51 protein-coding genes (2 of these 51 cut by a window edge) are annotated in these 57,671 nt (G+C 71.9%); 26 read left to right on the forward strand and 25 right to left on the reverse strand.

Features of this window, described 5'->3' with window-relative positions; genetic code table 11:
• Positions 1 to 3,382: the 3' portion of an ATP-binding protein gene (locus ACFPIJ_RS20300; protein ID WP_380116715.1), read on the forward strand. 206 nt of this gene lie to the left of the window's left edge; 3,382 of the gene's 3,588 nt are visible here — the last part of the coding sequence; its start codon lies off the left edge, out of view; it ends in the stop codon at positions 3,380 to 3,382.
• Here the strand turns inward: ACFPIJ_RS20300 and ACFPIJ_RS20305 are convergent.
• Positions 3,369 to 4,076, reverse strand: coding sequence for a lysophospholipid acyltransferase family protein (locus tag ACFPIJ_RS20305; protein WP_380116716.1), 708 nt, complete (start codon positions 4,074 to 4,076; stop codon positions 3,369 to 3,371). The two genes, ACFPIJ_RS20300 and ACFPIJ_RS20305, sit on opposite strands and share 14 nt — an antisense overlap.
• Before the next feature lie 179 nt (positions 4,077 to 4,255).
• Between ACFPIJ_RS20305 and ACFPIJ_RS20310 the strand changes: the two genes are divergently transcribed.
• The gene (locus tag ACFPIJ_RS20310; protein ID WP_380116717.1) at positions 4,256 to 5,089 is read left to right on the forward strand and encodes a DUF308 domain-containing protein; all 834 of its coding nucleotides are present in this window, start codon (positions 4,256 to 4,258) and stop codon (positions 5,087 to 5,089) included.
• Positions 5,090 to 5,509: 420 nt separating this feature from the next.
• Here ACFPIJ_RS20310 and ACFPIJ_RS20315 read toward each other — a convergent pair whose 3' ends face one another.
• From ACFPIJ_RS20315 to ACFPIJ_RS20340, 6 genes are all read right to left on the reverse strand, one after another.
• A complete protein-coding gene (locus tag ACFPIJ_RS20315; RefSeq protein ID WP_380116836.1) occupies positions 5,510 to 6,295 on the reverse strand; it encodes an alpha/beta hydrolase in 786 nt (261 codons plus the stop codon).
• Between the two features lie 11 nt (positions 6,296 to 6,306).
• A complete protein-coding gene (locus tag ACFPIJ_RS20320) occupies positions 6,307 to 7,710 on the reverse strand; it encodes a flavin-containing monooxygenase (protein WP_380116718.1) in 1,404 nt (467 codons plus the stop codon).
• Positions 7,711 to 8,076: 366 nt separating this feature from the next.
• Positions 8,077 to 8,751, reverse strand: coding sequence for an endonuclease/exonuclease/phosphatase family protein (locus ACFPIJ_RS20325; protein WP_380116719.1), 675 nt, complete (start codon positions 8,749 to 8,751; stop codon positions 8,077 to 8,079).
• Complete coding sequence (locus ACFPIJ_RS20330; RefSeq protein ID WP_380116720.1) at positions 8,748 to 9,692, reverse strand: ROK family glucokinase; 945 nt, start codon at positions 9,690 to 9,692, stop codon at positions 8,748 to 8,750. Before ACFPIJ_RS20330 ends, ACFPIJ_RS20325 begins: the two co-directional genes overlap by 4 nt.
• Before the next feature lie 26 nt (positions 9,693 to 9,718).
• A complete protein-coding gene (locus ACFPIJ_RS20335; RefSeq protein WP_380116721.1) occupies positions 9,719 to 10,099 on the reverse strand; it encodes a hypothetical protein in 381 nt (126 codons plus the stop codon).
• Positions 10,096 to 10,542, reverse strand: a complete 447-nt coding sequence (locus ACFPIJ_RS20340; protein WP_380116722.1) for an SRPBCC family protein — start codon at positions 10,540 to 10,542, stop codon at positions 10,096 to 10,098. Before ACFPIJ_RS20340 ends, ACFPIJ_RS20335 begins: the two co-directional genes overlap by 4 nt.
• Before the next feature lie 86 nt (positions 10,543 to 10,628).
• Between ACFPIJ_RS20340 and ACFPIJ_RS20345 the strand changes: the two genes are divergently transcribed.
• The 3 genes from ACFPIJ_RS20345 to ACFPIJ_RS20355 are packed head-to-tail and all read left to right on the forward strand — an operon-like array spanning position 10,629 to position 14,786.
• Positions 10,629 to 12,449, forward strand: a complete 1,821-nt coding sequence (locus tag ACFPIJ_RS20345) for an AMP-dependent synthetase/ligase (protein WP_380116723.1) — start codon at positions 10,629 to 10,631, stop codon at positions 12,447 to 12,449.
• Between the two features lie 31 nt (positions 12,450 to 12,480).
• Complete coding sequence (locus ACFPIJ_RS20350; protein ID WP_417323600.1) at positions 12,481 to 14,085, forward strand: sensor histidine kinase; 1,605 nt, start codon at positions 12,481 to 12,483, stop codon at positions 14,083 to 14,085.
• Between the two features lie 32 nt (positions 14,086 to 14,117).
• Positions 14,118 to 14,786: a response regulator transcription factor gene (locus ACFPIJ_RS20355; RefSeq protein WP_033362529.1), complete on the forward strand. Its 669-nt coding sequence runs from the start codon at positions 14,118 to 14,120 to the stop codon at positions 14,784 to 14,786.
• 1,092 nt (positions 14,787 to 15,878) lie between these two features.
• Here ACFPIJ_RS20355 and ACFPIJ_RS20360 read toward each other — a convergent pair.
• From ACFPIJ_RS20360 to ACFPIJ_RS20375, 4 genes are all read right to left on the reverse strand, one after another.
• Positions 15,879 to 17,018, reverse strand: coding sequence for a glycosyltransferase family 4 protein (locus tag ACFPIJ_RS20360; protein ID WP_380116724.1), 1,140 nt, complete (start codon positions 17,016 to 17,018; stop codon positions 15,879 to 15,881).
• Positions 17,015 to 18,271 carry a M48 family metallopeptidase gene (locus ACFPIJ_RS20365; RefSeq protein ID WP_380116725.1) on the reverse strand — a complete coding sequence of 419 codons (1,257 nt, stop codon included), beginning with the start codon at positions 18,269 to 18,271 and terminating at the stop codon, positions 17,015 to 17,017. Before ACFPIJ_RS20365 ends, ACFPIJ_RS20360 begins: the two co-directional genes overlap by 4 nt.
• A gap of 31 nt (positions 18,272 to 18,302) precedes the next feature.
• Entirely contained in the window at positions 18,303 to 18,524 is a 222-nt protein-coding gene (locus ACFPIJ_RS20370; RefSeq protein WP_380116726.1) for a hypothetical protein, read from the reverse strand.
• Between the two features lie 71 nt (positions 18,525 to 18,595).
• A complete protein-coding gene (locus ACFPIJ_RS20375; protein WP_380116727.1) occupies positions 18,596 to 19,993 on the reverse strand; it encodes an NYN domain-containing protein in 1,398 nt (465 codons plus the stop codon).
• 130 nt (positions 19,994 to 20,123) lie between these two features.
• Between ACFPIJ_RS20375 and ACFPIJ_RS20380 the strand changes: the two genes are divergently transcribed.
• The 7 genes from ACFPIJ_RS20380 to ACFPIJ_RS20410 all read left to right on the forward strand — a co-directional run bounded on the left by ACFPIJ_RS20380 (position 20,124) and on the right by ACFPIJ_RS20410 (position 29,744).
• Positions 20,124 to 21,071: a GAF domain-containing protein gene (locus ACFPIJ_RS20380; protein WP_380116728.1), complete on the forward strand. Its 948-nt coding sequence runs from the start codon at positions 20,124 to 20,126 to the stop codon at positions 21,069 to 21,071.
• 37 nt (positions 21,072 to 21,108) lie between these two features.
• Complete coding sequence (locus ACFPIJ_RS20385) at positions 21,109 to 22,842, forward strand: DEDD exonuclease domain-containing protein (RefSeq protein WP_380116729.1); 1,734 nt, start codon at positions 21,109 to 21,111, stop codon at positions 22,840 to 22,842.
• 2,233 nt (positions 22,843 to 25,075) lie between these two features.
• On the forward strand, positions 25,076 to 26,893 hold the full coding sequence (locus ACFPIJ_RS20390) for a RelA/SpoT family protein (protein ID WP_380116838.1): 1,818 nt from the start codon (positions 25,076 to 25,078) through the stop codon (positions 26,891 to 26,893).
• Positions 26,894 to 26,911: 18 nt separating this feature from the next.
• Positions 26,912 to 27,436 (forward strand): NUDIX hydrolase, encoded by a 525-nt coding sequence (locus ACFPIJ_RS20395; RefSeq protein WP_380116730.1) that lies wholly within the window; start codon positions 26,912 to 26,914, stop codon positions 27,434 to 27,436.
• Entirely contained in the window at positions 27,433 to 28,254 is an 822-nt protein-coding gene (locus ACFPIJ_RS20400) for a nucleotidyltransferase family protein (RefSeq protein ID WP_380116731.1), read from the forward strand. The genes ACFPIJ_RS20395 and ACFPIJ_RS20400 overlap by 4 nt, the downstream gene beginning before the upstream one ends.
• Positions 28,255 to 28,291: 37 nt before the next feature.
• Positions 28,292 to 28,579: an Lrp/AsnC family transcriptional regulator gene (locus ACFPIJ_RS20405; RefSeq protein WP_380116839.1), complete on the forward strand. Its 288-nt coding sequence runs from the start codon at positions 28,292 to 28,294 to the stop codon at positions 28,577 to 28,579.
• Between the two features lie 148 nt (positions 28,580 to 28,727).
• Entirely contained in the window at positions 28,728 to 29,744 is a 1,017-nt protein-coding gene (locus ACFPIJ_RS20410; RefSeq protein WP_380116732.1) for an aspartate-semialdehyde dehydrogenase, read from the forward strand.
• A 41-nt stretch (positions 29,745 to 29,785) separates the two neighbouring features.
• Here ACFPIJ_RS20410 and ACFPIJ_RS20415 read toward each other — a convergent pair whose 3' ends face one another.
• On the reverse strand, positions 29,786 to 31,735 hold the full coding sequence (locus ACFPIJ_RS20415; protein ID WP_380116733.1) for a S9 family peptidase: 1,950 nt from the start codon (positions 31,733 to 31,735) through the stop codon (positions 29,786 to 29,788).
• Positions 31,736 to 31,803: 68 nt separating this feature from the next.
• On the opposite strand from ACFPIJ_RS20415, the gene ACFPIJ_RS20420 reads away from it, so the two are divergent.
• Positions 31,804 to 32,646: an alpha/beta hydrolase family protein gene (locus ACFPIJ_RS20420; protein WP_380116734.1), complete on the forward strand. Its 843-nt coding sequence runs from the start codon at positions 31,804 to 31,806 to the stop codon at positions 32,644 to 32,646.
• Positions 32,647 to 32,676: 30 nt separating this feature from the next.
• On the opposite strand, the gene ACFPIJ_RS20425 is transcribed toward ACFPIJ_RS20420, so the two are convergent.
• The 5 genes from ACFPIJ_RS20425 to ctaE all read right to left on the reverse strand — a co-directional run bounded on the left by ACFPIJ_RS20425 (position 32,677) and on the right by ctaE (position 37,947).
• Entirely contained in the window at positions 32,677 to 33,387 is a 711-nt protein-coding gene (locus ACFPIJ_RS20425) for an MBL fold metallo-hydrolase (protein WP_380116735.1), read from the reverse strand.
• Positions 33,388 to 33,675: 288 nt separating this feature from the next.
• Positions 33,676 to 35,313 carry a cytochrome bc1 complex cytochrome b subunit gene (gene qcrB, locus ACFPIJ_RS20430; protein WP_380116736.1) on the reverse strand — a complete coding sequence of 546 codons (1,638 nt, stop codon included), beginning with the start codon at positions 35,311 to 35,313 and terminating at the stop codon, positions 33,676 to 33,678.
• A complete protein-coding gene (gene qcrA / locus ACFPIJ_RS20435) occupies positions 35,310 to 36,404 on the reverse strand; it encodes a cytochrome bc1 complex Rieske iron-sulfur subunit (RefSeq protein ID WP_380116737.1) in 1,095 nt (364 codons plus the stop codon). Before qcrA ends, qcrB begins: the two co-directional genes overlap by 4 nt.
• Positions 36,401 to 37,267: a cytochrome bc1 complex diheme cytochrome c subunit gene (qcrC, locus tag ACFPIJ_RS20440; protein ID WP_380116738.1), complete on the reverse strand. Its 867-nt coding sequence runs from the start codon at positions 37,265 to 37,267 to the stop codon at positions 36,401 to 36,403. The genes qcrA and qcrC overlap by 4 nt, the downstream gene beginning before the upstream one ends.
• An 80-nt stretch (positions 37,268 to 37,347) precedes the next feature.
• Positions 37,348 to 37,947, reverse strand: coding sequence for an aa3-type cytochrome oxidase subunit III (ctaE, locus tag ACFPIJ_RS20445; RefSeq protein ID WP_327009073.1), 600 nt, complete (start codon positions 37,945 to 37,947; stop codon positions 37,348 to 37,350).
• Positions 37,948 to 38,076: 129 nt separating this feature from the next.
• Here ctaE and ACFPIJ_RS20450 point away from each other — a divergent pair, with 129 nt between their 5' ends.
• The 6 genes from ACFPIJ_RS20450 (at position 38,077) to ACFPIJ_RS20475 (ending at position 42,680) form a co-directional block, all read left to right on the forward strand.
• On the forward strand, positions 38,077 to 39,003 hold the full coding sequence (locus tag ACFPIJ_RS20450) for a cytochrome c oxidase assembly protein (RefSeq protein ID WP_380116840.1): 927 nt from the start codon (positions 38,077 to 38,079) through the stop codon (positions 39,001 to 39,003).
• Positions 39,000 to 39,392 (forward strand): hypothetical protein, encoded by a 393-nt coding sequence (locus ACFPIJ_RS20455; RefSeq protein ID WP_380116739.1) that lies wholly within the window; start codon positions 39,000 to 39,002, stop codon positions 39,390 to 39,392. The genes ACFPIJ_RS20450 and ACFPIJ_RS20455 overlap by 4 nt, the downstream gene beginning before the upstream one ends.
• Before the next feature lie 3 nt (positions 39,393 to 39,395).
• A complete protein-coding gene (gene trpD, locus ACFPIJ_RS20460; RefSeq protein WP_380116740.1) occupies positions 39,396 to 40,439 on the forward strand; it encodes an anthranilate phosphoribosyltransferase in 1,044 nt (347 codons plus the stop codon).
• Positions 40,440 to 41,033: 594 nt separating this feature from the next.
• The gene (locus ACFPIJ_RS20465) at positions 41,034 to 41,810 is read left to right on the forward strand and encodes a hypothetical protein (RefSeq protein ID WP_380116741.1); all 777 of its coding nucleotides are present in this window, start codon (positions 41,034 to 41,036) and stop codon (positions 41,808 to 41,810) included.
• A 49-nt stretch (positions 41,811 to 41,859) separates the two neighbouring features.
• Entirely contained in the window at positions 41,860 to 42,060 is a 201-nt protein-coding gene (locus ACFPIJ_RS20470) for a hypothetical protein (protein ID WP_380116742.1), read from the forward strand.
• Between the two features lie 77 nt (positions 42,061 to 42,137).
• Positions 42,138 to 42,680, forward strand: a complete 543-nt coding sequence (locus ACFPIJ_RS20475) for a phospholipase (RefSeq protein WP_380116743.1) — start codon at positions 42,138 to 42,140, stop codon at positions 42,678 to 42,680.
• A gap of 43 nt (positions 42,681 to 42,723) precedes the next feature.
• On the opposite strand, the gene ACFPIJ_RS20480 is transcribed toward ACFPIJ_RS20475, so the two are convergent.
• Complete coding sequence (locus ACFPIJ_RS20480) at positions 42,724 to 43,167, reverse strand: cytochrome c oxidase subunit 4 (protein ID WP_380116744.1); 444 nt, start codon at positions 43,165 to 43,167, stop codon at positions 42,724 to 42,726.
• Between the two features lie 16 nt (positions 43,168 to 43,183).
• Positions 43,184 to 44,062, reverse strand: a complete 879-nt coding sequence (ctaC, locus tag ACFPIJ_RS20485) for an aa3-type cytochrome oxidase subunit II (RefSeq protein ID WP_380116745.1) — start codon at positions 44,060 to 44,062, stop codon at positions 43,184 to 43,186.
• 89 nt (positions 44,063 to 44,151) lie between these two features.
• Here ctaC and ACFPIJ_RS20490 point away from each other — a divergent pair, with 89 nt between their 5' ends.
• Both ACFPIJ_RS20490 and ACFPIJ_RS20495 read left to right on the forward strand, forming a co-directional pair.
• On the forward strand, positions 44,152 to 45,288 hold the full coding sequence (locus tag ACFPIJ_RS20490; RefSeq protein WP_380116746.1) for a cysteine desulfurase family protein: 1,137 nt from the start codon (positions 44,152 to 44,154) through the stop codon (positions 45,286 to 45,288).
• A complete protein-coding gene (locus tag ACFPIJ_RS20495) occupies positions 45,285 to 45,500 on the forward strand; it encodes a sulfurtransferase TusA family protein (RefSeq protein WP_380116747.1) in 216 nt (71 codons plus the stop codon). The genes ACFPIJ_RS20490 and ACFPIJ_RS20495 overlap by 4 nt, the downstream gene beginning before the upstream one ends.
• A gap of 369 nt (positions 45,501 to 45,869) precedes the next feature.
• Here ACFPIJ_RS20495 and ACFPIJ_RS20500 read toward each other — a convergent pair whose 3' ends face one another.
• The 6 genes from ACFPIJ_RS20500 to ACFPIJ_RS20525 all read right to left on the reverse strand — a co-directional run bounded on the left by ACFPIJ_RS20500 (position 45,870) and on the right by ACFPIJ_RS20525 (position 50,355).
• On the reverse strand, positions 45,870 to 46,331 hold the full coding sequence (locus ACFPIJ_RS20500) for a hypothetical protein (protein ID WP_380116748.1): 462 nt from the start codon (positions 46,329 to 46,331) through the stop codon (positions 45,870 to 45,872).
• 349 nt (positions 46,332 to 46,680) lie between these two features.
• Positions 46,681 to 47,088 (reverse strand): DUF4395 domain-containing protein, encoded by a 408-nt coding sequence (locus ACFPIJ_RS20505; RefSeq protein ID WP_380116749.1) that lies wholly within the window; start codon positions 47,086 to 47,088, stop codon positions 46,681 to 46,683.
• Positions 47,085 to 47,483 (reverse strand): TlpA family protein disulfide reductase, encoded by a 399-nt coding sequence (locus tag ACFPIJ_RS20510; RefSeq protein ID WP_380116750.1) that lies wholly within the window; start codon positions 47,481 to 47,483, stop codon positions 47,085 to 47,087. The genes ACFPIJ_RS20505 and ACFPIJ_RS20510 overlap by 4 nt, the downstream gene beginning before the upstream one ends.
• 43 nt (positions 47,484 to 47,526) lie before the next feature.
• Positions 47,527 to 48,507 (reverse strand): carbohydrate kinase family protein, encoded by a 981-nt coding sequence (locus ACFPIJ_RS20515; protein WP_380116751.1) that lies wholly within the window; start codon positions 48,505 to 48,507, stop codon positions 47,527 to 47,529.
• Positions 48,508 to 48,631: 124 nt separating this feature from the next.
• Positions 48,632 to 49,000: a HesB/IscA family protein gene (locus ACFPIJ_RS20520; RefSeq protein ID WP_203852616.1), complete on the reverse strand. Its 369-nt coding sequence runs from the start codon at positions 48,998 to 49,000 to the stop codon at positions 48,632 to 48,634.
• 188 nt (positions 49,001 to 49,188) lie between these two features.
• Positions 49,189 to 50,355 carry a glycerate kinase family protein gene (locus ACFPIJ_RS20525; RefSeq protein ID WP_380116752.1) on the reverse strand — a complete coding sequence of 389 codons (1,167 nt, stop codon included), beginning with the start codon at positions 50,353 to 50,355 and terminating at the stop codon, positions 49,189 to 49,191.
• Positions 50,356 to 50,393: 38 nt separating this feature from the next.
• Between ACFPIJ_RS20525 and nadA the strand changes: the two genes are divergently transcribed.
• The 5 genes from nadA to ACFPIJ_RS20550 form a co-directional block, all read left to right on the forward strand.
• Positions 50,394 to 51,584, forward strand: a complete 1,191-nt coding sequence (nadA, locus tag ACFPIJ_RS20530) for a quinolinate synthase NadA (RefSeq protein ID WP_380116753.1) — start codon at positions 50,394 to 50,396, stop codon at positions 51,582 to 51,584.
• 181 nt (positions 51,585 to 51,765) lie between these two features.
• A complete protein-coding gene (gene murA, locus ACFPIJ_RS20535; RefSeq protein WP_380116754.1) occupies positions 51,766 to 53,109 on the forward strand; it encodes a UDP-N-acetylglucosamine 1-carboxyvinyltransferase in 1,344 nt (447 codons plus the stop codon).
• Between the two features lie 71 nt (positions 53,110 to 53,180).
• Positions 53,181 to 53,804, forward strand: coding sequence for a DUF3043 domain-containing protein (locus tag ACFPIJ_RS20540; protein ID WP_380116755.1), 624 nt, complete (start codon positions 53,181 to 53,183; stop codon positions 53,802 to 53,804).
• Between the two features lie 190 nt (positions 53,805 to 53,994).
• The gene (locus ACFPIJ_RS20545) at positions 53,995 to 57,126 is read left to right on the forward strand and encodes a WG repeat-containing protein (protein ID WP_380116756.1); all 3,132 of its coding nucleotides are present in this window, start codon (positions 53,995 to 53,997) and stop codon (positions 57,124 to 57,126) included.
• A gap of 10 nt (positions 57,127 to 57,136) precedes the next feature.
• On the forward strand, positions 57,137 to 57,671 hold the 5' portion of the coding sequence (locus ACFPIJ_RS20550; protein ID WP_380116757.1) for an aldo/keto reductase family protein. The gene runs 464 nt beyond the window's last position; the window shows 535 of its 999 coding nt (coding positions 1–535); its start codon is at positions 57,137 to 57,139; the stop codon falls past the right edge of the window.

Here is a 57,671-nt window from a genome sequence, read left to right on the forward strand (position 1 = left end):
CGGCGCCCAGCCCAGGTCCGACCGGCCGATGGGCCGCGCGACCGTGCCGATCCCGGCCACCCGCAGCGAGGACCGCCGCCGCATCAGCGTGCTGTTCGTCGACCTGATCGACTTCACGCCCTATGTCGAGCGCGCCGACCCGGAGCTGGTCCGCGAGCTGCAGAAGGGCTTCTTCTCCACCGCCCGCGAGGTCATCGGCCAATACGGCGGCGTGGTCGAGAAGTACATCGGCGACGCCGTGATGGCGCTCTTCGGCGCGCCCGTGGCCACCGAGACCGACGCGGTGCGCTGCGTGCGGGCCGGCCTGGAGCTGCAGCGGGTGCTCGCCCGGTATGCCAGCACCGGCGACGGCGAGCGCGCGCTGCGGTTCCGCGTCGGGGTCGCGACCGGCGAGGCGCTCGTCGACGTGGCCGCGGCCCGTGACGGCGGCCAGGCGATCGTCGCCGGCGACGTGGTCAACACCGCCTCCCGGCTGCAGTCCCTCGCGCCACCCGGCGGGGTGCTCGTCTGCGGCAGCACGTATGCGCTGACCAAGTCCTCGATCCGCTACGAGGCGCAGCCCCCCGCGACGCTGCGCGGGCGCTCCACCCCGACCGAGGTGTGGCTGGCCCTCGCCCCGCTGCGGCGCAACCACCCCGACCGCGAGGCCGGCTCCACCCCCCTGGTGAACCGCACCCACGAGCTGAGCCTGCTGGTCAACGCGCTGCACCGGGGACTGCGGGAGCGCACCCCGCAGCTAGTCACCGTGATCGGCCACGCCGGGATCGGCAAGAGCCGCCTGGTGCACGAGCTGTTCCTGCACGCCGAGCGGCTCTTCGACGCGCCCGTGGCGTGGCGGACCGGGCGCTGCCCGCCGTTCGGGGAGAACGTGACCTACGCCGCACTCGCCGACATCGTCAAGGCCCAGGCCGGCATCCTGGACACCGACAGCGCCGAGACGGCCAGGGAGCGGCTCGACACCGCGCTCAGCGTGATCGTCACCCCGTCGGAGGCCGAGCGGCTCGCCGACGCGCTCAGCCCGCTCGTCGGCCTGCCCGGCCCGAAGCTCGCCCCCGACGAGACCGAGTCCGCCTGGCGGCGCTTCGTGGTCGCGCTCGCCGCGCACCGACCCACCGTCCTGGTCTTCGAGGACCTGCACTGGGCCGACGAGTCGATGGTGCGGTTCGTGGAGCGCCTGGGTGCCTCGGTCCGCGACGTGCCGCTGCTGCTGCTGTCCACGGCGCGGCCGGAGTTCCTGGAGCGCAACGCGAGCTGGGCCGGCGCCACCGCCGGGTCGGTCACCATCACCCTGCCGCCGCTGCGCGACGCCGAGATCGCCACCATGTACGCGCACCTGCTCGGGCAGGCGGCGTTCCCCGGCCACTCGCTCAACTCCCTCGTCGAACTGGCCGACGGCAACCCGCTGTACGCCCTCGAGTACACCCGCATGCTGGCCGAACAGGGCAACCTGCGCACCTCCGACGCGCTGACCCGGGTGCTGCCGATGCCCGACAGCGTCCACGCCGTCATCGCCAACCGGGTCGACCTGCTGGAGGCCGCCGACCGGGCGGTCCTGCAGGCCGCCGCCGTGGTCGGGATGAACTTCTGGCCCGGCGCGGTCGCCGCGGCCATGAGCCGCCCCGCCGACGGCATCGAACGCTCGCTGCGCCGCCTGGAGCAGCGCGACCTGATCCACGAGCAGGCCGCCTCGACCATGGAGGGCCAGACGGAGTACCGGTTCGGCCACGTCCTCGTCCGGGACGTCTGCTACCAGCGGCTCCCCCGCACCGAGCGGGTCGCCCGGCACGAGCTGACGGCCGCCTGGCTCGACAGCGTCGCCGCCGACCGGGACACCGACCTCGCCGAGGTGGTCGCCAACCACCGGTACACCGCCTACGAGATCGCCGGCTCGCTCGGCCTGGACGCGCCCCGCTACAGCGTGCCGGCCCGCGACGCGCTGCACCGGGCGGCCCGCCGCACCTACGCGCTGCACGCCCTCGACGCGGCCGCGGCCCACGCCGCCAAGGCCCTCGCGCTCTGCGACGACACCACCGACCAGGGTGAGCGGCTGCGCATCGCCCTCCTCGCGACCGAGATCGCCTTCTACGCCGACCCCTCCTCCTTCCTCGGCACGGACGCGACCTCCGGCGGCACCGACCAGCTCGCGGTCCTCGCCGACCGGCTGTACGCGGCCGGCGAGCAGGCCAGCGCCGCCCGGGCCTGGACCATCCGCGGCCAGGCCGCCTGGCTGCGCGCGGACCGGCTCGGCGCCCTGTCCTGCCTGGACCGGGCGGTGGAGCTGTTCGACGAGTTGCCGGACGCGCCGCAGAAGGCCGACGCCTACGCGGAGCTCGGCCGGCTGCACATGTCCAACTTCGAGGTCGAGCCCGCGGTGGCCGCCGCCAGCGCCGCCGCGGAGATCGCCGACCGCCTCGGCCTGATCGAGGTCGCCACCAGCGCCCGGATCACCATCGGCACCGCCCTGTTCCAGGCCGGCGACCGCTCCGGCCTGGTCGAGCTGCAGGCCGCCCTCGAGGTGTGCCGGGAGCGGCGGCTGCTGTCGGAGCACCGGGCGATGCGCAACGTCGCCTGGGCCCTGCTCGAGGACGGCGACTGGACCGCCTCCGCGGCGATGTACGAGAGCACCCGCAACACCGTCCCCGGCAGCCACACCCTCGCCACCGGTTACTCCAACGTGGCGCAGGTCGCGTACTTCACCGGCGACTGGGCCACCCTGATCGACGTGGCCGAACGGGTCCCCGCGTCGGAGTGGGACCTGCAGGTGCGCGGCGCCCACGCCTGGATGAAGATCCTGCGTGGCGAGCCCTTCGTCAACTCCGACGAGATCGAGGACCTCGTCGCCGCCGGGCGCCGCAGCGGCTTCTACCGCCTGCAGTGGACCGTGCTCGGGCACGGTGCGCTCTGCCGGGCGCTGCAGGGCCGGGAGCGCGACGCGGAGGCGCTCGTCGTCGAGCTCGCCAAGACCTGGCGCGAGGTGCGGGCCATCGCCAGCGGCGAGTGGATCGACGCGACCGCGCACGCCGCCGTCCTGGCCGGCCGGGTCGCGATGATGGCGATCCGCGACATGCTCGCCGACGTGCCGCACCCCACCCCGTGGGTCGAGGCGGCGATGCGGACCATCACCGGGGCGATCGCCTTCGTCGACGGCGACTTCGCCCGGGCCGCCGACATGCACCTGGCCGCCGCGGAGCTCTACGGCGAGATCCCCAACGCCTCCGCCCGCATCCTGTCGCTCACCTGGGCGGTGCAGGCGCTCGGCCGGCTGGGCCCGGACGCCGCCGACCGCCTCGAGCCGTGGCGCAGCGAGCTGGTCGCCTTCGCCACGCAGGCCGCCGCGCCGCTCCTGCTCGAGCTCGCGGAGCTGCCGCCTACGCCGCTATAGGCTGCTCGACCTTGGCCGGCGCGGGGGCGCTCTTCACCTTCTGCGCGTACATGTCGATGTACTCGCGGCCGGACAGGGTCATCAGCTCATACATGATCTCGTCGGTGACCGCCCGCTCGATGAACCGGTCCCCCGCCATCCCCGCGTAGCGGGAGAAGTCCAGCGCCGGGCCGAAGCGGATGTGGACCCGCTTCAGGTTGGGCAGCCGCTGCCCGATCGGCTGGACCTTGTCCATGTTCATCATGGCCACCGGCACCACCACCGCGCCGGACTCCAGCGCGAGCCGGGCGACGCCGGTCTTGCCCCGGTACAGCCGTCCGTCCGGGGAGCGCGTGCCCTCCGGGTAGATGCCGAAGACGCCACCCGCCTGCAGGATCTTGAGCCCGACCTCCAGGGCCGCCCGGGCCGCCTTGCCACCGGACCGGTCGATCGGGACCTGACCCGTCCCGGCGAAGAACAGCTTCACCAGGCGCCCCTTGATCCCCTTTCCGGTGAAATATTCGGCTTTGGCCGGGAAGGTGACCCGCCGTTTGACGCTCAGCGGCATGAAGATCGAGTCCGCGAACGACAGGTGGTTGCTGGCGATGATGACGGGTCCCTCGGCGGGGACGTGTTCGAGCCCCTCCACCTTGGGGCGGAAGATGAGCTTCAGCACAGGCCCGAGGACGATGTACTTGAGGAACCAGTAGAGCACCGCTCAACCTTCCAAGATCTGCCGACAATCGGTGATGACTGTCGCAAAGAGCCTACGAACCAGTTCGGCACACCACAACGCACTCCCGGAAGCACCACTGCGCATGTCAGGATTTCGGTCAGCGGTTTTTTCGCGGCGGACCCGGTCGTCGCGGTGTCGGCCGCGGGGAGGGGCAGGCGGTGCCAGGGGGTGGGGCGCGGCGCGGCCGGCGCGACAACGGCCTGGTAGCGCAGGAATATGCGGTCGTCGGAGACGTTGACCCTCGTGTCGGTGAGCATTTGCTGGACGTCCTCGCGGCCGGAGGGATCGCGGCATACCTCCAGCCTGCCACCGATCTGCACCCCGTGACGCGCACCACGACCCTGCCCGCCAGACCCACCGACCGGCTCTACGCTGACCGTGACCATCTCGCCACGGCCCGCGACTTCCTCAGCCAGCTCACCGCCGTGCCCGAGCAGCACACCCCACCCGCCGAGGCCGCCCAGCCCGCCAAGGCGACTCCCGCCCCGGAGGCCAAGACGAGCCGCACCTCGGACGACGAGACGTTCGCCAGCATCATCGCCGGCTTCCACACGACCGTCGATCCGACCAGTGCGCCCTGGCCCGCCGCGGAGGACCTCGACTCCTCCGGATCCACCGCCGCCGACATGGACACCGAGCCGGCGCCCCGGACCCCGCTGCGGCGCGCCTCCGACGCCGTGGACCGCACCCTGCTGGACGGGCTCGACTCGTTCGGCGCCGACCTGCCCGACGACGAGGACGACGAGGCCGGCTACACGCCCCCGCCCCCGCCGCCGCTGCCGCGGATCGCGCCGTCGACGCTGCTGGCCGTCATCGGCCTGGTCGGTGGCCTGATCCTGCTGATCTGGCCCGACCTGCTGCCGGTCTTCGGGCCGCACTCGACGCTGTTCCTGGGCTTCGCGCTGCTGCTGAGCGGCTTCGTCTCCCTGGTCCTGCGCCTGCGCCCCGGCGACGAGGAGGACGACGACCCGGACAACGGCGCCCGCGTCTAGCTGTGCTAGCTGGGGTCACTGTGCTAGCTGGGCCACCGCTGGCGCGGCGTCCCGGCGGGGGGCTGCGCCACCCCACACCCCCCATGCGACGCTGCGCGCCGCACTCAAGCCTGTTTCTTCCGCGGCGGCCTTCGGCCGGAAGAGCAGTGGGGGATGCTCACCCCACACCCCCAATGCTCGCTGCGCTCGCACGACCTGCGCCCTGACGGGCGCGGCCGACTCAGACGCTTGCGCGTGGGCACCCGAAGGACCGGGGGTTCAGGTTTCGCGTCGCACAGGTCTTTCGTCCTCCTCGCCCGCTCTGCGCGCGAGACGACGGAGGCGGGCCCAACCGCTGTCGACAGCCGGGCACCGCACCGCCGTCGCCGCAGCGCGACTTGATGTGTTGCATGCCCGACCGGTGCTGGCGCCTGGGTTTGGTCAGGGGAGTTTTTCCAGCCAGTCGAGGATGGCGTCGATGGGTTCCTGCCAGCGGGCGTCGAGCATCAGGTCGTGGCCCATGCCGGGGAAGAGCAGGGGGGAGCCGCCGTAGCGGCGGGCCACCCACTCCAGTGCGGACGCCGACACGATGCGGTCGTCGGGGCTGCCCGCGACCAGGACGGGCGGGGCTCCTACCGGGGTCTCCGGCTCTTGGCGGCGGATCAGCTGGCGTTGGGTGCCGGCCGGGACGCGCTGGAGGCGGACGGTGTAGGACTGGGCCTCCTTCGCCGGCAGCGTCCGGCTGAACAGCTGGGCCGGGCGTAGCGACACCCGGCCTCCGAACAGGCCCGGGAGGGTGCCGGCGGGGTTGCGGCGCAGCAGGCCCAGGGCGGTGCCCATGCCGCCGAAGACGGGGGCGGTGAGGACGCCGGCGCGGGCCGGATACCTGGCGAGGGCCATCGCCACGACGAGGGCGCCCGCGCCGTGGCCGACGAGGACCGCCCGCTTGGGCAGGCCGGCGGCGACCTGGGTGACGTCGTGGACGTAGTCGCGCAGGCGGGCGTCGGGGTCGGCGCCGCTGCCGCCGTGGCCGCGCAGGCTCATCGCGGACGCGGGGAAGCCGCGGCGGGCGGTGTGCTCGAGCCAGTGCTGGGCGAAGGCCCAGGCGCCGTGGCCGTAGCCGGGGACGAACAGCACGGGCGGCCGGTCCTGCGGGGTGTCGGGCTGCTCGGTGAGCACCTCCCGCTGGACGGGCTTCGGCGGGTCGGCCCACTCGTCGGAGCGCATCACACGGGTGGTCAACGGACCGCCTCCAGCTCGTGCAGGGACTTCTCCAGCTCCTGCAGGTACACGAAGTGGCTGACCTCGAACCAGTGCCGGGTCGAGTCGGTGACCTTGCCGGCGGTGAAGCGCCGGTCACCGTCCTGGCGCAGCTTGGCCCACAGCGCCTGCGCCCTGGCCGGCGACGCGTCCAGGACGCGCAGCCACTGGGCGATGAACACGGTCTGCCAGTGGGCGAGGGTGAACACGCCCGAGTCGGGCTGCAGCAGCCCGGCGACGGCGAGCGTCGGGTGGGTCCGCGACAGCATCTGCAGCGCCAGCCGCGGCCGGCCGGCGGCGTCGGTCGACAGCAGCTCCGGGGCGAGGAAGTCGAAGTTGGGCAGGTACCCGGTGGCGAACACGACCAGGTCCGGCTCGACCGTGCGGCCGTCGGACAGGACGACCTCGGTGCGTTCGAAGCGCTTGATGTCCGGCAGCGGCGTGATCCCGCCGTGCCCGAGGTAGTACGGCAGCTGGCTGTTGACCAGCGGGTGCATCTCGAGCAGGCCGTGGTCGGGCGCCTTCAGGCCGAACCGGGTCAGGTCGCCGACGGTCATCGCGATCGTGCGCTGCAGCAGCCACTGGCGCAGCCGGAACGGCAGCCGCATCGCCAGGATCCGGTCGTTGACCTGGTCGGCGGGTTTGCCGAGGGCGTACTTCGGTGCGTACCAGTAGCCGCGGCGGGTCGAGTGCCAGCACTTCGCCGCCTGCTGGGCCGCCTCGACCGCGATGTCGCAGCCGCTGTTGCCGGCGCCGACGACGAGCACCTTGCGCCCGCGCAGCTGGGCCGCGTCCTTGTACTGGCTGGCGTGGATCACCTTGCCGCGGAACTCGGCGAGCCCCTCGTATTCGGGCATCTTCGGCGACCAGTTGTGCCCGTTGGCGGCGACGACCGCGGCGTAGCGCATGGTGCGCGGCGCCCCGCCCCGCGAGCCCCGCACCGTCACGTCCCAGCGCGGCGGGCCGCCGTCGGGGTCGTCGGCGGGCTCGACCCGGGAGACGTCGGTGCCGAACCAGATGTGTTCCCGGAGCGAGAAGTGGTCCGCGTAGCGCTCGAAGTAGGTGAGCAGCTGCGAGTGGTGCGGGTAGTCGGGCCAGTCGTCCGGCATCGGGAAGTCCGGGAACTGGGTGAACGGCTTCGAGGAGATCAGGTGCGTGCTGGCGTAGACGGGGCTGCGGTCGTGCCGCCAGTTCCACCCGCCGCCGACGCCGGTCTCGCGCTCGTAGCAGTCGACGCCGAAGCCCGCCTCGCGGAGGTTCTTGATCGCGGCGAGGCCGGTGCCGCCGGCGCCGATGACGCAGACGGTGTCGCCGCGGTCGTAGACGGGCTCACCGTCGCGCCAGTGGGTCGCGCCGCCGGCCAGTTCGTCGAAGCTTGTCACCCGCGTCGTCTCCCCACTGCACCCACGCATGCTTTCGCGGCCAGATCCTCGTCCGCTCGGCGCTGGTTTGTCCAGTCCCGCACGTCACGCCGCCGCCGGAAGTTGACCTTGGACAATCCAACTGCCTATGACCAGTTGGATTGTCCAAGGTCAAACTGGCCGTCGGTTCGACCCCACATCCGGTCCCGCCCGCGGGCCTGATCACGACCGCAGGTCGTGTCGCGGCCGTCCACGGCCGCGGGCCTGATCACGACCGCAGGTCGTGTCCGCGCAGCTGGAAGCGGACCCGGCAGGGAGGCCGTTCACGGCCGACCGGTGGCTGACGGGAGCAGCGGCCGTGCCCACGACGGACCGGAGCAAATACCGTTATTCGGGCAGGTCGAGCTCCACGACGACCGGGAAGTGGTCGCTGGCGAGGCGGGCGGCCGGCGTGTCGACGACCTCGTAGGACAGCACGGTCATGCGGGGGTCGACGAAGACGACGTCGAGGCGTTCGCGGGGGGCGGCGCACGGGAACGTGTGGCGTTCGTCGGTGCCGGCGCTGTCGACGAGGCCGTCGGCCAGGGTCCGCCAGGCGGCGCCGCCGGAGTTCTCGTTGAGGTCGGCGGCGAAGATGATCGGCTCGGCCAGCTCAGACAGGTGCTGCTTGAGGACGGCGGCCTGGCCCGGGCGCTCGGTGGCGTCGGTGGACAGGTGCGAGCCGACCGCGGCGAACGTGGACCGCCCGACGCGGCAGCGGACGAACGCGGCGCCGCGCATGTGCCGGCCGGGCGTCAGCGGGAACCGGATGTCGAAGCCGTCGAACGGGCGGACCCGCAGGTTGGTCAGGATCAGGTTGCCCAGCGACGGCAGCCCGCCGCCGCCGACCACGAGCTCGAAGCCGCGGGCCAGGTCGGCCGACTTCTGCCGCCACCGGAAGCGGCGCGGCGCCTCCTGCAGGATGGCCACGTCGGGCGCGATCTCCCGCACCACCTGCGCGAGCGCCTTACGGTCGTCGCGCAGGCTGTGCAGGTTGTAGGACAGGACCCGCAGCTTGGTCATACGCGCGCCAGGTCGGCGGCTCCGACCATTCCCGCGACGTTGCCCAGGAGGGCGGGGCGGACCTCGGCGACGGGGAGCCGGCCGCGCTGGGCGAGCTGGTCCTCGTAGCTGGCCCGGGCCGGCTTCATGAGCAGGTCCCCGGCGTCGATGACGCCCCCGCCGACGACGATGACCTGCGGGTCGAGGATCTGCACGATGTCGGCGAGCGCGACGCCGAGCCAGCGGCCGACCTGCTCGAAGGCGCCGATCGCGACGGCGTCGCCGAGGCGGGCGGCCTCGGTGATCGCGTGGCCTCTGATCGCGTCGACGTCCCCGCCGACGAGGGCGAGGAGCTGCTCGGCGAGCTCGGGCCTCTCCCGCGCGTCGGCCTTCGCGAAACGGATCAGGGCCGGGCCCGCGGTGTACTGCTCGAGGCAGCCGTGCCGGCCGCAGCCGCAGGGGTGGCCGCCGGGGACCATCATCATGTGCCCGAGCTCCGCGGCGATGCCGTTGGTGCCGCGGACCAGGTTGCCGCCGATGACGATGCCGCCGCCGATGCCGGTGCCGACGGTGAACAGCACCATCGAGTTGTCGGCGTCGCGGCCGGCGCCGAACTGGAACTCGGCCCAGGTCGCGGCGTTGCCGTCGTTCTCCACCACGACCGGCAGCCCGACCGCGGCGGTGATCTTGTCGCGCAGCGGCTCGTTGCGCCAGGCCAGGTTGGGTGCGAACTGCACGATCGAGCGGGTGGCGTCGATCCAGCCGGCCGCGCCGATGCCGACCGCGTCGACGGGGTACCCCGCGGCCAGTTCCTGGATCACCTCGATGATCCGGTCGGCGGTCTGGGCCGGGTCCTGCGCCGGCGTGTCGCGCCGGGTCTGCGCGAGGACGTCACCGGCCGAGTCGACGACCCCGCCGAGCACCTTCGTTCCACCGATGTCGACTCCGATGGTCAAACCCACCGCGTCTGTCTCCTCTCGCGCAGGCGCTATGCCTCGGGATCAATCTTGGGCTTGACGGCCTTCTTGGCCATCGGTTTCGGCGACATCGGTGTCTCCGTGGTGGCGCTTTGCCAAACGTCTTCCGGCGGTTCCGGTGTTTCGGGTGTACTGGCCGGCTTCGGCTGCTGCTGCCCGAACGCGCGCAGGACCCCGGCGAGGCCTACGGCGAGGTCTCCCACGCCGGTGGCCAGGCGTTCCGCGAACTCGGGGTCGGGATCGCGGGCGGCCGCGATGGCCTTGCAGACCGGGCACACGCAGCACTCGGCCGAGCCGGTGGCGAAGCCGGCGGTGCTGTTCGCGGCGACCGACAGCGCGGCGAGCGCGGTCGCGACCAGGCGTTCTGCCTCCTCGCGCGGGTCGCGCGTCACGCCGCCGCCTCGACGCGCCGCTTGAGCTCCTTGAGCGCGGTGTCCATGATCATCTTCTCGGCCTTGCGCTTGAACATGCCCAGCATGCCGATCGCCAGCTCCACCGCCAGGGAATAGGTCACCGTGGAGGTGCCGTCCGCGTTGGCGGTAATGTCGTAGGAGCCGTCCTGCTGCTTCTGCATCTTCGACGGCGCGACCAGGCTCCACTCGATGCGGGTCAGGTCCTCGGCGTATTCGTACTGCAGGGTGTATTCGTCGGAGACCGGGCCCGAGTCCAGCACGAAGCTGACCTGACTCGCGTAGCCGTCCTCATACTCCTCGATCACCTCGACCGACTTCACCGCCGCCACCCACTCTGGGTATCGGGCGAAGTCGGCGATGACCTCGGCGATGCGCTCCGGGGGCGCGTCAATGACGATCGACTGCGTCGAAGTGTCGGCCATGCGTGGCAGGCTACCTCTGCGGTGCGCCTGGCGATCCGTCGGCAGGGTAGGTTCCCGAATACGGGTTGGAAACGAAGGAGTCCCACGTGCGCGAGTTCACCGTGCCCCCAGCGGTCACCGTCGGCGATCACGCCACACTGACCGACCCCGTGTGGGACAACGCGGTCGCGGCGCCGGACGCGGTGCAGTTCCAGCGGCACATCGCAGGCGAATGGCGGGACGTGACCTGCGGCCAGTTCCACGACCAGGTGCTGACCCTGGCCCGGGGCCTGCTCGCGGCGGGCGTCGAGGCCGGCCAGCGGGTCGCGCTGATGAGCAAGACGCGCTACGAGTGGACCCTCATCGACTACGCGATCTGGTCGGTCGGCGCGGTCACCGTGCCGATCTACGAGACGTCGAGCCCGGAGCAGGTCGCCTGGATCCTCGAGGACTCCGGCGCGGTCGCCGTCTTCGTCGAGACCGACGCGCACCGTGACACCATCGCCGCGATCCGTCTTCCCTCGGTCGAGCACGTCTGGCAGATCGACGGCGCTCCGGATGCGCGCAGCGCATCCGGAGCGCAGCGCGCAGCACCCGTTCCAGGGGGCATCGACGTGCTGGCGGCCGACGGCGCCGCGGTTCCCCGCGAGGACGTCGAGGCCCGCCGCGCCGCGACGAAGGCCGACGACCTGGCCACGATCATCTACACCAGCGGCACGACCGGCCGGCCCAAGGGCTGCATGATCACCCACCGCAACATGCTGTCCGACATCGTCAACGCGATCCCCGAGCTGCAGTCGCTGTTCCACCAGGGTGCCCGCACGCTGCTGTTCCTGCCCCTCGCGCACTCCTTCGCCCGGCTGATCCAGATCGGCGTGGTGCAGGCCCGCGCGACGATGGGGCACACCGCCGACACGAAGAACCTCGCGGCGACGCTGCAGAGCTTCCGGCCGACGTTCGTGCTGTCGGTGCCGCGGGTGTTCGAGAAGGTGTACAACACGGCCAAGCAGCGGGCGCACGCCGACGGCAAGGGCTCGATCTTCGACCGGGCGGAGCAGGTGGCGATCGCCTACAGCGCCGCCGCGAAGCCTGGCCCGCTGCTGAAGGTGCAGCACGCGCTGTTCGACCGGCTCGTCTACGGCAAGCTGCGGGCCGCGCTCGGCGGGCAGTGCTCCCGGGCGATCTCCGGCGGCGCGCCCCTCGGCGAGCGGCTCGCGCACTTCTACCGCGGCATCGGCGTGACCATCTTCGAGGGGTACGGGCTGACCGAGACCTCCCCCGCGACCAACGCCAACCGCGACACCGGCGCCCGGATGGGCACGGTCGGGCGCCCGCTGCCCGGCGTCACGATCCGCATCGACGACGACGGCGAGATCCTGGTCCAGGGCGACATCGTCTTCAAGGGATACTGGAACAACCCCGCCGCCACCGCCGAGGCGATCGACGGCGACGGCTGGTTCCACACCGGTGACATCGGTGAGCTCGACGACGACGGGTATCTGCGCATCACCGGCCGCAAGAAGGAGCTCATCGTCACCGCCGGCGGCAAGAACGTCGCGCCGGCCGTGCTCGAGGACCGGGTCCGCGCCCACCCCCTGGTCAGCCAGTGCATGGTGGTCGGCGACCGGCAGCCGTTCATCGCGGCGCTGGTCACCATCGACCCCGACGCGCTGCCGGCCTGGGCGTCGTCGCGTGGCAAGCCCGCCGACTTCCCGTTCGTGGACGACCCTGAGCTGCGCGCCGAGATCCAGACCGCGATCGACGACGCCAACAAGGCCGTGTCGAAGGCCGAGGGGATCAAGGTCTTCCGCATCCTGCCGCAGGACTTCACCGAAGCGACCGGAACGCTCACTCCTTCGTTGAAGGTGAAACGGAACGTGGTCCTGAAGGAGTACGCCGGCGACATCGCCGCCATCTACGAGCGCTGATGCTGTCACCTACGGTTGGGAGGGCCATTCGTTGACCGAGCTGACGGTGCTGGGCGACCGCCCTCGAAGTGCCGTGATCGCGGTTCGTGTCCTGATGCTCGCGCTGGTCGCGGCACTCCTGCTCATCGAGGGCATGCACACGGCCGAGCTGCTCTGGCTCGCCCTGCTGACCGCCGCGGCGGCGATCGCCACGGTCGCGCCGCCCGGCCACCGGGTCGCGCACCTCGGCCGCGCCGCCGAGGTGCTCGTCGTCGCCCTCGCCGCCTCGACCACCGACGACAACTTCCTGGTCTTCCTGCCGGTGCCCGTCATCGGTGCGGTCCTCGCCGGTGGGCAGCGCGCCGCCGCTGTCCTGCTGGGCGCCGCGGCCGTGGTCCTCGTCGTCAGCGGGGCGTCGGAGGGGGTCCTTTCCGACCGCGGCTACCTGGGCACCTGCCTGCAGTGGCTGGTCCTCGCCGGCGCCGGCGCCTACCAGGCGGCCGTCCTGCAGCGGGTGCTGCTGGCGCGGCGCACCGACGAGACGCCCCAGCCGTATGTCGAGGCGACCCGCCTGCTCACCCAGCTGCGCAGCGTCGCCCGGCAGCTGCCCGGCGCCACCCTCGACCCCGGCGGCCTCGCCGAGCACCTCCTGGACGAGGTCCGGGCCATGGTCCCGTCCTCCCGTGGCGCCGTGCTGTCCGGCAGCGGCGGCGGCCGGCTCGTCGTGCTCGCCCAGGCGGGCGTGGAGCGCCTCGACTGGGAGACCGCCCTGGACACCGAGAGCTCCGTCGCCGACGCGTGGGCCACCCAGCAGCCGGTCGTGTCCGGCCGCTCGCAGGCCCGGTCGGTCGCGCCGAGCCGCGACATCTCCTCGATGGTCGTCCCGCTCATCGCCGGGGTCCGCACCGTCGGGCTGATCGTCCTGGAGAGTGACAGCGCCGGGGCGTACCCGCCGCCGGTCCTCGCCCGGGTGACCGGCCTGACCGGCGCCGCCGCGCTGCGCCTGGAAGCGGCGCTGCTGTTCGACGAGGTCCGCTCCCTCGCCACCACCGAGGAGCGGCAGCGGCTGGCCCGCGAGATCCACGACGGCGTCGCCCAGGAGCTCGTCATGGTCGGCTACGGCATCGACAACGCGGTCGCCGCGCTGCCCGACGCCACCGCCGCCGAGGAGGAGCTGCGCATCCTGCGCGCCGAGGTCACCCGCGTCATCACCGAGCTGCGGCTGTCGCTGTTCGAGCTGCGCAGCGAGGTCGACCGGTACGGCGGCCTCACCGCCGCGATCGCCGACTACGCCCGCACCGTCGGCGCCTCCGCCGGCCTGCGGGTCCACCTTTCGCTCGACGAAACCACCGCCCGACTGCCCGCCGCGGTCGAGGCCGAACTGCTGCGCATCGCCCAGGAAGCCATCACGAACGCGCGGAAACACGCCGGCGCGGAGAATCTTTGGGTAACGTGCGCGGTCGATCCACCGTTCGCACAGGTAGAAATCTCCGACGATGGAAGCGGCATAGGTGAGAACCGCCCTGACGGACGCTATGGTCTTGCGATCATGGCCGAGAGAGCGGAACGTATCCGAGGCCGGTTGGAGATCACACCGCGCGTGCCGAATGGGACAACAGTGGCGGTTGTGCTCGGAACCGCACCGCGTGCGCGGTAGCGTGAAGGCACCAGAGGGAGAGAGCACCGGGAATGTCGACTACCGCGACGCCGACGACACGCACCAAAGTTCTGCTCGTCGACGACCACGATCTCATCCGCAGAGGCCTGCGGCACGCCTTCGAGCGTGACCGCCAGTTCGAGGTGGTGGGCGAGGCCGCGACGGCCGCCGAGGCGATCCGCCAGGCCGGCGCCCTGCAGCCCGACGTGGTCATCATGGACCTGCGCCTCCCCGACGGCAGCGGCCTGGAGGCGACCAGGGCCCTGCGCAAGACCAGCAACACCATGGGCATCGTCGTGCTGACCATGTATGCGGGAGACGACCAGCTCTTCGGCGCCCTCGAAGCCGGCGCGTCCGCCTTCGTGCCGAAGACCGCCCCCGCCGACGAGGTGGTCGCGGCGGCCCGGCACGCCGCTTCGGCGCCGTCCGCGTTCACCGCAGCGGACCTGGCCGAGGCGATGAAGCGCCGGCTCGCCCCGAGCGGCCCGCAGCTGTCCCCCCGTGAGGGCCAGGTCCTGCGCCTGCTCGCCGACGGCATGAGCGTCGCCGGCATCGCCAAGCAGCTGTTCGTCTCCGAGTCCACCGCGAAGACGCACATCTCGAAGCTGTACGAAAAGCTCGGCGCCGCCAACCGCGCCCAGGCCCTCATGACCGCACTGCGCCTCGGCCTCCTCGAAGCCCCCGACGCCCCGAAGTTCTGACCCTCCGGTTTTTCGATAGGCGCTGGCCGATCTGCCCCCAACCCCCAGAACGGCCAGCCTGTCGTTTCTCCACTCCGCACCCGGCCCGATGGCCCGCCCCACGGTATTGACCCTGATCGCGGCGACTTACCCCCGGAAATGCGTCGTGCCATTCCCCCTTTCGGGCACTTGCGCGCGAATCGTTTCGGTGCTGGTGCGCTTTTTCGCGGTCCGGCCTTCACCACGGTGACCACCAGATCCCGCGCCGGCGTCGGTGTGGGGCACGATGGGGCCATGCCGCTGGTCGAGGCGGGCCGGCTGTGCGGCGTCGGGGTGCTGGGATCGTCCGATTCGGCGGTCCCGATGTCCGGATAGAGCTCCTTGCGACCTTTTCTCTGCTCCCGGCGCGGACCTTCCCCGTGATCGAGGGCGCGGGCTGGCCGTCCGCGCGACCACAGCCATCCTTCGATCACGGCGGCACGATCACACAGTCCCTTGGCGGCCGGTCCGTGGCGGGGACGCGGCCTTGGTCCGGTCCCCGACGATCCTTCCGAACGCTTCGTCGCTTCGCGCACCGGAAGTTCCGCGTCGTCGACGCCAGTTGATCTCAGTCGTCCTCCGGCGACCCCACCGCTTCGTTCAAGAAGGCGTGCGGAAGATCCCAGGGCGCTGCTGTGCTCGTCACCGCGCGTCTGGCAGCTCCGCGTCGGACGATCGTCGTTCGAACCGTCGCAGTGTCGCAGTGATCGCCGTGAGACCCGAAGGCCGAGCTGGAGCACCGGCGTCGTCCTCGGTCCGCGCGACGCAGGACGGGAACGTCCGAGCCACGCCGCAGGTCGAAGGGTCACGCGGTGTGCTCCGGGGTGGTGGTGAGCAGGGCCGGAGGCGATCCGCCTGCGTCTCCCGCGCCAGTCCGACTCAACCCAAGCACGACCGGCAGCACCCATCCGCGCGACGCAGGACGGGAACGTCCGAGCCACGCCACAGGTCCAGGCGGTCGAAGGGTCAGGCGGTGTGCTCCGGCTCGACCCAGGCACGACCGGCAGCACCCATCCGCGCGACACAGAACGGGGGACGTCCGAGCCGCGCCACAAAGTCCAGGTGGTCGAAGGGTCAGGCGGTGTGGTCCGGGGTCGTGGTGAGCAGGGCCCGGAGGCGATCCGCCTGCGTCTCCCAGCGCCAGTCCGACTCAACCCAAGCACGACCGGCGGCGCCCATCCGCGCGGCGAGGGCGCGGTCGAGCAGGAGGGTCGTGATGCGGTCGGCGACGGCGGGCACGTCGCGGCCGGGGACGACGAAACCGGTCTCGCCCTCGCGGACGGCGTCGGGGGCGCCGCCCGAGTCACCGGCGACGACGGGCAGGCCGGTGGCGGAGGCTTCGAGGTAGACGATGCCGAGGCCCTCGACGTCAAGGCCGCGGCGGCGGGTGCGGCAAGGCATCGCGAAGACGTCGCCGGCGGCGTAGTGGGCGGGTAACTCGGCCCAGGAGACGGCGCCGGTGAAGACGACGTGGCGGTCGACGCCGGACTCGCGGGCGAGGCGCTCGAGGGTGGGACGATACGGCCCGCCGCTCACCATCAGCAGCGCGGCGTCGGGGACCGCGCGGTGGATCAGCGGCAGGGCGCGGATCAGCACGTCCTGGCCCTTGCGGGGCACGAGGCGGGAGACGCACACGATCACCGGGCGGTCGGCGAGGCCGTGCCGGGCGCGGACGAGGTGCCGGTCGACCTGCGGCGAATACGCGTCGACGTCGACGCCGGGAGCAAGGCGCTGCAGAGACGTGTGCCCGTCGAGGACCCGGGCGAGGCGGCTGCGCGTGTATTCCCCCAGGTACGTGACGACGTCGGCGCCCCGGCCGATGCGCCGCAGCAGGGTGCGGGCGCCGGGCAGCGCGGCCCAGCCGACCTCGTGGCCGTGGGTGAGGGCGATGACCCGCTCGATCCCGGCACGGCGGCGCAGGCCGTCGGCGAGCAGGCCGAGCGGGGCGGCGGCGCCGAACCAGACGCTGTCGCAGCCGCGGGCGCGGGCCAGCGCGGCGGCGCGCCGGGCGACGCCGGGCGTGGGCAGGAGCATGCCGGTCGGCTCGCGCACCACCTCGAACGGCTGCTCGGCGTCGAACTTCTCCGCGTCCCGGAACGTGGAGGCGTAGACGACGACCGAGCCGGCGGGCTGCCGCACGGCGAGGTTGTGCACGAACTGCTGGATCCCGCCGGGACGGGGCGGGAAGTCGTTGGTGACGAGCAGCGTGGTCATCGCTCGCCCCGCGCCCAGGCCCGTGCCTCCGCCATCCGCTCGACCGCGGTCGGATGGGACCCGAACAGGAACTGCTCGACCGGGTTGGGGTCGGGGTCACCGAGGTTGACCAGGGAGAGCCGGCCCTGCATGGCCTCGAAGCCGGCCGGGTCGCCGGTGAGCTGCAGGGCGTGCCGGTCGGCGCGGGCCTCGACGCGCCGCGACACGAACGCCTGCGCCGGGCCGGCGAGCAGGCCCGCGACGGTGGCGACGGCGATCAGCAGCGCGACGGCGCGGGGGTCGCCGATCGCGTCGACGCCGGCGCGGCGCAGCAGGCCGCCCCACGAGCCGAGCAGGTAGAGGGCACACACGGCGGCGGCCGCGCCGAACGCCCCGAGCAGCGTGCCGGTGAACACGTCGCCGTCCTTGGCGTGGCCGAGCTCGTGCGCGACGACCGACTCGACCTCCTCCTGGGGAGCCTTCTCCAGGAGGGTGTCGTAGACGACGATGCGGCGGGTCGGGCCGAGACCGGAGACATAGGCGTTGACCGCGCGGGTCCGGCGGGACGCGTCGGCGACGAGCACGTCACGCACGGGCACGCCGTCGCGTTGCGCCATGGCCATGAGCCGGGTCCGTTGCTCGCCCTCCGGCATCGGGGTGAACTTGTTGAAGACCGGCTCGACCAGGACCGGGAAGACGAAGGACAGCAGCACCGTGAGCAGCGCCGCGCCGGCCGCGCCCCACGCCCACCACCAGCGCGGCGCGAAGTGGGTGACGGTGAAGAAGCCGACGAGCGCAATCGCGCCGATCACCGCCCCGACGGCGTAGCTCTTGAGCATGTCGACGGTCCAGCCGGACCAGTCCTGGGTGGACAGCCCGTAGCGCCTGAGGATGGACTGGCGCCAGGCGGCGAGGGGCAGCGCCACGATCTCGCCGACGAACACCACCGCGAGGCCGCCGAGCAGCGCCCGGGCCAGCCAGTGGCCGCCGAACGGCCGGGACACCTGCTCGACGATCCACGCGCCGGCCGGGGTCAGGCCGAGCAGGATCGCGACGAGCAGGCCGAGGGCGAGGGACAGGTAGGTGCCGGGGCGCAGCGCCGCGTGGAACGCCCGGCCTCTGGCGACGGCGTCGGCCGGCAGCGTGTCGAGTGCGGCGAGCTGGTCGCCGCGCGGGGCCGGCGGCGCCGTCCAGGGCACCCGCAGTGCCGCAACCACCACGACCGCGACGAGCAGCACCGCGAGGGTGATCGCCGCCCATGCACGAGGGGACACGCCGCACCTCCTGGTGAGAAACTCCGCAAGCTTATGCGGCGCGGTGCCGCCCCGACCGGCGTGGTGCCGCCGTCTCGACGTGGGTGGGGTCGAGCACGGTGACCTCGAACCCGGCGCGCTCGAACACCTCGATCGCCCGGACCTCGGCCGCGCCGAGCTGGTGCAGCGCGGGCGGGGTGTCCAGCAGCAGGGTCACCACGCAACCGCCGCAGGCGGTGCCGCGCACTGAGCAGGTCTCGCAGTCGACGAGCATCGCTCCTCCTCCGTTGACCGTCCGTAGCTCCACGGTAAGCGGGGGGTACGACAAAAATGAGTTTCCGCAGGTCAGGACCGGGACAGGCGGCGTAGCAGGGTGTCGTTGCCCAGTGGGTACGCACCATGGCGCCGCACACCGTCGATGACCTCCTTGTCGGAGGAGATCACCACGATCGGCCGGCCGGCCGGCTCCGCCCTGACCAGGCGCCGGATCAGCTCGTCGGCGGTCTCGCCCTTCTTCGAGAACAGCACCCGCACGCCGCGGGGCGCCGGCGGAAGGCCGACGACCCGCTCGGCGCCGTCGAACACGACGGTGACCTCGGCCCTGGTCTGCGCGACCAGGCCGCCGACCCCGGCGACCAGGCGGTTGCGCTGCTGTTCGAGGGAGAGCTCGCCATAGCCCTTCTTGGTGACGTTGTACCCGTCGACGATCATGTGCGCCTTCGGCAGGCTCAGCAGCTGGTCGAGCCGGGCCGGATCGTCGGCGTCCAGGGCCCGGGCCGCGCCGGCGCCGTTGGCGTTCTCGGGCCGGTCGGCGTCGTGGTCGGCGACGAAGTCCGCCGGCAGCCGGTCGGTCGGGTCGAGGGCCAGCTCGCGGCGCAGCCCGACGGCGGCCTGCCCGATCGTCTCCAGCAGCAGCCACAGCCGGGCATCGTCGACCGCCCGGGCGTCCTTGGCGCTCTGCCGCTGGGCCCCGGCCGCGGTCTCCGCCTCGGCGAGCTTGGCCCGCATGCGGCGCAGCTCGGCGTCGTGGTCGGCGGTGGCCCGGGTGGCGCGGCCCTTCTCGCTGGCGAGCATGTCGGTCGCCTTGCGCTCCTTGGCCTGGCTCTCCCGCAGCGCCTTGCCCAGCGAGCGGACCTCCTCGCGGAGGCCGGACGTCTCGTCGCGGAGCCTGGCCAGCTCGTCGCGGAGCTTGTCGGCCTCGACCCGGGCGACGGCGCGGTCGTGCTCGGCCCGGGACAGGCGCTGCTCGACGTCGCGGATGCGCTCGGACGTGGCGGCGCCCTCCGCTTCGGCGCGGACCGTGTCGGTGGCGCGTTCGACCAGGTCACGCCATCCGTCGGGGCGGGCGAGATACGCCAGCGCGGCGACCTCCACCGGGTCGGCGGCCGGCGGCGCCACCCCCTCCAGGATCGACGCGCCCAGGTCACCGGCGTCGTTGACGACCCTGGTGGCGAGGCGCTGGCGCAGCAGCGGGTCACCGGACAGCTGCATCGCGATGACCGGGCCGCCGAGGCGGGCGCGCCGGTTCGGCGCGAACTTCGCGACCCGCCGCAGCGGCATCGGCAGCTCGTCGAGGGGCAGGCCGGTCATGGCACCGGCGGCAAGGGAGATCACCCGTTGGCGAACAGTCTCGGGCAGCACCGGCTCGATGCCGCCGTCGGAGTCGGGCAGGTCCACCTCCTCCGGCGCAGACGTCACCACGGCCTCGTCGTCGAGGTCGTCGGGAGCGTCGTGCGCGGGCATCACTCCAGTGTCGCATTGTCGACCAGATTCGCCCCGGATGGTCTCCGGCACCGCCGGCTTCCCTCGAAAGACTAAAAGCTGACATATCCTTATTTCACCCGATTGGGGTACGCCACCGAGGAGGCCCGACATGCAGCCGCCGGTACCCGAGAACGAAGCCGAACGGATCTCGACGCTACGGGCGCTGGCGGTCCTGGACACTCCCCCGGAGACCGATTTCGACGACATCGTCAGGATCGCCTCCGAGGTGTGCGGCGCGCCGATCTCCCTGGTCACGCTCGTGGACACGGAGCGGCAATGGTTCAAGGCCAAGATCGGCCTGGCCGGTCCCACCGAAACACCCCGTGAGGTCGCGTTCTGCGCCCACGCGATCATGGGCCGGGACCTGATGGTCGTGCCGGACGCCACCGAGGACGCGAGGTTCGCCGACAACCCTTTCGTCCGGGCCGAGGACGGCATCCGGTTCTACGCCGGCGCTCCCCTGCTGACCAGCGAGGGTGCGGCGCTGGGCACCCTGTGCGTGGTCGACCACGCACCGCACCGCCTCAGCCTCGATCAGATGCGGGGGCTGCGGGCCCTGGCCAAGCAGGTCACCGAACTGCTCGAGCTGCGGCGACTCGTCATCACCTCGGTCCTCGAAGGGCACCCGGAAGCCAGGTCGGTCGATCTCACCTACCTGACTGAGGCCCGCATCCGGGAGCTGCGGCCCATCGCGGACGCCCGCAACATCGCCATCACTCTTGGTGTGACGGATGCTGCGTCGGTACAGGCGGATCCTGGCCGGCTGTCCAGAGCCCTGGACTACGTCGTCTTCTCCGCCCTGAAGGTGGCACCGGCGGGCGGGAAGGTCGCGGTGCGCGTGCTGGGCGCGCCGGTGCCGACGGTGGAGATCAGCCACGCCGGCGGGTCGATCGCCCCCGAATGGCAGGCCGACCTCGACGGCACGCGGGAGGCCGACGAGCTGGTCCCGCGGGCCGTGGCGGACATCCTGCGGGCCCACGCCGCGACCGTGGTGCGCACGAACGCCACGATCGGCTCGCCGGACGTCCGGTTCGAGCTGCGTTTCCCGCCGCACTGAGGGCATTTTTGTCACACCCTGGTCGTAGTGTGCGCGCGTGGCCGACTACCACCAGGAAACGCTCGATGCCCTGTTCGACGACCCACGTGCGGCGACGCTGTTCGCGTCGACGTTCGTGGTGGTCGACCTGGAGACGACCGGCGGCGCGCCGGACGGCGGCGGCATCACCGAGATCGGCGCGGTCAAGGTCCGCGGCGGCGAGATCCTGGGCGAGTTCGGCACGCTGGTCAACCCCGAGGAGCGGCTGCCGGCGTTCATCACGGTGCTGACCGGCATCACCGAGTCGATGCTGGTCGAGGCGCCGACGATCGACACGGTGCTGCCGGCGTTCCTGGAGTTCGCCGCCGGCGCCGTCCTCGTGGCGCACAACGCGCCCTATGACACCGGTTTCCTCAAGGCGGCCTGCGCCAAGCACGGCTACGCGTGGCCGAAGCCGATCGTGCTGGACACCGCCGCGATCGCCCGGCGTGCCCTGGTCGCCGACGAGGTCCCCAACAACAAGCTGTCGACCCTCGCCCGGCACTTCCACGCGAGCACCCAGCCGATCCACCGCGCCCTGGACGACGCCCGGGCCACCGTCGACGTCCTGCACGGCCTCATCGCCCGGCTGGGCAGCCACAAGGTGCACACCATCGGCGAGACGATCGAGTTCGTCAAGGCGGTCAGCCCGTCCCAGCGGCGCAAACGGCACCTCGCCGAGGGCCTGCCCGACGCCCCGGGGGTCTACGTGTTCCGCGGGCACAAGGACCGCCCGCTCTACATCGGGACCAGCTCGTCGATCGCGACCCGGGTCCGCAGCTACTTCACCGCCGCCGAGAAGCGGGCCCGCATCGACGAGATGATCAACGCGGCGGACCGGGTCGAGGCGATCCTCTGCGCCCACTCCCTGGAGGCCGAGGTCCGGGAGCTGCGGCTGATCGCGGCGCACAAACCGCCGTACAACCGCCGCTCCAAGTTTCCGGAGCGGGTCATGTGGCTGAAGCTCACCGGCGAGGCCTATCCCCGGCTGTCGGTCGTGCGTGAGGTGCAGCCCGACGGCGCGGCATATCTCGGCCCGTTCGGCTCCCGCCGCGGCGCCGAGCTCGCCGCCGCCGGCATCTATGACGCGCTGCCGATCCGGCAGTGCACCCACAAACTGTCCCTGCGCACGAAGACCCCCGCGTGCGCGCTCGCCGAGCTCGGCCGCTGCCCGGCGCCGTGCGAGCACCGCATCTCCCCGGACGACTACGAAACGGCCGCCGCCGAGCCGTTCCGCACCGCGACGACCGGCGATCCCGGCCCCGTCGTGCGCGGCCTCATGGCCCGCATCGAGGCGCTGTCCACCGCGGAGCGCTTCGAGGACGCGGCCACGATCCGCACCCGGTTGATCGCCTTCCTGCGCACGGCGATCCGCATGCAGCGGCTCGTATCGCTGACCAGCCTGCCCGAGCTGATCGCCGCCCGGCCGGCCGCGAAGGGCGGCTGGGAGCTGGCGGTGGTGCGACACGGCCGACTCGCCGCAGCCGGCGTGTCACCCCCCAGGGTGCATCCACAGCCGACATTGGATGTGGTTCTCGCCACAGCTGAGACCGTTCCGCCGGGGCACGGGCCGACGCCGCGCGCGTCGCCCGAGGAGACCGAGCGGATCCTCGCCTGGCTCGAGCGGCCGGAGACTCGGCTGGTCAAGGCCGACATGGGCTGGTCATCTCCGGCCATGGGCGCCGGCCGGTGGCGCCCATTTCTCACCCGCGCGGAGGCCGCCGCGTCGGTCAGGATCGACTTGGAAGGGTAAGCACATCGGACGATCGCACAAACTCAAATGACCGATCGGATGCCACGAGGGAAACTAGGCTGGAACCTACCCAAACCCAGGCCCGCCCGGCCCGTCGGTGAGGAGGTGCCGCATGGAGCCCGGTCTGCATCAGTCCGGCGCGCCCCTGGATGCTGGCCCCTCCACGGCCACCGGCACTGGCGGCGCCAACTCCGGGTCCACGTCCGCGCACAGCGAGTTCATGTTGGACCCACTGACGCCCGGGGGCAAGCCCAACGAGCCGACGGGTTTTGTGCACACGCTGCCGACGGGCTTCACGATCGGTGGCGCTTCGCCTCCGCCCCCCGTGCCCGGTGCCTCGGACGCCCACCAGCTGCTCGACGCGGTGGGCGAGGTCCTGCTCGGGCCGCGGGGATTGCCGACCGCGGCGATCAACGTGCCGGAGGCCCCGACCCGGCGTCGCCGGCCCGCACACCCGGCCGAGCGGCACAACCCGGATCGCAACACCAGGGACGACACCAGGGACAGGGTCCAGCAGGACCGGCAGCGGGCCGACCGTCCGTACGTGGACAGGACCTCCGCCGACCAGTCCGACCCAGGCCGCCCCGCCTCCGACGATCACCAGCCCGACGCTCATCAGCCCGGCGCCCACGAGCCGAACCGCCATGAGTCCGACGGACATGAGCCCGGCCGTCACCAGACCGGCGATCACCAGCCCGGTGGCCACGGGTCCGGCAATCACGGCACGAACCCGCAGGGCGGACGTGCCCAGGGCCGACGGCCGCAAGACAACAGCGCCGACGACCAGGTAGCCCAAGACGGAAATGCCCAGGGCCCAGAACCGCAGAACCCGGGCACGCAAGACCTGGGGTCGCAAGACGAGATTGCTCAGGGCCACGGGCCGCAGCACAACAGCGCCGACAACCAGGTAGCCCCGAACGGAAATACGCAGGGCCGAGAGCCGCAAGACCCGAGCGCGCAGGACCCCGGGTCGCAAGACGGGATTGCCCAGGGCCACGGGCCGCAGGACAACAGCGCCGACAACCAGGTAGCCCCGGACGGAAATACGCAGGGCCGAGAGCCGCGGGATCCGGGGACGCAGGATCTGGGAGCGCAGGACCTGGGCACGCAGGGCCGAGGGGCGCAGGACCACAGCGCCGACGGCCTGGTAGCGCGGGGTGGATCGGCACAGGACCCGAACGCGGAACGCCGGAGCCCCAGGGAGAGCGGCGCGCGGGACCAGGTGGCGAACGGCAGTGGTGGCGGAGACCCGGGTCACGGCGCCGCGAGGGCTGCCGGCGCGGAGGTCCGCTCGCAGCCGGGCCGGGTGGAGGCGCAGACGGCGGAGCGCCACCCGGCAGCGCAGGCCGCGCGGGACGACCAGACGAACGACGCAACGCCAGGGCAGCGCATGCCGCAGGAGGACGAGGGCCGGCAGGGAACGGCGGCCCGGCAGTTCGCGCGGGACCACACTCCGGACGACACGGCCGCCGGCACCGAAGGCACCGCGACCAGAACCGGGACCGTTACAGCCGAAACCGTCGCAGCAGAAACCGGGACCGCCACTGCCGGCGCCGGGACCGCCACAACCGGGACCGCCACAACCGGGACCGCCACAACCGGGACCGCCACAACCGGGACCGCCGCAACCGGGACCGCCGCAACCGGAACGACCGGGACCACTGCGACCGGGACCGCCGGGACCGCCGGAACCGCTGCGACCGCCGGGCACGGAGCCGCCGAGCGGCGGGCGCCACGCGACGAGCAGGAGACGCCCGGGCAGTGGGCGGTCCAGGAGCAGCGGGCGGCGCAGGGCCAACGGGCGCCGCAGGACCAGAGCGACACGCGCAGGGACTGGCCGGCCAACGAACGTCCCGCGGGGTCCCGGCCGCCCGTGGCCCGGCCCGGTCCAGGTGGCCAGCGGACCAGCACCGAACGCCAGGGCGGCGAACGTCCCCGCAACGAACGATCCATCGTCGAGCGTCCCGCCACAGACCGGCCAACCGCGGACCGGCCCACGCCCACGGCAGACCGGCCCGCCACAGACAAGGCCGCCACAGACAAGGCCGCCACAGACAAGAACGCCACAGACCAGCCCAGCACGGACCAGCCCGCCACAGACAAGGGCGCCGCGGGGCGGACGGGCAAGGATCGGGACGCTGACCGGGGGGCGAAACGGGCGGCGCCCGTCGACGACCGGTTCGCGGCGCCTCGGGCCAGGCTCACCGCACCGCCGACCGAGGACTCGCCGGCGGTGCCGCCGCCGCCGACGTACTCGGCGCTCGTGGGTGGGGCGGTGCCCGGGGACCCGACGGCGACGTACTCGGCGATCATCGGGTCGCGGCTGCGGGCGATGCTGCCGTGGCAGACGACCGAGGATCCGCTGGGCAACGTGCTGCGGTCGCACAAGACGATCCACCCGACGGGGGACGTGGCGTTGCTGCGGCGGGCGTACTCGACCGCTGAGCAGATGCATCGCGGGCAGATGCGCAAGAGCGGAGAGGCGTTCATCTCGCACCCGCTCGAAGTGACGGAGATCCTCGCCGACCTGGGCATGGACACGACGACGCTGGTCGCGTCGCTGTTGCACGACACGGTCGAGGACACGGACTACACGCTCGGCGCGCTCGAACGGGACTTCGGCGGCGAGGTGGCGCTGCTCGTCGACGGCGTGACGAAGTTCGACAAGATGTTCTACGGTGCCGACGCCGAGGCCGAGACGATCCGCAAGATGATCGTCGCCGCCGGGCGGGACGTGCGGGTGCTCGTCATCAAGCTGGCGGACCGGCTGCACAACATGCGGACCCTCGACGCGCGGTCGATCAAGTCGCAGGTGCGGATCGCGACGGCGACGCGGGAGGTGCTGATCCCGCTGTGCGAGCGGCTCGGCATCCAGGCGTTGAAGCGGGAGCTCGAGGACTGGGTGCTGCGGGCGGTCAGCCCGGGCGGGTATGCGCTGATCGACGAGTACGTCCGGCAGCGCACCGGCTGGGACGGCTACCTGGAGCGGGTCATCTCCGCGGTGAACACGGACCTGCGGAAGTTCAGCATCGACGCGCAGGTGTCACCGCGGCCGCGACACCTGTACTCGATCTGGAAGGACACGGTCGACGGCAACTACGAGGACCCGCACGACATGCCGCGGGTCGTCATCATCGTCGACGGGCCGGAGACGGACTGCTACGCGGCGCTGGGTGCGGTGCACGGCAAGTGGCGGCCGGTGCCCGGGCGGTTCAAGGACTTCATCGCCACGCCGAAGGGCAACAACTACAAGTCGCTGCACACCACGGTGCTCGGGCCGGAGGGACGCTCCCTGGAGGTGCTGATCCGCACCGAGGAGATGCACCAGGCCGCGGAGTACGGCATCGTCGCCAACTTCCGGTACCCGCACACGGCGGCGCGGTTCGGCCCGGCAAGCAAGGCGGAGCAGCTGAACTGGCTGCGGCGCCTGCTGGACTGGGAGGCGGCGGCGTCGGACCCGTCGCAGTTCATCGCGTCGCTGCGCTGCGATCTCGCCGAGGACCAGATCCTGGTGCTCGCCGAGGCCGGCGGGCGGCCGGTGCTGCTGCCGCAGGACGCGACGCCGGTCGACCTCGCGTACATCCTCGGCGCGGACGTCGGCAACCGATGTATCGGCGCGAAGGTCAACGGGCGGCTGATCGCGGTGTCGTCGCCGCTCGCCGACGGCGACACGGTCGAGATCATCACCCGGACGGGGCAGCGCGACGAGTTCGACTTCGACGCGGACGCGCCCGCGCGGGGGCCGTCGCCGGAGTGGCTGGAGTTCGTGAAGACGCCGCACGCCAGGCTGCACATCAGCCGGTGGTTCGAGGCGCACGAGGCCCCCGCGATCACGGTCGCCAACAAGGTGCGCCTGGGCCGGCTCGCGATCGGGCTGGCACTGCGCCGGCAGGGCCGCGGCCTGGCCAGCGACCTGCCGCTGGTCCGCCTCGCGACCAGGCTGGGCTATCCGGACCTGGAGACGCTGCTCGTCGCCGTCGCCGACCACAGCCGCACCGCGGACGAGGTGGTCGAGGAGTTGATCGCCCTGGTCGACCACTCCCCCCGGTAGGGCACTAGCCTTTCGCAGATGGCGGTAAGACAGGTCAAGCAACAGCTGCGCATGGTGGCGTACCGGACGTTCTACCGTCTCCCGTCCCGCTGGAAGCGCCGGATCGTGCGGACGTTCCAGCCGACGTACACGATCGGCGCGGTCATCCTGGTCCGCGACCCCGCGGCGAGCCGGATCCTGTTGCTGCGGCAGCCGCCCGGCGCCGGCTGGTCACTGCCGGCGGGGCTGATGGACCGCGGCGAGCGGCCGGTGCAGACGGCGGCCCGTGAGCTCGCCGAGGAGACCGGGATCACGGTGCCGGTGGAGGGGTTCCGCCCGGCCAACCCGAACGCCGTCGTGCACACCCGCGGTCAGTGGGTCGACATGGTGTTCGAGACCGAGGTCGAGCCGTCCGACGACTTCGAGATCGACGGCGCCGAGGTCATCGAGGCCGCCTGGCACCGCCTGGACGCGCTGCCGCCGCTGACGGTGTCGACGTCGCAGCTCCTCGCCCACTACGGGATCGGGCCGTACAAGGACTACCCGGAAGTGCTCACCAAGTGAAGCTCTGCGCGGTGATCCTGGCGGCCGGGGAAGGGCGCCGGCTGCGGCCGCTGACCGAGCACCTGCCGAAGGCGCTGTGTCCCGTCGGCAACGTCGCGCTGCTGGACCGGGCCATGACCAGGGTCGCCGCGCTCGGTCTCACCGGGCCGGGCGACCTGGCCGTCAACGCCTGCTACCTCGGGGAGCAGGTCGTCGCGCACGTCGGGGACCGCGCGCACCTCTCCGTCGAGCCGGGCGATCCGTTCGGCACGGCCGGCGGCGTCGCGCTCCTCAAGGACTGGATCGGGGGCCGGGGTGTGCTGGTCGGCAACGCCGATGCATACCTCGCCCCACACGAGCCGGCAGACGAAGATCTCAAGGACCTGATCGACGGCTGGGACGGCACCACGGTGCGGATGCTCGGCGTCCCCGGCCCGCCGAAGGAGTTCGGCACGCACCGGTTCGCCGGCTTCTCCCTGCTGCCGTGGGACCTGGTGGAGCGCCTGGAGCCGGTCCCGTCGGACCTGGTGCGCACCACCTGGCGGCCGGCAGAACGGGAGGGGCGCCTGGAGGTCGTCGAGTACCGCGGCACCTACCTGGACACCGGCACACCGCGCGACTACCTGAAGGCCAACCTGCACGCCGCGCACCACCGGAATCTGATCGCGCAGGACGCCTCGGTGACCGGGGCGGTGGAGGAGGCGGTCGTCGGGCCGGGTGCCGTCGTCGCCGGGCGGGTCGTCCGCGGTGTGGTGTGGCCGGGCGCGGAGGTGCGGGCGGGCGAGACACTGCGCGACGCGATCCGGGTCGGGCGGGAGCTCACCGTCGCGGCGGATTAGCATGGCGGGTGTCCACATGCTGGAAGGAGCACCGCAGGTGATCACCGCGATCGTCCTCATCGACTGCGCGACCGACTCGATCCCCGAGGTGGCCGAGAACATCGCCAACCTCCCCGGGGTCAGCGAGGTCTACTCCGTCGCCGGCAACGTCGACCTGATCGCGATGGTGCGGGTCCGGCAGTACGAGGAGATCGCCGAGGTCATCGCCGGTGGCATCTCGAAGGTGCCGGGTGTCGTCGACACCGACACGCACATCGCGTTCCGCGCCTACTCGCAGCACGACCTGGAAGAGGCGTTCTCGATCGGCCTGCCCGACACGGACTAATTTCCGGCTAATTTCGGCCGCCCCGCCGAAAGCCGTGCGCCGCAGCTGTCGGCAAGCCGTAAGAAACCAGCAAAAGCGCTGGTTACGGCGCCTCCAGTGGGCGAAATCGCAGCGAGGCGGCCGCACTGACCCGGTAATCTCGACGCCCATGAGGATCGGCATCGTCGGAGCCACGGGTCAGGTGGGCAGCGTCATGCGCGCCATCCTGGCCGAGCGTCAGTTTCCGGTAGACCAGTTGCGCCTGTTCGCGTCCGCCCGTTCCGCCGGGCGGCCCATCGACTGGCAGGACACGCAGATCACGGTGGAGGACGCGGCGACCGCCGACTACTCCGGCCTGGACATCGTGCTGTTCTCCGCCGGCAAGGGCACGTCGAAGGAGCTGGCGCCGAAGGTGGCCGCCGCCGGTGCCGTCGTCGTCGACAACTCCTCCGCCTGGCGGATGGACCCGCAGGTGCCGCTCGTCGTCGCGGAGGTCAACCCGCACGCGATCGCGGACCGGCCGAAGGGCATCATCGCCAACCCCAACTGCACCACGATGGCCGCGATGCCGGTGCTGCGTCCGCTGCACGACGAGGCCGGCCTGGTCGCCCTGGTCGCCGCCACCTACCAGGCGGTGTCCGGCGCCGGGCTCAACGGCGTCGCCGAGCTCGACGAGCAGGTCCGCAAGGTCGCCGACGGTGCGGCCGCGCTCGCGTTCGACGGTTCCTCCGTCGAGTTCCCCGCGCCGAAGCAGTTCAGCCGGCCGATCGCGTTCAACGTGCTGCCCCTCGCCGGTTCGATCGTCGACGACGGCTCGTTCGAGACCGACGAGGAGCAGAAGCTCCGCAACGAGAGCCGCAAGATCCTCGAGATCCCGGGCCTGAAGGTCTCCGGCACGTGCGTGCGGGTGCCCGTGTTCACCGGCCACTCGTTGCAGCTCAACGCCCGGTTCGAGCGGGCCATCTCGGTGCAGCGGGCGCTGGAGCTCCTGTCGGCCGCGCCGGGTGTCGTGGTGACCGACGTGCCGACGCCGCTGCAGGCCGCCGGCGCCGACCCCAGCTTCGTCGGCCGGATCCGGGTGGACGAGACCGTGGACAACGGCCTCGCTCTGTTCGTCTCCAACGACAACCTGCGCAAGGGCGCCGCGCTCAACGCCGTCCAGATCGCCGAACTCCTCGTCAAGTAGCGCGAAGCGGGGGCGGCCTGCCAACGGCCGCCCCCGGCTTTCTAGACGTGTCGGCCGAACCAGTCCAGGATCGCGTCGAAGCGGGCCACCCGGTGCGACGGGCGGCCCGAGCGGGACAGCTCGTGCCCCTCCCCCGGGAACAGCAGCAGCTCCACCGGGGTGCCGCGCCGTTTCAGCGCCACGAACAACCGCTGGGCCTGTTCGACCGGGCAGCGCCAGTCCTGCTCCGAGTGGATGATCAGCATCGGAATGTCGATCTTGCCGGCGTAGGTGAGCGGGCTCTGCTGCTCGAACGAGCCGCCGTCGGCGCCGTACAGGGAGTCCGCGAACACCCAGCCGATGTCCGAGCTGCCCTGGAAGCTGTCGATCGCGTTGACGGCCCGCTCGGAGATCGCCGCCTTGAAGCGGTCGCCGCGCATGCCGGCGAGCCACGTGGTCATGAACCCGCCGTGCGAGCCGCCGAGGACCCCGACCCGGTCGGCGTCGAGGTCGTCCTCCGCCAGGGCGGCGTCCAGCAGGGCGAGCAGGTCGGCGGCGGTGACCTCGCCGACGTTGCCGCGCACCGCCCGGCCGTGCGACTCGCCGTAGCCGGACGAGCCGCGGGGGTTGCCGTAGACGACCGCGTAGCCGGCGCCGGCGTACACCTGCGCCTCGTCGAAGAGCCGCCAGCCGTACTGCGCGAACGGCCCTCCGTGGATCATGAGCAGCACCGGGTGCGGGCCGTCGCCGGCGGGCTTGACCACCCAGCCGTGCACCGGGTAGCCGTCCGGGGCCGTGGCGTTGATCTCGACCTGCTCGAGGGCCGTGACGCTGCCCAGAAACGCTGCCGAGAAGTCCGACAGCTTGCGGTCACCGGCGTAGACCTCGCCCCAGTCCGCCGGGCCGGCGATGGTCGCGACCACGGTGTCACCGGCGACGCCGAAACCGGCGACCTGCCGCTCACCGTCGAGCAGCACTTCGGGGGTACCCCCGTCGAACGGCACCCGCAGCAGCTGGACCGCGCCGCGGTGCTCGTTGGTGAACAGGACCCCGCGATCCGTGGCGGCGATGTCACCGCCGGGCGCGGCGAGGGTGTACGCCTCCGGGTCGAGCAGCTGCTTCACCGCCCCGCCCTCGACGGGCACCGACCACAGGGACTCGTTGCGGACCACCGGGTCGACCCGGCCCTCGCCGGCGAGGTTGGCGGTGAACAGGACCGAGCGGCCGTCCGGCGCCCACCGGCACAGGGCCACGCTGAACGTGGTGTCCGTCAGCGCCCGGATCTCGCCACCACCGGCCGGCATGACGCACACGTCGGCGGCAAGGTCGTCGCCCCAGGTGTCGTGCCGCTCGGAGACGAACGCCAGGGACTGCCCGTCGGGGCTCCAGTCCGGGTCGCCGTGGCTGCGCTCGCCGTCGGTGACCTGCGTCACCGTGCCGTCGAGGTCGGTCACGAACAGGTGCGCCGGGCGGTCCAGCAGGAACCCGAGGCCGTCGACGCGGTAGAAGTACCGGGTGATCCGCCGGGGCGCCTCCCCGTCGGCGCCGATCTTCTCGCCGTCCTCGGTCTTGCCGGTGCCGTAGCGCCCCTCGTCCGGCACCCGGGCGGAGAACGCAAGCCGGGCGCTGTCCGGCGACCAGGCCGGCGTGCCGGCGCCCAGCGGCAGGTCGGTCAGCCGCCGCGGCTCACCGCCTGCGAGGGGCAGGACGCACAGCTGCGGCGCGCTGTCGTGCTCGGCCTTGGCGCCGCCCGCCCGGCTTCCCGCCGCCTTCGTCGCGCGCAGGAACGCGAGCCACCGTCCGTCCGGCGAGATCCGCGGGGCGCTGTCGTGCCATCCGTGGGTGAGCTGGGTGGGCGCGGCGCTCCCGTCGGTGTGCAGGAGCCAGAGCTGGGAGGTGTACGAGTCGGCCGCGAACTCGAGGCGGCTCACCGCCACGACGGCGGTCCTGCCGTCAGGGCTGACCGTAGGCGCGCCGGGTAGGCGCATTTGGGACAGATCGATTGGCTTCACGCACCGCACAGTAGCCTGGGTCACACTTCTTACTCACCAGTAACCTCCTACCTCTACCCTACGAATCCATGGAGTTCCTGGACCAGTTCCTGGACCGAGGCACCGACCGCCTGGCGCTGCACACGTATCCGGTCGACGACGCCGCGACCCTCGCCGTGCTGTGGCCCGCGATGGGCGTCCCGGCCCGCTACTACCGGCATTTCGCCGCCGCGCTGAACGCCACCGGCATCGAGGTTGTCGTGGCCGACCTGCGCGGCACCGGCTCGTCCACCCCGCGCCCGTCCCGCGCCTCCCGGTACGGCCTCGCCGACCTCACCGCCGACGTCGAGGCCGTCCTCGACATCCTCAAGCCCCGCCGGGCCGGCCGGCGCACCCTGCTCGTCGGGCACTCCCTCGGCGGCCAGGCGTGCGCCCTGCACCTCGCCACCCGGCACGCCGCCGGCCTGGACCCGGGCGTCGACGGTCTCGCGCTGCTCGCGGTCGGCCTGCCGTACTGGCGCTGCTACCCGGGCCTTCGCGCCCCCTCCACGCTCGCGTTCACGTCCGCCCTGGCCGCCACGTCCGCGGTCCTCGGCGTCTGGCCCGGGTGGGGCTTCGGCGGCCGCCAGTCCCGCGGCGTGATCCGCGACTGGGCGCACACCGCCCGGACCGGCCGCTACCCGGCCCTGGCCGGCGTCGACATCGAGGCCGCGCTGCCCGGCGTGCAACTGCCGGTGCTGGCCGTCGACATGGAGACCGACCAGTACACGCCCGCGCCGACGGTCGACCTCCTGACGGCGAAGCTGTCGGCCGCGTCCGTCACCCGCGCGCACTACTCCGCGGCGGAGGCCGGCTCCCCGATCGACCACTTCACCTGGGCCCGCCACGGCACCCTCCTGGCAACCCGCGTCGCCGGCTGGTTCTCGCCGTAGCGTTTTTCCGGGGGTACGGCGGGCGCCCGGTCAGCGTGGTCCGGCGGCCTCGACGAGTCTGGCCGCGGTGTCCTCGGTGAGCGGTTCGCCGTGGCCGAAGCAGGCGATCCCCGGCCTGAGACCGGCCTGGCGGTGGAACGACGCCGTCGCCCGCGCCGGGTCGGCGTTGAACACGCCGAGCATGACCGTGCCGTCCGGCGCGCGGGCGATCGTGTCGCCGGTGAACAGGACCCCGTGCTCCGGCAGGTGGAACGCGACGCTGCCCGGGGTGTGACCCGGCACGGCGACGGCGACGGCCTGGACCCCGCCGCCGAGGTCGATGAGGTCGCCGTCGCGCAGCTCCCGGTCGACCCGGACCGGAGCCGGCCGGTCGTCGGGCATGCTCGCGTGGACCTGGTCGTACAGCTGCCGCTCCCAGCCTTCCAGCACCGGCGGCGGGTTCTCCGCCCCGCCCCTGATGACCTGGGCGTCGTCGCGGTGCGCGGCCACGCTGACGTCGCCCCAGGCGGCGATGTCCGCGGCCGATCCGACGTGGTCGACGTGCGCGTGGGTGAGCAGGATCTGCCGGAGGTCGCCGCGCCGGTGCCCGAGGGTCTCGACGGCGCGTGCCAGCCGCGGCGCGGACCCCGGCAGGCCGGTGTCGACGAGGGTCAGCCCGTCGGGGCCGCACCAGAGGTACGCGTGGCCGACCGGGGACGGGAGCAGGTACAGCATGCGGGGCAGCAACTCGACCGGGTCCATCTGCGCACCGTAGGCGTGCCGGGCGGCCCCGCCCAGACCGCTTCGCCGTCGGCAGATCCGCCCACGGCGAACCGTCGCGGCCGCAGGTCGCGTCGCGGCCGGCCGCGGCCGCGGGCTTGTCACGGCCGCAGGTCGTGACTGCGCAACTGTCCGCGGCGGTGGCAGGGAAGGCCGTCAGGGCCTGACCGGTGGCTGACGGGAGCGGCGGACCGCGCCCACGACGGACCGGAGCCGGAAAACGGCGACGCCCCCGGCTTCAGGAGAAGCAGGGGGCGTCGCGCGGGTGGATCAGTGGCCGCTGGTGATCTCTTCGCGGTCCCGGTCGTCGTCGAGCTGGCGCGGCTTCGGGGCCGGGCCCGCCTTCTCGATCGGGTAGAAGAAGCCCTTCACCGTCGGGGCCAGGGCGCCGAGGCGGTTCATCTTCTTCGGCACGACCCAGCCGCCGTACTCGAGGCCGTGGTGGGCCTCCTCGTCCGACGGGCCGTGACCGTTGCCGGTGCCGGCGGGCAGCGGCTGGTGGATCTCGACGAACTTGCCGTCGGGGAGGCGGCGGATGATGCCGGTCTCCACGCCGTGGGCGAGGACCTCGCGGTCGTGCTGCTGGAGGCCGAGCGCGATGCGGAACGCCACGTAGTAGGCCAGCGGCGGCACGATGAGGATGCCGATGCGGCCGGCCCAGGTCATCGCGTTGAGGCTGATGTGGAACTTGTCCGCGACGACGTCGTTGCCACCGGAGATCAGCAGGACCACGTAGAACGAGATGGCCATGGCGCCGAGGGCGGTGCGCAGCGGGTTGTCGCGGGGACGTTGCAGCAGGTTGTGCACCGCTTTGTCCTTGGAGAACCGCGCCTCGATGAACGGATAGAAGATCGGCAACATCGTCAGGATGCCTGGTAGCACCACCGTCGGCCAGAAGATCGGCGGGATGGTGTACCCGTCACCGTAGAAGAAGTCGAAGCGGATCTCCCAGGCCGGGAAGAGACGGGTCGAGCCGTCGAGGAACATGACGTACCAGTCGGGCTGGCTCGCCGCGGACACGACCGCCGCCTTGTACGGGCCGAACAGCCAGATCGGGTTGATCTGGAACAGACCCGCCAGCGCCGCGATCATGGCGAACACGATCATGAAGAAGCCGCCGGCCTTGGCCGCGAAGCCGGGGAACATGCGCACGCCGACCACGTTGTTGTTGGTCCGGCCGGGGCCGGGCCACTGGGTGTGCTTCTGCTTCACCAGCAGGCCCATGTGGACGCTGATGAGGCCGAGCAGCGCACCCGGGACGAGCAGCACGTGAACGATGTACAGCCGGTCGAGGATCACCTCGCCGGGGAACTCGCCGCCGAACAGCGACGTGGTCACCCACGTGCCCACGATCGGGATGGACAGCATGATCGCGCTGGCGATGCGCAGACCAGTGCCGGACAGCGCGTCGTCGGGGAGCGAGTAGCCGCCGAAGCCCTCGAGGAAGCCCATCCAGAACAGCAGGACGCCGACGATCCAGTTGGCCTCGCGGGGCTTGCGGAACGCGCCGGTGAAGAAGACCCGGAACATGTGCACCACGATCGCGGCCATGAACAGCAGCGCGGCCCAGTGGTGCATCTGCCGCATGAACAGGCCGCCGCGCACGTCGAACGAGATGTGCAGCGCCGTGTTGTACGCCTGCGACATCTCCACGCCGCGCAGGGGCGCGTAGCTGCCGTCGTAGACGACCTCGCGCAACGACGGGTCGAAGAACAGGGCCAGGAAGATGCCGCTGAGCAGCAGGACGATGAACGAGTAGAGCGCGATCTCACCCAGCAGGAACGACCAGTGGTCGGGGAAGACCTTGTTCATCAACCGCCGCAGCGGGGTGGCTGCCTGGAACCGCTCGTCGAGGGCCCTGGCGGAGTTGGCCGGGAGGGCCCGGACGTCGATCTTGCGCCGTTTCATGGCCGCTCCCAGAAGGCCGGTCCGACCGGAATCTTGTAGTCCTGCGTTGCGATGAAGTATCCCTCATCGTCCACCGTAATCGGCAGCTGGGGCAAGGCGCGGCTGGCCGGACCGAAGATGGGTCGCGCGTTGTCCGTGATCTGGAACTGTGACTGGTGGCAGGGGCACAGCAGGCGGTTGGTCTGCTGCTCGTAGAGGCTCGCCGGGCAGCCGGCGTGCGTGCAGATCTTCGAGTAGGCCACGAAGTTCTGCCACTGCGAGCCCTTGTTGATCTCCTTGACGTTGCCCAGCGTCGCCTCGGCGTCCTGCTCGCGCAGATGGATCAGCAGCGTCGGCGAGTCGGCCCACTTGTTGGTGGCGCCGTGCGGGATGCCCGGGAAGACGGTGATCTGGCCGCCCACGCTGACGTCGGCGGGACGGATCGGGGTGCCGTCCTCGTGTGTGAGACGGACCGGCTTGCCGTCGTTGTTCTTGGGGTCCCAGCCGGTGGTGAAGAAGACGTTCTCGCCGTTCTGCGTCGGCGCCTTGATCAGCGAGCCGACGAGCAGGGCACCGGCGACCGCACCGAGCGGCGCGGCACCGGCGAGGAACGCCAGGCCGACGAAGCGGCGGCGCTTGAGGCCGAGCTCGTCGCCCATGTTCAGGATCGTCGCCGAGGTCAGCACCTGCTCGGTGCTGTCCGACGGGCCGTCGTGCCGCTCCTGGATCGAGACCTCTTCGGGCAGGAGCTTCTTGCTCCACACCACGATGCCCAGGCCCAGGGTCAGCAGGGCCAGGCCGAGCGTCGCGCCGAGGACCGGCGTGTAGTACGGGTAGAGCGAGCGGTAGGTCGAGTCGCTCTCGCCGTACTTCCACGGCCAGGCGATGTAGGCGACCACGAACGCGGTCGACGCCAGACCGGTGAGCAGGAACAGCAACGCCAGGACGCGCTCGATGCGGCGCTCCGCGCGGGTGCCCGGGACCGGGAACCGCGGCGCGTAGTGCACGATCTGCACGCCGTCGCGGCGGGCGCCTTCCTTGACCAGGTCGAACCGGGTCAGCGACGCGTCGCTGGCGTCGAACTCGTCGTCGGACGGGTGGTGGGTGGTCATGACTTCCCTGCAATCCACAGCGTGGCGAACACGAGCGCCGCGATACCGACGAGGAAGATGACGAGGCCTTCGGGCACCGGGCCGTACCGGCCGAGGTTCCAGCCGCCCGGGTCGCTCGCCTGGTTCTTGTTGAGGTCCTGGATGTAGGCGATGATCGCGGCCTTGTCGTCCGGGCTCAGCTGGTTGTTGCCGAACACCGGCATGTTCTGCGGGCCGGTCAGCATCGCCGCGTAGATGTCACGGTTGGTCGAGTGCTGCAACGACGGGGCGAACTTGCCCGAGGACAGCGCGCCGCCACCGGTGGAGAACGCATGGCACGAGGAGCAGTTGACCCGGTACAGCTCGCCGCCGTGCGCGAGGATCTTGTCACTGCCGCGGGCCTGCTTGACCTGCTCGTCGAGGCTCTCCGCGCTCGGCAGCTGCGGGCCGCCGCCCAGCTCCTGGATGTAGGCGCCGAGCTCGGCGGCCTGGTTCTCGTCGAACTGCGGCGCCTTGCGCTCGGCCTGCGCCTCCTGGCGGGCCAATGGCATGCGGCCCGTGTTGACCTGGAACTCCACGGCGGCGGAACCGACGCCGATGAGGCTCGGTCCCCGGTTCTCCACGCCCTGGGCGTTGCGGCCATGGCAGGTGATGCAGCTGACCTCGTAGATCGCCTTGCCGTTGGCCGCCGCGTCGGACAGCTTCACGGTGTCCTCGGCGCGGCCGACGCCCGGTGCGTACGCCGTGTAGAGGCCGCCCGCGAGCGTGAGCGCCGCGACCAGGCGCACAGCCGCCGACAACCGCCGGCGCAGCTTGCCCCGCGCCGCGCGCGCGCCACCCGGCACCAGCCGGGCAAGCGGCCGCTTGCTCTGCTCAGAAGTCATGGCCTCACCTTTGTCGTCATCACCTAAGTCGTCTCAAAGAGTGGGTGGTCCCGGGAGCGTGTGACGCGCGGCCCGAACTCCTACTGGAGGAAGTAGATCATTGCGAACAGTGCGATCCACACCACGTCGACGAAGTGCCAGTAGTACGACACGACGATCGCCGCGGTCGCCTGGGCGGGGGTGAACCGGCCCATGGTGGTGCGGATCAGATAGATGATGAAGGCGATGAGCCCACCCGTGACGTGCAGGCCGTGGAAGCCGGTCGTCAGGTAGAACATCGATCCGTAGCCGTCACCGTTGATCTTCACACCCTCGCCGACCAGGGTCACGTACTCGTTGACCTGGCCCAGCACGAAGATCAGGCCCATCACGAAGGTCAGCGCGAACCACCGGCGCAGGCCGTGCACGTCACCGCGCTCGGCGCGGAACACGCCGATCTGGCAGGTGATGGACGACAGCACCAGGACCGTGGTGAAGGTCAACGCATACCAGACGTTGAGGACCTCGGTGTGCTCGTGCCACAGCTCCGGAGCCGCCGCACGGATCGAGAAATACATCGCGAACAGCGCCGCGAAGAACATCAGTTCGCTGGAGAGCCACACGATCGTCCCGACACTGACCATGTTGGGCCTGGTCAGTGAGTGGATCTGGCTCTTGGCAATCGCTGGGGCCGCAGTCACGCCGTCATTATTGCCCCCCGATCATCACCGGCTTTTCACGGGGTCCACCAGAGTGGGGCGTTTCGTGCGGCGGCATAGTCTGGGGACGTGTTCCGAGCTGCTGAACCAGGGCCTCCGTCTGCGGCGGGCATCCTCGGTTCGTTCCACGTGTCATGGCTGACGCTCCTGCTGATCGTCGCCGCCGGCCTCTACCTCGCGGGCGTGCTGAGCCTGCGCCGGCGCGGCGACCGCTGGCCCGTCGCGCGGATCGTGCTCTTCCTCGGGCCGGGCCTGGGCTCGATCGCCGCGGTCACCATGACCGGCATCGAGGAGTACGACACGACGCTGCTCAGCGTCCACATGATCCAGCACATGATGCTGTCGATGATCGCGCCGATCTTCCTCGCCCTCGGCGCGCCGGTGACCCTCGCGCTGCGCACCCTGCCGCCCCGGGGCCGCCGCGTGCTGCTCGCCGTGGTGCACTCGCGGGTCGCGCGCGTCGTGGCGTTCCCCCTGGTCGCGTTCGGCCTGTTCGTCGTCACGCCGTTCGTCCTGTACTTCACCGGGCTGTACGAGCTGACCATGCGGCACGAGTGGGTGCACGAGCTGACCCACGCGCACTTCATCGCCGTCGGCTGCCTGTTCTTCTGGCCGCTCATCGGCCTGGACCCGTTGCCGGGACGCTGGCCGTATCCGGCCCGGGCGCTGCTGATGTTCCTGTCCACGCCGTTCCACACGGTCCTCGGGCTGACCATCATGCAGAGCAAGGAGCTGCTGGGCGGCGACTGGTATCCGTCACTTGGGCTGACCTGGGCCGACCCGGCGCACGACCAGGTCGTGGCCGGCGGCATCCTGTGGGCCGGCGGCGAGATCGTCTCGGTGACGATGCTCGCCGTGCTCGTCGTGCAGTGGATGCGCCAGTCCGACCGGGAGGCCAGGCGGGTCGACCGCCGGCTGGACCGCGAGGAGCGGCAACGGCTCGAGGAGCAGGAGTGGTCCGCCCGCACCGGCATCGCCATCACCGATGACGGTACGATCCCCGGGGCACCCGCCACACGAGGAGCAGCGCGCACATGACACAGCACACGGTCCTGCTGTACAGCGACGATCCCGAGGTCCGCGACCGCATGCGGCTGGCCATCGGCAGCCGTCCCGCGGCCGACCTGTCGGTGAAGTTCGTCGACGCCTCCACCTACGCCGAGGTCGTCGGCCTCGTCGATGACACCGACATCGACCTTCTGGTCCTCGACGGCGAGGCGACCCCCGGCGGCGGTCTCGGCATCGCCCGCCAGCTCAAGGACGAGATCACCAACCCGCCGCCGGTCGTCCTGGCGATCGCCCGGGCCGCCGACCGCTGGCTGGCGTCCTACGCCCGGGTCGAGGGCACGATCATGTACCCCCTGGACCCGGTCATCACCGGCAAGACGGTGTCCGACCTCCTGCGCTCGCTCCCCGTCCAGGGCTGAGCCATGGGCGAGCGGACCTGGCCCCAGCTGCTCAACGCCCTGCTCAGGGGCGAGGATCTGGCTCTCGACGACGCCGGCTGGGCGATGGGCGAGGTGATGGCCGGTGCGGCCACCCCGAGCCAGATCGCCGCGTTCGTCGTCGCGCTGCGCGCCAAGGGTGAGACGATCACCGAGGTCGCCGGCGTCGCGGAGATGATGCTCTCCATCGCGCCGAAGGTGCCGCTCAGCGCCGCCCAGCGCGACGCCGCCGTCGACATCGTCGGCACCGGCGGCGACCGCGCCAACACCGTCAACATCTCCACCATGGCCGCGATCGTGACCGCCGCCGCGGGCGTGCCCGTGGTCAAGCACGGCAACCGCGCCGCCTCCTCCTCGACCGGCGCCGCCGACCTGCTCGAGGCGCTCGGGGTCACCATCGACCTCGGCCCCGACGAGGTCGCCCGCTGCGTCGAGGAGGTCGGCATCGGCTTCTGCTTCGCCGCCCGCTTCCACCCCGGCATGCGCCACGCCGCCGCCACCCGCCGCGAGATGGGCATCCCCACCGTCTTCAACTTCCTCGGCCCGCTCACCAACCCGGCGCAACCCACCGCCGCCACCATCGGCTGCTTCGACGTGCGCATGGCGTCGGTGATGGCCTCGGTGCTGGCCGGCCGCGGTTTCTCGGTGCTCCTGGTGCGCGGCGAGGACGGCCTGGACGAGTTCACCACCGGCGCCCCGACCAGGGTGTGGGTGGTCACCGGCGGCACGGTCACCGAAACCGTCATCGACGCGGTCGACCTGGGCCTGCCCCGCTCCGCCCCGGGCGACCTGCGCGGCGGCGACCCGGCCCACAACGTGGCCGTGGCGCACCGCATGTTCGCCGGCGAACCCGGCCCGGTCCGCGACGCGGTCCTGCTCAACGCAGCCGCCGCCATCGCCGCCCGGGCCGGCCTGTCCTCCACCGACCTGCCGTCCCAGCTCCAGGCGGGCCTCGCCCGCGCCACCGCCGCCGTCGACTCGGGCGCCGCCACCGACCTGGTGGCCCGCTGGTCCGCCTTCAAGCCGTAACCACCCCTCCGCCCCTCCGGGGGCGGCGGGGCCGCCCGGAAACTCCCGTGATCACGCCCCGGCGCTCCGCTCCCCCGGCGAACCCGACCACCCGCACGACCAGCCCGCGACTTCGATCACGCGGACGCGGTCAGCGAAACCCGGCTGGCGTGGCGCGGGTGGGTCAAGGTCGCCGATGCCGCCCACGCTGATGATCGACGGGTTCCGGGAGGTTGGGCCTGCCTCCGCGTCTCGCGCAAAGCAGGCGAGTTGGACGACAGACCTGAGCGATCCGAAACCCGGACCCCCGGTCCTTCGAGTGCCCACGCGCAAGCGTCCGAGTCGACCGCGCCCGCCAGGGCGCAGGTCGTGCGAGCGCAGCGAGCATTGGGGGTGTGGGGTGAGAATCCCCCACTGCTCTTCCGGCCGAAGGCCGCCGCGGAAGAAACAGCGGAAGAAACAGGCTTGAGTGCGAGCGCAGCGAGCATGGGGGGCGCGGGGTGGCGCAGCCCCCCGCCGGGGCGCGGCGCCAGCCGTGCACCAGCTAGCACAGCGAAGCCACGTTTCGTCAACGGCGGTCCGTGCCCGGAGGGCACGGACCGCCGTTGACGAAACGTGGCCAATTCTCAGAAGAAGGCGCTGCTGTCGGCGGTTGTCGCGGGCGCGTTGACCCTCGGCTTCGCCGGCATGATGGCGAAGTCGTGCGGCGCGCCGGTCAAGGAGCAGGCGGAGTCCGCCAACCCGGCCCCCGAACTGGTCGACAGTCTCGCCTCCCGGCTGGTGCTCGGGTTGCAGTCGGACGCGACGATCCAATACACGACCGCCGCCGGGGCGACCGTGATCGTGTCGCAGTCCATGCCGCGGCGGGCGTACCGGGGCGCGGGTGTCACGTACATCTCGACGCCGGACGGCACGTACCTGTGCCGGGCCGTGGCGCCGTCCCCCGCGCCGAGCTCGACGAAGGTCAAGAAGAGCGCTCAGCCGGTCGTACAGTGCGACGAAGGTCCCGGGGTGGACACCATGTCCCCGTCGCAGGCCAAGGCGATCAGCGACGCGTTCGGGGGCGAGTTCATGGCACCCGAGGCGGCGATGGGGCGGCTCGCGACCATCGCGCAGGGCGAGGACGTGCGGACCGGCACGTCGAAGCGCGGCGACGCGCAGTGCGTGTCGGTGACCGCGAAGGGGGTCCGGACCGAGACGGCCTGCGTGAACCCGGGCGGGCTGCTGGCGTTCTTCGACGGGACCACCGACGCCGGTAGGTACACGCAGCTCACCCTGCAGTACACGACGCCGAGCGTGAGTGACGAGGCGTTCCTGCCGCCGACGGCCAAGCCGAAGACGCCCGCCAAGACGCCGGTGCGGAGCCCGAAGCCGAGTGGTACCGAAAAGTGATGCGACACGCCGCCCGCCGTCCTGGGCCGGTGCGGCGGGCGGTGGGACGGTGACGGGCATGGAGCTGCACTGCGACACCTGCGCCCGGCAGCGGATCTTCGAGCGACCGGCCTGCACCGACCATCCCCGGGAGACCTGCCCCGACCGGGCCTGCACGGCCTGCGGCGCGGCGATCGTGGTGGCGCCGGTCATCCTGCTGATGGACCGGCGCTCGCGGGTCATCCTGCAGCAACGGCGCAAAGCGGCCTAAACGACCGTTCAGCTCTCGGTAGCTACCGTTCGGCGCAGGTTCCGTGCGGGTACACATTGAGGCTGGACAATCTCTTCATGAATCTCCGGCGCTCCGCCGTCCTCGCGCTCGCTTGCGCGCTGGCCGTCATTGTCAGCACCGCATCCCCCGCCGCCGCGGCCAGCATCGACGAGAAGCTGGCCGTCATGTCGACCTGGTCACAGCCGACCGCCGCCAGTTACAACGCCTGGAACGACGCCCGCCAGCACCAGTCCGACTGGGCGTCCTACGGCTTCGACTGGTCCACCGACTACTGCTCGAGCAGCCCGGACCAGCCGCTCGGCTTCGACTTCCGGCTGTCGTGCCACCGGCACGACTTCGGTTACCGCAACTACAAGGCGGTCGGGCAGTTCCCGGCCAACAAGTCCCGCATCGACGACTCGTTCTACCGGGACCTGAAGGCGAAGTGCGCCACGTACAACACCTTCGTCAGACCGGCCTGCACCAGCCTCGCCTGGACGTACTACCAGGCCGTGGTCGAGTTCGGAAACCTGGTCGTGAGCGACGCCGACCTGCAGCGCGCCGCGGACCTCAAGGAACGCGGCGAGCTCGCCGCGGCCAAGGCACGAGCGAACGCATGAAAAAGGGGGGCCTCCGCGGAGGCCCCCCTTTTTTCGCAACAGATCAGTGCTCGGCGCCGCGCCGGGTGCCGGTGTAGTACTCGAACATCAGGCCGCAGGTCGCGACGATGACCGAGATCAGGCCGACCGCAACGAGCCACCACTGGTCGAACGCCAGACCCAGGCTCGCGATCGCCGCCGACAGGGCGATGCCGATCGGCCAGTAGCTGCCCGGGCTGAAGAAGCCCAGGTCACCGGCGCCCTCGTGGATCTCGGCCTCGGGCCGGTCCTCGGGACGCGGCTCGATGCGGCGCGAGATCAGCCACAGCGCGCTGCCGATCATCGTGAGCAGCAGGCCGGACAGGATCAGCGCGACCACGCCGATCCACTCGACGCCCCGGTGCCCGGTCTGCTCGTGCGGCGCGACGTTCGTCCACCAGCCGTAGAGCGCGGCCATCGCGAACACGAACAACGCGAGCACGAAGAACAAGCGTCCTTCTGACTTCATCGCCGTGCGCCCCTTCTCAGCTCGAGGACCGCTTGGTGCGGTCGGTGTCGAACGGCTGCGTCTTCGTCGCGTAGCCACCGTTGGGGAAGCCCAGCTGCGCGAGGGCCTCCGGGGTGCTCTTACCGGCGCCGCGCAGGTCCAGGTACTGCTGGTACTGCTCGGCGGAGACGACCCGCAGCTCGAAGTTCATCATCGAGTGGTAGGTGCCGCACAGCTCCGCGCAGCGGCCGACGTAGGCCCCGGCGGCGTTGTCCTTGAGCTTGATCTCGAACCTGTTCTCCACACCGGGGATGACGTCCCGCTTGAACAGGATGTCCGGCACCCAGAACGAGTGGATGACGTCCCGCGAGGTCTCCAGGAACTGCACCGACTTGCCCGCCGGCAGCACCAGCACCGGGATGTAGTCGTCGGCGCCGACGGTCGTGATCGGCTTGCCGTCCGGGCCCTTGGTGTCGCTGTAGACGAACTGCCAGTTCCACTTCGAGGCGATGACCTCGACGTTGACGTCGGGGTTCTTGGACAGCCGGTCCACGTCGGTCTGGATGACCGCGGTGTAGAAGAACAGCACGGCGATGACGACGAACGGCGCAACCGTGTACAGGATCTCGAACGGCATGTTGTAACGCGTCTGGGGCGGCAGCTCGTCGCCCCGCTTGCGGTAGCGCACCACGCACCAGAAGATCAGGCCCCACACGAAGACACCGACGACGAGCGCCGCGACCACGGACCCGATCCACAGGTCATACATGCGGTCGCCCTGCTGGGTGATGCCCTTCGGCCAACCGAACCCGGCGAACGCACTGTCGACGGAGCACCCGGCGAGCAGGGTCGTCACCGCGACGGCCGAGACGGCGAGCCCGACGGCGCGCGCGGGGCTCAAACCTCTTGAGACCACCTGCTCCTGCCTCCTTAGCAGCGCCGTGCGGTCCTTGTGAAGGTCCCTCGCACGGCAAGCCTCACCAACGCTGGCGAGCGTACTCGACCATGCGCGGTCCGCCCGGCTTGGGGTGGTCGTGTCCGGGTCGCGATAGCGTTGCGCAGGTGGGTGTCTACTTCGACGCCGCCACCGCGATGCCGCCGCATCCCGTTGCGCGGCAAGCGTTTCTGGCCGCACTGGACGACGGCTGGGCCGACCCGGGCAAGCTCTACACCCCCGCCCGGCGGGCCCGCCAGCTGCTGGACGCCGCCCGGGCCGCGGTCGCCGAGGTCCTCGGTGCGCGCCCCGACGAACTGCACTTCACCGCCGGTGGCACCGACGCGGTCCGGCAGGCCGTGGCCGGGGTCAGGCAGGCCCGCGACCGCCGGCTCGTGGTCCATTCCGCGGTCGAGCACTCCGCGGTGATCAAGGCCGCCGGCGACGCCGCCCTCGCGGTCCCGGTGTCGCTGACCGGACGGGTCGACCTCGGCGCCCTGGAAACGGCGCTGGATTCGCCGGAAGTGGCCCTGGCGGCGGTCCAGAGCGCGAATCATGAGGTGGGGACGGTCCAACCGGTCGCCGCCGCCGCCGCGTTGTGCGGTGCGGCCGGGGTGCCGCTGCTGGTCGACGCTGCCCAGTCGATCGGCCGGGTGCCGCTGCCCGCCGGCTGGTCCCTCCTCGCCGGCAGCGCCCGCAAGTGGGGCGGCCCGGCCGGCGTCGGCGTCCTCGCCGTGCGCAAGGGCACCCGCTGGGAGCAGCCGTGGGAGTCGCCGGTGGACGTCCCGGCGGTGGTGGCCGCCGCGGCGGCACTGCGGGCCGTGCAGTCCGAGGCCGCGGCGGAGGCGGCCCGGCTGAGCGCGCTGGTCGAGGAGATCCGGGCCACGGTCGCCGCCACCGTGCCCGACGTCGAGGTGGTCGGCGAGCCCGTCGAGCGGCTGCCGCACATCGTGACGTTCTCCTGCCTGTACGTCGACGGCGAGGTCCTCCTGCATGCCCTGGACCGGGCCGGCTTCGCGGTGTCCTCGGGCTCGGCCTGCACCGCCGACACCCTGCGACCCTCGCACGTCCTGGCCGCGATGGGCGTGCTCACCCACGGCAACGTCCGCGTCTCGCTCCATAGCGCAGTGTCCACCGAGGACGTCCGGCGGTTCCTCGCGGTGCTGCCCGGCCTGGTCGCGGACGTGCGGGCGGAGGTGGGGATGTGAGCGGGCCCCTGGTCGTGGACGCCCTCGGCCGGCGCTGCCCGCTGCCGGTGATCATGCTGGCGAAGCTGGCCACCGGCCAGTCCCCCGGCACCCGGATCGAGGTCCTCGCCGACGACCCGGCCGCCGCGATCGACATTCCCGCCTGGTGCCGGCTGCGCGGCCACACCTTCATCTCCACCGACGGCGACCGCCACACGGTCGAACTCCGCTGATCGGGCTACGCTGACGACTGATTACTACGGACGGTAGCGACGCCGAAGATCGATTAGTAGGCTCGGGGTAGCGTCCAGGTAGAACGGAAGCCGGGCGGCGGTCGTGGCAGGCGGATCGACCATTGCCGCGGCATGCGGACCAGCACACCGGCGGTAAGAGGTGCCGGCCCGGCGCGCTGGACGGCGAGCAATGCGGACCGGTCAGTAATGCGGACCGGTCGAGTAATGCGGGCCCGCTCCGGCGCGCTGAAGGTCGACCCCGGCGAGCAATGCGGGCCGGCCGAGTAATGCGGCCGCTCGGGCGCGCTGAAGCTCGACCCCCGGCGAGCAATGCGGGCCGGGCGAATGATCCGGTGCCGGTCCGGCGCGCTAGAGGTCGACCCTGACCTGGTCGCCGGCGACGGCCTGCCACTCCTGCGCCACGGCGGGGTCGACCCGGCGCAGCGTGACCCGCCCCAGGGCGACGAGGGGGTACTGGACCGGCCGGCCGCCGCGCACCGCCAGCCAGACGAGGTTGAAGACGAACCCTACGACGGTGAACCCGAGCAGCGGCAGCAGCCCGACCCCCGGCAGGGTCGACACCGCCACGACCGCCGCGGCGAACACCGCCAGCACCCCGAAGAGCGCCCAGCGCATCCGCATGATCCGCCGCTCGTGTCGCAGGAACGCCGGGCGGTCGGCCTCCGCCAGCGGCAGCCGGACGCGCCTGATCAGCAGTGGGAAGACGTACTCGGCGGCCAGGGTGACCGGTGCGGCGGGCGCGCCGTCGACGACCGAACGGCCGGGCAGCGGTAGGTCCTGCGCGCGGGACATCGCCCACGACACTCTCATCGGAGCATCATGATCGATCGGGGGTTGGTTGTCAGGCCCGTGCGGAGGCGCCAGACACGCCCGCCGCCGAGGGGCCAGGCCCGTGTGCAGGCGTTCGGCCAGCAGACACACCCGCAGCCGAACGACCGGCTCAGGCGGCCGTGTACGCGCCCGACCAGCACACACGCCCGCCACCGGACGCCGGGGTCAGGCCGTACGCCGGCGCCCGGCCAGCAGACACGCCCGCCGCCGAACGGCCGGCTCAGGCCGTGGACAGGCGCCCGACCAGCAGACACGCCCGCAGCCGAACGGCTGGTGCAGGCCGTGTACGCGTTCGACCAGCAGACACGCCCGCTGCCGCGGGCCGGGGTCAGGCCGTGCGGAGGCGCTTGATCAGCAGGTAGGCCTCGCAGCCGAGGCACAGGCCGAAGACCGCGTTCAGGAACGCGGCGACCAGGGCGAACGACGCGCCGACCGCGCCGAGGACGGCAGCGCCGGACAGGTAGCCGACGACGGTGACGGCGGCGAAGACGAACCCGACCGCCTGGGCGAAACGGACCGGGGCGCCGTCCTCCCGCTCCGCCGGCGGGCCGAGCCGCGGCGCGATGAGATAGCGGTAGAGCAGCCCGTACGGGGTCAGCCTCGGGTCGTACGCACCGATGGCGAACACGGCCGCCTGGGCGAGGGCGAGCCAGCCGTTGCCGGTGAGCAGGACGACGACGAAGAGGATGGCGGTGAGGCCGGCGGAGAACCGCGGGCCGCGAGGATCGAGCATCATGCGGCGAGGACCTCCGTGACGGTGGCGCGCAGGGACGCACGGTCCGGCACGCCGACGGTGCGCTGGGCGATGTTGCCGCGCCGGTCGACGACCAGCAGCGTCGGCAGGCGCCAGATGCCGAGGTCACGGACGGCGTCGAGGTGCTCGTCGGCGTCGAGTTCGACGTGCCGGACGCCGTCGAGGCCGCCGACCAGGTCTGCGCAGACGGCCCGGACCTGGCGGCACGGCGCGCACGTCGCGGACGAGAAGTGCAGCAGGGTGACCGTGTCGCGGGCCGGGGTGAGCAGGCCCTCCGGCAGGTCGCCGCCGGCCGCGTGGAGGCGACCGTAGCGGGCCCGGTAGACGAGCCCGACCACGGTGGCGAAGGCGAGCAGTGCCACGACCACGATCGTCACAGCGGCAACTGTACGCCCGTTCCTACTACACCGATAGGGATAGTCAGGCGGGCAGGAACGCCCGGATCTCGTCGGCGGCGGCGTCGCCGTAGGACTCGGCGATGCGCTTGGTGAACTCGGCGGGCAGGATCTCGTACTCCTGGGGGCCGACGGTCTCCAGGACCAGCGCGGCGACCATCGAGCCGACCTGCGCGGCCCGCTCCAGGCCCAGGCCCCAGGACAGGGCGGAGAAGAAGCCGGCGCGGAAGCCGTCGCCGACGCCGGTCGGGTCGTTGGCCACGACGCCCTTGGCGACCGGCACGTGGATCTCGCCGGGCAGGCCACGGCCGCGGATGAGCGCGCCGTCCTTGCCGAGGGTCGTGACGAGCACGCCGACCTTGTCGAGCAGCTGCTCGGTGTCGAGGCCGGTCTTCGACTCGAGCAGTTCCTTCTCGTAGTCGTTGGTCAGCAGGTACGCGGCGTCGTCGATCAGTTTGCGGATCTCGTCGGCGGACATCCGGGCCAGCTGCTGCGAGCAGTCGGCGGCGAACGGGACGCCGAGCGCCCGGGCCTCCTCGGTGTGCCGGACCATCGCGACCGGGTCGTTGGCGCTGATCAGGACCAGGTCGATGCCGCCCACCCGGGCGTTGACCGGGGACAGCTCGATGTTGCGGGCCTCCGACATGGCGCCCGCGTAGAACGAGGCGATCTGGCACATGTCGTCGTCGGTGGTGCAGACGAACCGGGCGGTGTGCGCGATCTCGCTCACGTAGACCGAGTCGCAGTCGACCCCGTGCCGGGTGAGCCAGCTGCGGTAGTCGCCGAAGTCGGCGCCGACGGCGCCCACGAGGATCGGCTCAAGGCCGAGGAGCGCCATGCCGTACGCGATGTTGGGAGCGATCCCACCGCGGCGGACCGTGAGGTCGTCGACGAGGAACGACAGCGAAACCTTGTGCAGCTGGTCGGGCAGGAGCTGCTCCGCGAAGCGGCCCGGGAAGTGCATCAGGTGGTCGGTCGCGATCGAGCCGGTGACGACGATCTTCATGGAAACCTCGGTCTCAAGACAGCAGGGCCTGAACAGACTAGGCCACCCGGCGGGGGCCCGGATAAACGCCCGGGACAGCGCAAAGCCGCCCTCCGGGGTGCGGAGAGCGGCTCTGTGAGGTGGCTTAGTGGAAGGAGTCGCCGCAGGCGCAGGAGCCCTGGGCGTTGGGGTTGTCGATGGTGAAGCCCTGCGCGTCGATCCGGTCCGCGAAGTCGATCGTCGCGCCGGTGAGGTAGGGCACGCTCATGCGGTCGACGACGACCTCGAAGCCGTCGTAGGTGCTGACCTTGTCCCCGTCGAGCGAGCGCTCGTCGAAGAAGAGCTGGTAGCGCAGGCCGGAGCAGCCACCGGGCTGGACCGCGACGCGCAGCCGCAGGTCGTCCCGGCCTTCCTGCTCGAGCAGGCCCTTCACCTTGACAGCGGCATCCGCGGTGAGGCCGATGCCGGCCGGGTTGTCCGTCTGAACAGGCTCGGCAAACTTCGAAGCGGTCACGATCCAGGCTCCCTGCGGTGATGTCTACAGTTCCACCGGAGCTCAACGCGGCAGCATCCGACGGCATTCCCTCTCATAGTGACACGCTTTCGTGCTAGCGGCTCCGATGAAGAGCTGGAGCGGCTCCGCTGAAGAGCTGCCGCGGCTCCGCTGGAGAGCTGGAGCGGCTCCGCTGAAGGGCCGGAGCGCTAGCGGCTCCACTGCAGCGCCAGCCGTCCGCCCAGTTCCCGCAGCCCGTCGGCGGGGCGGGCGAGGGCCTCCGCGACGCTGCCGAAGTGCTCGACCAGGGCGTGGGCCTCGGTGACGCCGATGCTGGCGGCCTCCCGCCGGCCCGCGTCGACCCGGCCCGCGACGACCACGCAGGGGACGCCGAGATCACGTGCGGCGTTCGCCACACCGGCCACGACCTTGCCCCGCAGGGACTGCTCGTCGAAGGCGCCCTCACCGGTCACGACCAGGGAGACCTCCTCCATTTCGGCGTCCAGGAGGGTCAGCCGGCGGACCAGGCCGATGCCCGACTCGACCCGGGCGCCCAGCGCGAGGAGTGCGGCACCGAGCCCGCCGGCGGCGCCCGACCCCGGCAGGTCGGCGAGGCCGGGCGGCGCGGTCGGCAGCGTCTGCAGGACGTCGGCGAACCGGGTCAGCGCCGCGTCGAGCAGGAACACGTCTTCCCTGGTCGCGCCCTTCTGCGGGCCGTAGACGGCGCTGGCGCCGCGCAGCCCCAGCAGGGGGCTGTCCACGTCGGTGGCGGCGATCACCGTGGCCTCCCGCAGCCGGGGTACCCCACCCAGCGAGACGCAGTCGATCAGCGCCGCTCCGCCGTACGGCAGGGCGTAGCCGGCCGCGCCGAGCGGGGCGGCGCCAAGGGCGGCCAGGAGGCCGGCGCCGCCGTCGTTGGTGCCGCTGCCGCCGAGCCCGACGACGAGCGTGGTGGCGCCCGCCTCGACGGCGGCGAGGAGCAAGGTCCCGAGACCGAAGGTCGTGGTGTGCTTCGGGTCACGTTCGTCGCAGGTGAGGTCGCCGGTGAGGTTGCCGGTGAGGTTGCCGGTGAGGTTGCCGGTGAGCAGGTGCAGGCCGCACGTCTCGGCGCTCTCGACGTACGCGGTGGTGCCGTCGAGGACCACGTGGCCCTCTGCCGGGCGGCCGAGCGGGTCCGTCGCCGGCACGGTCAGGACGCGTGCGTGCGGCAGCGCCGCTGCCAGTACCCCCGCGAAACCGGGACCGCCGTCGGACAGCGGTCGCAGGATGAGCTCGTCACCGGGCCGGGCGTCGTGCCAGCCCGCCGCGAAGGCCTCCGCGGCGTCGACGGCCGAGATCGTCCCGGCGAACTTGTCCGGGCACACCAGCACGCGCATCCGGACATTGTGCACGTCTGCTAGGTCACAGTTCGGTCATGGTGCACGCGTGCGACGATCGAGGGGTGACCTGGGCTGAACCGTCGTCAACCGCCACCGCACTCCTGCTGCTGGGCCGCGGCACCGACCCCGACACGGAAAAGGGCGTCGAGTGTCCCGGCGACCTGCCGGCGCCGAGCGACCCCGACCTCGTCGAGCGGGCCGCCCGCGCCAAGGCCGCCCTCGGCGACCGGGTCTTCGTGCTCGGCCACCACTACCAGCGCGACGAGGTGATCCAGTTCGCCGATGTGACCGGCGACTCGTTCAAGCTGGCCCGGGAGGCCGCCGCCCGGCCCGACGCGGAGTACATCGTGTTCTGCGGCGTGCACTTCATGGCGGAGAGCGCCGACATCCTGACCTCCGCGACGCAGCGGGTCGTGCTGCCCGACCTGGCCGCCGGCTGCTCGATGGCCGACATGGCCGCCCTCGTGCAGGTCGAGAAGGCCTGGGAGCACTTCACCCGGCTCGGCATCGCCGGTGACGTGGTGCCGGTGACGTACATGAACTCGACCGCCGACATCAAGGGCTTCGTCGGGCGCAACGACGGCGTGGTGTGCACCTCGTCCAACGCGGAGACGGCGCTGAAGTGGTCGTTCGAGCGCGGCTCGAAGGTGTTCTTCCTGCCCGACCAGCACCTGGGCCGCAACACCGCGGTGCTGAAGATGGGCCTGACGCTGCAGGACTGCGTGCTCTACGACCCGCACAAGCCCGGTGGCGGCCTGACCGACCAGCAGCTGCGCGACGCGAAGATGATCCTGTGGCGCGGGCACTGCTCGGTGCACGGCCGCTTCACCCTCGACAGCGTCGAGGACGTGCGGGCCAGGGTGCCCGGGGTCAACGTGCTGGTCCACCCGGAGTGCAAGCACGAGGTGGTCACCGCCGCCGACCACGTGGGCTCCACCGAGTACATCATCAGGATGATCGAGGCGGCGCCGGCCGGCTCGGCGTGGGCGGTCGGGACCGAGCTCAACCTGGTCCGCCGGCTCGCGCTCGCGCACCCGGACAAGCAGATCATGTTCCTGGACCGCAACGTCTGCTACTGCTCGACGATGAACCGGATCGACCTGCCGCACCTCGTGTGGGCCCTGGAGGAGCTCGTCGCCGGCCGCGTGCCGAACGAGATCACCGTCGACGCCGACACCGCGCATTACGCCCGGGTGGCGCTCGACCGGATGCTGGCGCTGCCCTAAAGAGAACTTTCCCGTCACCCTCCGTGATGCGCGGAGGGTGATCGCTGTCGGAGTCACGTCTTCGTGCCATGACGGACGTGCGGTCGGCGCTCGCATGCAGTAGATGTGGTTATGCTGCTGCGCGGGTTCACGCTCCGTCAGCACGTCTCCTCTTCAATTCCTGCCTGCAGGAGGGTTTTCCGTGACCAACTACGACGCCGGTGACGTCCTCACCGTGCATGGCGGCGCGCCGCTCACTGGCGAGCTGCGGGTGCGCGGTGCCAAGAACCTCGTCTCCAAGGCGATGGTCGCGGCGGTGCTGGGCGAAACCCCGAGCACGCTCTTCGACGTGCCGGCGATCCGCGACGTCGAAGTGGTCACCGGCCTGCTCGAACTGCACGGGGTCAAGGTCACCCGCGGCCCGCTCGACGGCGAGCTGCACTTCGACACCTCCGACGTCGAGTCGGCCAACGTCGACGAGATCAACGTGCACGCCGGCTCCAGCCGCATCCCGATCCTGTTCTGCGGGCCGCTGCTGCACCGGCTCGGCCACGCGTTCATCCCCGACCTCGGCGGCTGCAACATCGGCGGGCGTCCCATCGACTTCCACATCCAGGCGCTGCGCGAGTTCGGCGCGGTCGTGGAGAAGTCGGAGAAGGGCATGGACATCACCGCGCCCAACGGGCTGCACGGCGCGAAGCTTGAGCTGCCCTACCCGAGCGTCGGCGCGACCGAGCAGATCCTGCTCACCGCCGTGCGCGCCGAGGGCGTCACCGAGTTGCGCAACGCCGCGGTCGAGCCGGAGATCATCGACCTGATCTGCGTGCTGCAGAAGATGGGCGCGATCATCAAGGTCCACACCGACCGGGTCATCGAGATCCAGGGTGTGCCCCGCCTCACCGGCTACCGGCACCGTCCCATCCCGGACCGCATCGAGGCGGCCAGCTGGGGCGCGGCCGCCCTCGCGACCCGCGGCGACGTCTTCGTCCGCGGTGCCCGGCAGGCCGACATGATGACGTTCCTCAACCTGTTCACGTCCGTCGGCGGCGCGTTCGAGATCGACGACACCCCCGGCGACGGCGGCATCCGCTTCTGGCACCCGGGCGGCGAGCTCAACGCCGTGGCGATGGAGACCGACGTGCACCCCGGCTTCATGACCGACTGGCAGCAGCCGATGGTCGTGGCGCTCACGCAGGCCCGCGGGCTGTCGATCGTGCACGAGACGGTGTACGAGCGGCGCCTCGGCTACACGGCGGCCCTCAACCAGATGGGCGCCACCATCCAGACGTACCGGGAGTGCCTCGGCGGCACGCCGTGCCGGTTCGGCCGCCGCAACTTCATGCACTCCGCGGTCATCGCCGGCCCGTCCAAACTGCACGCCGCCGACCTGGTGATCCCGGACCTGCGGGCCGGGTTCAGCCACCTGATCGCGGCGCTCGCCGCCGAGGGCACCTCGCGGGTGTATGGCGTCAAGCTCATCCAGCGCGGCTACGAGGACTTCGAGGGCAAGCTGAACGGCCTCGGCGCGCACGTCGAGCTCGGTTAGAAACGCGGTTCGGTACGGCGGGCGGCCCCGAGCGTTGGGTCGTCCGCCTACTGTCCGCTACCCTTCACGGCGTGCCGTCGTTGTTCTCCCGTAAGTCAGCCGAGCCCGCCGTGGCCGCCACCCCCGAGCCCGCGGAGTCCGAGGGCGCGTCCGGTAGGCGCCAGACCCTGAGCAAGCGCGACCTGGGCAAGACCACGCCGAAGCGGGTCGTGGCCGGCCGTCGGGTCGCCGAGCCGCCCGCGGCGAACCGCCGCGAGGCCGCCAAGAAGATGCGGGAGCGGCAGCGCGCCGAGCGGCTCGAGGCTCGCGAGGGCATGGCCAACGGCGAGGAGCGCTACCTGCTCCCCCGCGACAAGGGCCCCGAGCGCAGGCTCGTGCGCGACATCGTCGACTCGCGGCGCACCATCGGCACCTTCTTCTTCGGCACCACGTTCCTGGTGATGCTGGTGGGCTTCAACCGCAACCTGAACCCGAGCATCTACTTCGCCGCCAACGCCCTCTTCGGCGTCATGGCCGTCGCGACCGCGATCGACAGTTTCCTGATCTCGCGGACGATCAAGCGGCTCGTCAAGGAGCGCTTCCCCGCCTCCACCGAGAAGCTCGGCCGGCTGTACTTCTACGCGATCATGCGTGCCATCTCGTTCCGCTTCATCCGCAACCCGAAACCGCAGGTGAAGGTCGGCGCCACGGTCTGACGGCCGGACGGCGACCAGATCCGGCTTGCCGGGCGACAACGATTCGGCGGCGGCGGCCCGCCCGACGGTGGCGTTGGACGGCTCCCAAGCCGTACCCTCCCTTCGCGACCGGACCACGATTTCACCGGGTAGGCGCGTGGCGTGCGCCGGTGCATGATTGGTGCCGGATCGGGGCGAGGAGAGCGAAGCTGTGAGCGACGAGTACCCGGGGGAAGAGCCGGGAACCGCCGCGCCCACCTGGGCGGCCGTGCCGACCATGCCGTGGACCAGGGTGCCGGAGCAGCGACGTGACGAGCAGACCCCGCCGGGCCGCGGCGGCCCCGAACACCGCTCCGACCAGCAGGGCGCCGAGCCGTGGGGCGACGACTCCGGCCGCCGCCCGCCGGGCCGGCAGCACAGTGACCCCCGCCAGCAGGGCGACCCGCGCCTGAGCGACCCCCGGCAGGGCGACCCGCGACTCGCGGATCCCCGGTTCGCCGGCGATCCCCGCCGGGCCGACCCCCGCGGCGCGGACCACCGTGCCGGCGATCCTCGTGCCGCAGACCCGCGCGGGCACGGCGACGAGCGCGGCCGGCCGCACGGCGCGCCGCAACAGCGGTGGCCGCAGGGGCAGCCGCAGCAGGGCGGCTACCCGCAGCAGCATCCCGGGCATCCGGGACCGGCCCCGCAGCAGGGCCGCCCGCAGCAGGGTGGCTACCAGGGACCTCAGCACCCGCAGCAGGGGCATCCGGGACCCGGCAGGCACCCGCAGCAGGGGTACGACGACCGCCGCGGCTACGAGGCCCCCTACGACGACGGGCGGCGGGACGACGGCCGCGGCTACGACGGGCGCGGCCGCGACGACCGGCGGGGCTACGACGAGCCACGCGGCTACGACGAGCGACGCGGCTACGACGACCGGCGGGGCTATGACGAGCCGCGCGGATACGACGACCGGCGCGGCGGGCCGCCGCCCGGGTACGGCCGGCCGCAGCAGGGGCACGGCCGCCCGCGCAACCCGGCGCTGGACGAGCCGACGGACGAGGTCCCCCGGGTGCGCCGCGGCGCCGCCGGCGCGACCCCACCGGCCGCCGCCCCGCCCGGCACCACCGGCCGGGCCACCGTCTACGGCGCGCCGCCGCCGGTGGACGCGCCGATGAGCGCACCGCCGGCCGGGACGACCTACGGCGGGCAGGGCCGCGCCACGGTCTACGGCGCGCCCGCCCAACACGGTGCGCCGCCGCAGGGCCGCACGTACGGTGCCCCGCCGCAGGGTGCTCCGGCGCCGCGGACATACGGGGCGCCGGTCCGCGACGACCAGGTGGCTGACGACCGGCCGGTCTCCTCGGCGCCCGTGTCGTCCGCGCCGGTCTCGGCCGCGCCGCAGTCCCCCGCGCCCGGCCACGGATGGCAGGACGACCTCACCGACCGGCCGGTGTCCGCCGCCCCCGGCCCCGGCTGGACCGGCGACCCGGGCAACCGGCCCGTGTCCGCGGCCCCTGGGCCGGGCTGGAACGCCGACCCCGGCAACCGGCCGGTCTCGGCCGCGCCCGTGTCGTCGGTCCCCGTCTCGGCGGCGCCGGTGTCCGCGGCGCCCGTCTCGGCGGTGCCGGTCTCCGCGGCGCCGCAGCAGCCGGCCGCCACGGCGCCAGTGCCGGTGGCGCCGGAGCCGCTGCCCGCCGCCGAACCGCCGGCCGTGACGGTGGCGCCGATGAGCGCGCCGCCCCTCAGCACGCCGGACCTGCCGTTCAACGCGTTCGGGGCCGCCGACGGCGGCGAACCGGGCGAGCAGGCAGTGGACGTACCCGAACAGCAACCAGAAACCGAAGGGTCCGCAGCGGTGCAGCAGTCGGCGATGGACGCCTACCGTTCGGCGCCGCTGACCGGTGCCGGCGTCGACGGGTTGCAGGCCACGGGCTACCTGCCGATCGTGCGGCCGGGCGCGGAAGGCTTCCCGGCCGAGCTGGCGGCGCTGCTGCCGACCTCGCCGGCGCCGCGACCCGAGGCGAAGGCCGAGGACGCCGCCGGGCCGGACCCGGAGCAGGTCCTCGCCGGCTACGTGTGGCGCTTCGACCCGGACACGCTGCGCGAGCAGATCGAGGGCGACGAGGTCCAGGAGCTCACCGAGATCCGGGACCTGCTGACCGCGAAGCTCAACGGCGTCGCCGACAACCCGACCCGGGCGCGGCTGCTGAGCCTGCGCGCGGTGGTGTCACGGATCCTCAACGACATGCCGAAGGCGTTCGCCGACGGCAAGCTCGCCCTCGCGCACGCCGAGGCGACCGGGGAGCTGCGCCGCATCGCGATCGCGCAGGCCCGGCTCGCGCACGTGCTGCAGTGGCGGGAGGAGTTCGACGAGGCCGACCGGCTGTTCACGCTCGCCAACAGCAGCGAGCTGCCGGACCGGCTGCGCGCCACCATGCACCAGCACGCCGGCAAGTGCGCCTACGACCAGGGCCGCTACATGGAGGCGTGCAACCACTTCGAACGGGCCCTTGACCTGCGCAAGGAGGAGGACCCGGAGCTCATCGCGCAGACGGAGCTGGCGCTGGACGCCGTGTTCCGGCGGGTCGCGGAGAAGGGCTGGGGGCCGTACCCGCGCAGCCGCGACGAGATCCTGCAGATCCGCAAGTCGCCGGCGCCCGCGTTCGACGAGCAGACCCAGCGCTGGGGGTACATCGAGCCGGACGGCAACTTCTGCATCGGCCCCGGATACCTGGACGTCCAGCCGTTCCGGGACGGGGTGGCGTGGGTGCAGCGGCAGGGGTCGCAGAACTGGGAGCTCATCGACGACACCGGCAAGGTGCTGATCGAGCCCGCCGTCGGCTACCTGGGCGTCGGGAGCTTCTCCGACGGCGTGGCCTGGGTGTCGCGGGACGGCACCAACCGGTGGATCGCGATCGACAAGACCAACGCGGTGCTGATCTCGACCGGGTTCGACGACGTCCGGCCGTTCCGGCGGGGGGTCGCGGCGGTGCGGCGCGGCGAGCACTGGGGCGCCGTCGACAGCGTCGGCCGGGTCGTCGTGTCGTTCCAGTACGACGGGTTCGCCACCGCGCTGCTCGACGGGCGGTACATCGACGGTTTCAGTGACGAAGGTCTCGCCGTGGTGTCCCTCGACGGTCGCAAGGGGGTCGTGGACCGCTCCGGGCGGGTCCTGGTGCCGCCGGTGCACCACACGCTGATGATCCACCCGGTCGCGTTCCTGTACGCGGACGACGCGCAGCGCTGGGGTGCCCTGGACCGGCGCGGCCGGACGGTGATCGAGGCCACGTTCCCGAGCCGCACCGGGGTGACGGACGAGATCGACCGTCTGCTCGCCGATACGCGCCCCGTCATGTAAGCAGTAAGTCATGGAGTTTCGTCACCTCGGCCGGTCCGGGATGCTCGTCAGCGAGATCTCGTACGGCAACTGGATCACCCACGGCTCACAGGTCGAGGCGGACCAGGCGACCGCCTGCGTCCACGCCGCCCTCGACCTCGGCATCACCACGTTCGACACCGCCGACGTCTACGCCGGCACCCGGGCGGAGGTCGTGCTCGGCGAGGCGCTGAAGGGTCAGCGCCGCGAGGGCCTGGAGATCTTCACCAAGGTCTACTGGCCGACCGGGCCGGGCCGCAACGACCGGGGCCTGTCCCGCAAGCACATCGCCGAGTCGATCAACGGCTCGCTGCGCCGTCTGCAGACCGATTACGTCGACCTGTACCAGGCGCACCGCTACGACTACGAGACGCCGCTCGAAGAGACCATGCAGGCCTTCGCGGACGTGGTGCACAGCGGGAAGGCGCACTACATCGGCGTCTCGGAGTGGCGGGCGGAGCAGATCCGCGCCGCGTTCGAGCTGGCCCGGGAGCTCCGCATCCAGCTGGTGTCGAACCAGCCGCAGT

Origin of the sequence: Dactylosporangium cerinum (genome assembly GCF_042653625.1) — a bacterium.
GTDB classification, from domain to species: domain Bacteria; phylum Actinomycetota; class Actinomycetes; order Mycobacteriales; family Micromonosporaceae; genus Dactylosporangium; species Dactylosporangium cerinum.

Coding starts and splice junctions, on each gene's coding strand:
- ACFPIJ_RS20315 (WP_380116836.1), bottom strand. CDS start 6,295: ATGCGCTCCGACGAGTGGGCCGACCCGCCGAAGCCCGTCCAGCGGGAG.
- ACFPIJ_RS20325 (WP_380116719.1), bottom strand. CDS start 8,751: ATGACCAAGCTGCGGGTCCTGTCCTACAACCTGCACAGCCTGCGCGAC.
- ACFPIJ_RS20340 (WP_380116722.1), bottom strand. CDS start 10,542: ATGGCCGACACTTCGACGCAGTCGATCGTCATTGACGCGCCCCCGGAG.
- ACFPIJ_RS20355 (WP_033362529.1), top strand. CDS start 14,118: ATGTCGACTACCGCGACGCCGACGACACGCACCAAAGTTCTGCTCGTC.
- ACFPIJ_RS20360 (WP_380116724.1), bottom strand. CDS start 17,018: ATGACCACGCTGCTCGTCACCAACGACTTCCCGCCCCGTCCCGGCGGG.
- ACFPIJ_RS20370 (WP_380116726.1), bottom strand. CDS start 18,524: ATGCTCGTCGACTGCGAGACCTGCTCAGTGCGCGGCACCGCCTGCGGC.
- ACFPIJ_RS20375 (WP_380116727.1), bottom strand. CDS start 19,993: ATGCCCGCGCACGACGCTCCCGACGACCTCGACGACGAGGCCGTGGTG.
- ACFPIJ_RS20380 (WP_380116728.1), top strand. CDS start 20,124: ATGCAGCCGCCGGTACCCGAGAACGAAGCCGAACGGATCTCGACGCTA.
- ACFPIJ_RS20395 (WP_380116730.1), top strand. CDS start 26,912: ATGGCGGTAAGACAGGTCAAGCAACAGCTGCGCATGGTGGCGTACCGG.
- ACFPIJ_RS20410 (WP_380116732.1), top strand. CDS start 28,728: ATGAGGATCGGCATCGTCGGAGCCACGGGTCAGGTGGGCAGCGTCATG.
- ACFPIJ_RS20420 (WP_380116734.1), top strand. CDS start 31,804: ATGGAGTTCCTGGACCAGTTCCTGGACCGAGGCACCGACCGCCTGGCG.
- ACFPIJ_RS20425 (WP_380116735.1), bottom strand. CDS start 33,387: ATGGACCCGGTCGAGTTGCTGCCCCGCATGCTGTACCTGCTCCCGTCC.
- qcrB (WP_380116736.1), bottom strand. CDS start 35,313: ATGAAACGGCGCAAGATCGACGTCCGGGCCCTCCCGGCCAACTCCGCC.
- qcrA (WP_380116737.1), bottom strand. CDS start 36,404: ATGACCACCCACCACCCGTCCGACGACGAGTTCGACGCCAGCGACGCG.
- qcrC (WP_380116738.1), bottom strand. CDS start 37,267: ATGACTTCTGAGCAGAGCAAGCGGCCGCTTGCCCGGCTGGTGCCGGGT.
- ACFPIJ_RS20455 (WP_380116739.1), top strand. CDS start 39,000: ATGACACAGCACACGGTCCTGCTGTACAGCGACGATCCCGAGGTCCGC.
- trpD (WP_380116740.1), top strand. CDS start 39,396: ATGGGCGAGCGGACCTGGCCCCAGCTGCTCAACGCCCTGCTCAGGGGC.
- ACFPIJ_RS20475 (WP_380116743.1), top strand. CDS start 42,138: ATGAATCTCCGGCGCTCCGCCGTCCTCGCGCTCGCTTGCGCGCTGGCC.
- ACFPIJ_RS20480 (WP_380116744.1), bottom strand. CDS start 43,167: ATGAAGTCAGAAGGACGCTTGTTCTTCGTGCTCGCGTTGTTCGTGTTC.
- ACFPIJ_RS20490 (WP_380116746.1), top strand. CDS start 44,152: ATGCGCGGTCCGCCCGGCTTGGGGTGGTCGTGTCCGGGTCGCGATAGC.
- ACFPIJ_RS20500 (WP_380116748.1), bottom strand. CDS start 46,331: ATGAGAGTGTCGTGGGCGATGTCCCGCGCGCAGGACCTACCGCTGCCC.
- ACFPIJ_RS20505 (WP_380116749.1), bottom strand. CDS start 47,088: ATGATGCTCGATCCTCGCGGCCCGCGGTTCTCCGCCGGCCTCACCGCC.
- ACFPIJ_RS20515 (WP_380116751.1), bottom strand. CDS start 48,507: ATGAAGATCGTCGTCACCGGCTCGATCGCGACCGACCACCTGATGCAC.
- ACFPIJ_RS20525 (WP_380116752.1), bottom strand. CDS start 50,355: ATGCGCGTGCTGGTGTGCCCGGACAAGTTCGCCGGGACGATCTCGGCC.
- nadA (WP_380116753.1), top strand. CDS start 50,394: ATGGTGCACGCGTGCGACGATCGAGGGGTGACCTGGGCTGAACCGTCG.